62 protein-coding genes, 1 tRNA gene and 3 pseudogenes (2 of these 66 cut by a window edge) are annotated in these 57,119 nt (G+C 36.1%); 41 read left to right on the plus strand and 25 right to left on the minus strand.

All coding sequences use genetic code 11. The annotated features are described in order from the left end of the window. Positions 1-585, plus strand: the 3' portion of a protein-coding gene (locus tag CY0110_RS09635) for a glycosyltransferase family 4 protein (RefSeq protein ID WP_008275220.1). Its footprint begins 567 nt before the window's first position; 585 of the gene's 1,152 nt are visible here — the last part of the coding sequence; its start codon lies off the left edge, out of view; it ends in the stop codon at positions 583-585. Here CY0110_RS09635 and CY0110_RS09640 read toward each other — a convergent pair. Further along, positions 563-985, minus strand: a complete 423-nt coding sequence (locus CY0110_RS09640) for a DUF2382 domain-containing protein (RefSeq protein WP_008275221.1) — start codon at positions 983-985, stop codon at positions 563-565. The two genes, CY0110_RS09635 and CY0110_RS09640, sit on opposite strands and share 23 nt — an antisense overlap. Positions 986-1,086: 101 nt before the next feature. Continuing rightward, the gene (locus CY0110_RS09645; protein ID WP_008275222.1) at positions 1,087-1,917 is read right to left on the minus strand and encodes a DUF2382 domain-containing protein; all 831 of its coding nucleotides are present in this window, start codon (positions 1,915-1,917) and stop codon (positions 1,087-1,089) included. 486 nt (positions 1,918-2,403) lie between these two features. On the opposite strand from CY0110_RS09645, the gene CY0110_RS09650 reads away from it, so the two are divergent. From CY0110_RS09650 to secF, 3 genes are read left to right on the plus strand one after another with little or no spacing between them, the layout of a single operon-like run. Beyond that, positions 2,404-3,387 carry an alpha-ketoacid dehydrogenase subunit beta gene (locus CY0110_RS09650; RefSeq protein WP_008275223.1) on the plus strand — a complete coding sequence of 328 codons (984 nt, stop codon included), beginning with the start codon at positions 2,404-2,406 and terminating at the stop codon, positions 3,385-3,387. A gap of 50 nt (positions 3,388-3,437) precedes the next feature. Beyond that, the gene (gene secD / locus CY0110_RS09655; RefSeq protein ID WP_008275224.1) at positions 3,438-4,850 is read left to right on the plus strand and encodes a protein translocase subunit SecD; all 1,413 of its coding nucleotides are present in this window, start codon (positions 3,438-3,440) and stop codon (positions 4,848-4,850) included. Between the two features lie 31 nt (positions 4,851-4,881). Next, on the plus strand, positions 4,882-5,808 hold the full coding sequence (secF, locus tag CY0110_RS09660; protein WP_035799024.1) for a protein translocase subunit SecF: 927 nt from the start codon (positions 4,882-4,884) through the stop codon (positions 5,806-5,808). 347 nt (positions 5,809-6,155) lie between these two features. Here the strand turns inward: secF and CY0110_RS09665 are convergent, their stop codons facing one another. Beyond that, positions 6,156-6,284: a DUF433 domain-containing protein gene (locus tag CY0110_RS09665; protein WP_008275226.1), complete on the minus strand. Its 129-nt coding sequence runs from the start codon at positions 6,282-6,284 to the stop codon at positions 6,156-6,158. 438 nt (positions 6,285-6,722) lie between these two features. Here CY0110_RS09665 and CY0110_RS09670 point away from each other — a divergent pair, with 438 nt between their 5' ends. Continuing rightward, entirely contained in the window at positions 6,723-8,204 is a 1,482-nt protein-coding gene (locus tag CY0110_RS09670; RefSeq protein WP_008275227.1) for an ankyrin repeat domain-containing protein, read from the plus strand. A 311-nt stretch (positions 8,205-8,515) separates the two neighbouring features. Then, positions 8,516-11,515, plus strand: coding sequence for an alkaline phosphatase PhoX (locus tag CY0110_RS09675; protein WP_008275228.1), 3,000 nt, complete (start codon positions 8,516-8,518; stop codon positions 11,513-11,515). Positions 11,516-11,844: 329 nt separating this feature from the next. Here the strand turns inward: CY0110_RS09675 and CY0110_RS09680 are convergent, their stop codons facing one another. Then, complete coding sequence (locus CY0110_RS09680) at positions 11,845-13,281, minus strand: cobyrinate a,c-diamide synthase (protein WP_008275229.1); 1,437 nt, start codon at positions 13,279-13,281, stop codon at positions 11,845-11,847. A gap of 232 nt (positions 13,282-13,513) precedes the next feature. Here CY0110_RS09680 and recA point away from each other — a divergent pair, with 232 nt between their 5' ends. Beyond that, positions 13,514-14,557, plus strand: a complete 1,044-nt coding sequence (gene recA, locus CY0110_RS09685; protein ID WP_008275230.1) for a recombinase RecA — start codon at positions 13,514-13,516, stop codon at positions 14,555-14,557. A 65-nt stretch (positions 14,558-14,622) separates the two neighbouring features. Here the strand turns inward: recA and CY0110_RS09690 are convergent, their stop codons facing one another. Beyond that, complete coding sequence (locus tag CY0110_RS09690) at positions 14,623-15,348, minus strand: Uma2 family endonuclease (RefSeq protein WP_008275231.1); 726 nt, start codon at positions 15,346-15,348, stop codon at positions 14,623-14,625. Positions 15,349-15,517: 169 nt separating this feature from the next. Next, complete coding sequence (locus tag CY0110_RS09695; protein WP_008275232.1) at positions 15,518-15,763, minus strand: UPF0175 family protein; 246 nt, start codon at positions 15,761-15,763, stop codon at positions 15,518-15,520. A gap of 178 nt (positions 15,764-15,941) precedes the next feature. Here CY0110_RS09695 and CY0110_RS09700 point away from each other — a divergent pair, with 178 nt between their 5' ends. The 6 genes and pseudogenes from CY0110_RS09700 (at position 15,942) to CY0110_RS09720 (ending at position 17,714) form a co-directional block, all read left to right on the plus strand. Then, on the plus strand, positions 15,942-16,091 hold the full coding sequence (locus tag CY0110_RS09700; RefSeq protein WP_157464563.1) for a hypothetical protein: 150 nt from the start codon (positions 15,942-15,944) through the stop codon (positions 16,089-16,091). 184 nt (positions 16,092-16,275) lie between these two features. Continuing rightward, complete coding sequence (locus CY0110_RS09705; RefSeq protein ID WP_232285707.1) at positions 16,276-16,416, plus strand: PEP-CTERM sorting domain-containing protein; 141 nt, start codon at positions 16,276-16,278, stop codon at positions 16,414-16,416. 208 nt (positions 16,417-16,624) lie between these two features. Next, positions 16,625-16,847 (plus strand): annotated as a pseudogene (locus tag CY0110_RS09710) (type II toxin-antitoxin system HicB family antitoxin). Beyond that, positions 16,844-16,957 (plus strand): type II toxin-antitoxin system HicA family toxin, encoded by a 114-nt coding sequence (locus CY0110_RS31640; protein WP_008275236.1) that lies wholly within the window; start codon positions 16,844-16,846, stop codon positions 16,955-16,957. Before CY0110_RS09710 ends, CY0110_RS31640 begins: the two are co-directional and overlap by 4 nt. A 96-nt stretch (positions 16,958-17,053) precedes the next feature. After that, on the plus strand, positions 17,054-17,311 hold the full coding sequence (locus CY0110_RS09715) for a DUF2281 domain-containing protein (RefSeq protein ID WP_008275237.1): 258 nt from the start codon (positions 17,054-17,056) through the stop codon (positions 17,309-17,311). After that, a complete protein-coding gene (locus CY0110_RS09720; RefSeq protein WP_008275238.1) occupies positions 17,298-17,714 on the plus strand; it encodes a type II toxin-antitoxin system VapC family toxin in 417 nt (138 codons plus the stop codon). Before CY0110_RS09715 ends, CY0110_RS09720 begins: the two co-directional genes overlap by 14 nt. 96 nt (positions 17,715-17,810) lie before the next feature. On the opposite strand, the gene CY0110_RS09725 is transcribed toward CY0110_RS09720, so the two are convergent. Next, the gene (locus tag CY0110_RS09725) at positions 17,811-19,391 is read right to left on the minus strand and encodes an NAD(P)H-quinone oxidoreductase subunit 4 (RefSeq protein WP_008275239.1); all 1,581 of its coding nucleotides are present in this window, start codon (positions 19,389-19,391) and stop codon (positions 17,811-17,813) included. A 349-nt stretch (positions 19,392-19,740) separates the two neighbouring features. Here CY0110_RS09725 and CY0110_RS09730 point away from each other — a divergent pair. Both CY0110_RS09730 and CY0110_RS09735 read left to right on the plus strand, forming a co-directional pair. After that, positions 19,741-21,068, plus strand: a pseudogene (locus CY0110_RS09730) (TIGR03279 family radical SAM protein). A 355-nt stretch (positions 21,069-21,423) separates the two neighbouring features. Continuing rightward, entirely contained in the window at positions 21,424-22,782 is a 1,359-nt protein-coding gene (locus CY0110_RS09735; protein WP_035799027.1) for a hypothetical protein, read from the plus strand. A 220-nt stretch (positions 22,783-23,002) separates the two neighbouring features. On the opposite strand, the gene CY0110_RS09740 is transcribed toward CY0110_RS09735, so the two are convergent. The 4 genes from CY0110_RS09740 to CY0110_RS09750 form a co-directional block, all read right to left on the minus strand. Beyond that, positions 23,003-24,340 (minus strand): O-antigen ligase family protein, encoded by a 1,338-nt coding sequence (locus CY0110_RS09740; RefSeq protein ID WP_008275243.1) that lies wholly within the window; start codon positions 24,338-24,340, stop codon positions 23,003-23,005. Positions 24,341-24,392: 52 nt separating this feature from the next. After that, positions 24,393-25,226, minus strand: coding sequence for a YaaW family protein (locus tag CY0110_RS09745; protein WP_035799045.1), 834 nt, complete (start codon positions 25,224-25,226; stop codon positions 24,393-24,395). Between the two features lie 211 nt (positions 25,227-25,437). Then, positions 25,438-25,563: a hypothetical protein gene (locus CY0110_RS31360; RefSeq protein ID WP_269719945.1), complete on the minus strand. Its 126-nt coding sequence runs from the start codon at positions 25,561-25,563 to the stop codon at positions 25,438-25,440. Then, positions 25,547-25,735 carry a hypothetical protein gene (locus tag CY0110_RS09750; RefSeq protein WP_008275245.1) on the minus strand — a complete coding sequence of 63 codons (189 nt, stop codon included), beginning with the start codon at positions 25,733-25,735 and terminating at the stop codon, positions 25,547-25,549. Before CY0110_RS09750 ends, CY0110_RS31360 begins: the two co-directional genes overlap by 17 nt. 393 nt (positions 25,736-26,128) lie before the next feature. Here CY0110_RS09750 and tpiA point away from each other — a divergent pair, with 393 nt between their 5' ends. The 7 genes from tpiA to CY0110_RS09785 all read left to right on the plus strand — a co-directional run bounded on the left by tpiA (position 26,129) and on the right by CY0110_RS09785 (position 31,853). Next, complete coding sequence (gene tpiA, locus CY0110_RS09755) at positions 26,129-26,860, plus strand: triose-phosphate isomerase (protein ID WP_008275246.1); 732 nt, start codon at positions 26,129-26,131, stop codon at positions 26,858-26,860. A gap of 223 nt (positions 26,861-27,083) precedes the next feature. Further along, positions 27,084-27,929 (plus strand): dihydropteroate synthase, encoded by an 846-nt coding sequence (gene folP / locus CY0110_RS09760; protein ID WP_008275247.1) that lies wholly within the window; start codon positions 27,084-27,086, stop codon positions 27,927-27,929. Positions 27,930-28,188: 259 nt separating this feature from the next. Next, positions 28,189-29,715 carry a ferredoxin:protochlorophyllide reductase (ATP-dependent) subunit B gene (gene bchB, locus CY0110_RS09765; protein WP_008275248.1) on the plus strand — a complete coding sequence of 509 codons (1,527 nt, stop codon included), beginning with the start codon at positions 28,189-28,191 and terminating at the stop codon, positions 29,713-29,715. Between the two features lie 53 nt (positions 29,716-29,768). Next, positions 29,769-30,104: a DUF6883 domain-containing protein gene (locus tag CY0110_RS09770; protein WP_035799030.1), complete on the plus strand. Its 336-nt coding sequence runs from the start codon at positions 29,769-29,771 to the stop codon at positions 30,102-30,104. A gap of 2 nt (positions 30,105-30,106) precedes the next feature. Beyond that, positions 30,107-30,361: a hypothetical protein gene (locus tag CY0110_RS09775; protein ID WP_008275250.1), complete on the plus strand. Its 255-nt coding sequence runs from the start codon at positions 30,107-30,109 to the stop codon at positions 30,359-30,361. Position 30,362: 1 nt separating this feature from the next. Further along, the gene (locus CY0110_RS09780; RefSeq protein WP_008275251.1) at positions 30,363-30,569 is read left to right on the plus strand and encodes a hypothetical protein; all 207 of its coding nucleotides are present in this window, start codon (positions 30,363-30,365) and stop codon (positions 30,567-30,569) included. 105 nt (positions 30,570-30,674) lie between these two features. Next, complete coding sequence (locus tag CY0110_RS09785; protein ID WP_008275252.1) at positions 30,675-31,853, plus strand: HEPN domain-containing protein; 1,179 nt, start codon at positions 30,675-30,677, stop codon at positions 31,851-31,853. Between the two features lie 81 nt (positions 31,854-31,934). On the opposite strand, the gene CY0110_RS09790 is transcribed toward CY0110_RS09785, so the two are convergent. Then, positions 31,935-32,150 (minus strand): hypothetical protein, encoded by a 216-nt coding sequence (locus CY0110_RS09790; RefSeq protein WP_008275253.1) that lies wholly within the window; start codon positions 32,148-32,150, stop codon positions 31,935-31,937. A gap of 95 nt (positions 32,151-32,245) precedes the next feature. Here CY0110_RS09790 and CY0110_RS09795 point away from each other — a divergent pair, with 95 nt between their 5' ends. Continuing rightward, the gene (locus CY0110_RS09795) at positions 32,246-32,452 is read left to right on the plus strand and encodes a DUF2283 domain-containing protein (protein WP_008275254.1); all 207 of its coding nucleotides are present in this window, start codon (positions 32,246-32,248) and stop codon (positions 32,450-32,452) included. A 264-nt stretch (positions 32,453-32,716) separates the two neighbouring features. Here the strand turns inward: CY0110_RS09795 and CY0110_RS09800 are convergent, their stop codons facing one another. The 6 genes and pseudogenes from CY0110_RS09800 to CY0110_RS09820 all read right to left on the minus strand — a co-directional run bounded on the left by CY0110_RS09800 (position 32,717) and on the right by CY0110_RS09820 (position 36,459). Next, positions 32,717-33,085 (minus strand): putative toxin-antitoxin system toxin component, PIN family, encoded by a 369-nt coding sequence (locus tag CY0110_RS09800; RefSeq protein ID WP_008275255.1) that lies wholly within the window; start codon positions 33,083-33,085, stop codon positions 32,717-32,719. Continuing rightward, positions 33,075-33,299 carry a hypothetical protein gene (locus tag CY0110_RS09805; protein ID WP_008275256.1) on the minus strand — a complete coding sequence of 75 codons (225 nt, stop codon included), beginning with the start codon at positions 33,297-33,299 and terminating at the stop codon, positions 33,075-33,077. Before CY0110_RS09805 ends, CY0110_RS09800 begins: the two co-directional genes overlap by 11 nt. Positions 33,300-33,340: 41 nt before the next feature. Further along, positions 33,341-33,460: pseudogene (locus CY0110_RS29925) on the minus strand (DUF29 domain-containing protein); the annotation flags it as partial. Positions 33,461-33,509: 49 nt separating this feature from the next. Next, on the minus strand, positions 33,510-33,728 hold the full coding sequence (locus tag CY0110_RS09810; RefSeq protein WP_035799048.1) for a type II toxin-antitoxin system HicB family antitoxin: 219 nt from the start codon (positions 33,726-33,728) through the stop codon (positions 33,510-33,512). A gap of 74 nt (positions 33,729-33,802) precedes the next feature. Beyond that, positions 33,803-35,398: a nickel-dependent hydrogenase large subunit gene (locus tag CY0110_RS09815; RefSeq protein WP_008275259.1), complete on the minus strand. Its 1,596-nt coding sequence runs from the start codon at positions 35,396-35,398 to the stop codon at positions 33,803-33,805. Between the two features lie 98 nt (positions 35,399-35,496). Continuing rightward, entirely contained in the window at positions 35,497-36,459 is a 963-nt protein-coding gene (locus tag CY0110_RS09820) for a hydrogenase small subunit (protein WP_008275260.1), read from the minus strand. Positions 36,460-36,733: 274 nt separating this feature from the next. Here CY0110_RS09820 and CY0110_RS27935 point away from each other — a divergent pair, with 274 nt between their 5' ends. From CY0110_RS27935 to CY0110_RS09860, 8 genes are all read left to right on the plus strand, one after another. Further along, positions 36,734-37,546 carry a hypothetical protein gene (locus CY0110_RS27935; RefSeq protein WP_008275261.1) on the plus strand — a complete coding sequence of 271 codons (813 nt, stop codon included), beginning with the start codon at positions 36,734-36,736 and terminating at the stop codon, positions 37,544-37,546. A 10-nt stretch (positions 37,547-37,556) separates the two neighbouring features. Further along, positions 37,557-38,414 (plus strand): DNA adenine methylase, encoded by an 858-nt coding sequence (locus CY0110_RS09830; protein ID WP_035799054.1) that lies wholly within the window; start codon positions 37,557-37,559, stop codon positions 38,412-38,414. Positions 38,415-38,492: 78 nt separating this feature from the next. After that, positions 38,493-38,753, plus strand: a complete 261-nt coding sequence (locus tag CY0110_RS09835) for a hypothetical protein (protein ID WP_008275263.1) — start codon at positions 38,493-38,495, stop codon at positions 38,751-38,753. 73 nt (positions 38,754-38,826) lie between these two features. Beyond that, positions 38,827-39,270 carry a ribosome silencing factor gene (rsfS, locus tag CY0110_RS09840; RefSeq protein WP_008275264.1) on the plus strand — a complete coding sequence of 148 codons (444 nt, stop codon included), beginning with the start codon at positions 38,827-38,829 and terminating at the stop codon, positions 39,268-39,270. Beyond that, the gene (locus tag CY0110_RS09845; RefSeq protein WP_008275265.1) at positions 39,267-39,767 is read left to right on the plus strand and encodes a CGLD27 family protein; all 501 of its coding nucleotides are present in this window, start codon (positions 39,267-39,269) and stop codon (positions 39,765-39,767) included. Before rsfS ends, CY0110_RS09845 begins: the two co-directional genes overlap by 4 nt. A 16-nt stretch (positions 39,768-39,783) precedes the next feature. Continuing rightward, complete coding sequence (locus tag CY0110_RS09850; RefSeq protein WP_008275266.1) at positions 39,784-40,740, plus strand: asparaginase; 957 nt, start codon at positions 39,784-39,786, stop codon at positions 40,738-40,740. Positions 40,741-40,854: 114 nt separating this feature from the next. Further along, positions 40,855-40,928: transfer RNA gene (locus CY0110_RS09855), tRNA-Met, on the plus strand. 118 nt (positions 40,929-41,046) lie between these two features. After that, on the plus strand, positions 41,047-42,099 hold the full coding sequence (locus CY0110_RS09860) for a hypothetical protein (protein ID WP_008275267.1): 1,053 nt from the start codon (positions 41,047-41,049) through the stop codon (positions 42,097-42,099). A gap of 118 nt (positions 42,100-42,217) precedes the next feature. Here the strand turns inward: CY0110_RS09860 and CY0110_RS09865 are convergent, their stop codons facing one another. Together CY0110_RS09865 and pirA are read right to left on the minus strand one after the other, a co-directional pair. Continuing rightward, on the minus strand, positions 42,218-43,585 hold the full coding sequence (locus CY0110_RS09865) for an NAD(P)/FAD-dependent oxidoreductase (RefSeq protein WP_008275268.1): 1,368 nt from the start codon (positions 43,583-43,585) through the stop codon (positions 42,218-42,220). A gap of 498 nt (positions 43,586-44,083) precedes the next feature. Then, complete coding sequence (gene pirA, locus CY0110_RS30375) at positions 44,084-44,242, minus strand: arginine synthesis PII-interacting regulator PirA (RefSeq protein WP_008275269.1); 159 nt, start codon at positions 44,240-44,242, stop codon at positions 44,084-44,086. Positions 44,243-44,332: 90 nt separating this feature from the next. Here pirA and CY0110_RS09870 point away from each other — a divergent pair, with 90 nt between their 5' ends. The 5 genes from CY0110_RS09870 (at position 44,333) to CY0110_RS09890 (ending at position 49,140) form a co-directional block, all read left to right on the plus strand. Beyond that, complete coding sequence (locus tag CY0110_RS09870; protein ID WP_008275270.1) at positions 44,333-45,145, plus strand: SAM hydrolase/SAM-dependent halogenase family protein; 813 nt, start codon at positions 44,333-44,335, stop codon at positions 45,143-45,145. Between the two features lie 50 nt (positions 45,146-45,195). Next, positions 45,196-46,110 (plus strand): ABC transporter permease, encoded by a 915-nt coding sequence (locus CY0110_RS09875; RefSeq protein WP_008275271.1) that lies wholly within the window; start codon positions 45,196-45,198, stop codon positions 46,108-46,110. A 228-nt stretch (positions 46,111-46,338) separates the two neighbouring features. Beyond that, positions 46,339-47,472, plus strand: coding sequence for a DegT/DnrJ/EryC1/StrS family aminotransferase (locus CY0110_RS09880; protein WP_008275272.1), 1,134 nt, complete (start codon positions 46,339-46,341; stop codon positions 47,470-47,472). A 35-nt stretch (positions 47,473-47,507) separates the two neighbouring features. Continuing rightward, entirely contained in the window at positions 47,508-48,443 is a 936-nt protein-coding gene (gene crtB / locus CY0110_RS09885; RefSeq protein ID WP_008275273.1) for a cyanoexosortase B, read from the plus strand. Positions 48,444-48,447: 4 nt separating this feature from the next. Further along, positions 48,448-49,140 carry a cyanoexosortase B system-associated protein gene (locus tag CY0110_RS09890; RefSeq protein WP_157464564.1) on the plus strand — a complete coding sequence of 231 codons (693 nt, stop codon included), beginning with the start codon at positions 48,448-48,450 and terminating at the stop codon, positions 49,138-49,140. A 7-nt stretch (positions 49,141-49,147) separates the two neighbouring features. Here CY0110_RS09890 and CY0110_RS09895 read toward each other — a convergent pair whose 3' ends face one another. Next, complete coding sequence (locus CY0110_RS09895) at positions 49,148-49,345, minus strand: hypothetical protein (protein WP_008275275.1); 198 nt, start codon at positions 49,343-49,345, stop codon at positions 49,148-49,150. A 257-nt stretch (positions 49,346-49,602) separates the two neighbouring features. On the opposite strand from CY0110_RS09895, the gene CY0110_RS09900 reads away from it, so the two are divergent. The 3 genes from CY0110_RS09900 (at position 49,603) to CY0110_RS09910 (ending at position 51,884) form a co-directional block, all read left to right on the plus strand. Further along, positions 49,603-50,409, plus strand: coding sequence for an inositol monophosphatase family protein (locus CY0110_RS09900; protein WP_008275276.1), 807 nt, complete (start codon positions 49,603-49,605; stop codon positions 50,407-50,409). Further along, positions 50,410-51,246, plus strand: coding sequence for an alpha/beta fold hydrolase (locus CY0110_RS09905; protein ID WP_008275277.1), 837 nt, complete (start codon positions 50,410-50,412; stop codon positions 51,244-51,246). A gap of 221 nt (positions 51,247-51,467) precedes the next feature. Continuing rightward, positions 51,468-51,884, plus strand: a complete 417-nt coding sequence (locus CY0110_RS09910; RefSeq protein ID WP_008275278.1) for a response regulator — start codon at positions 51,468-51,470, stop codon at positions 51,882-51,884. 19 nt (positions 51,885-51,903) lie between these two features. Here CY0110_RS09910 and CY0110_RS09915 read toward each other — a convergent pair whose 3' ends face one another. The 3 genes from CY0110_RS09915 to CY0110_RS09925 all read right to left on the minus strand — a co-directional run bounded on the left by CY0110_RS09915 (position 51,904) and on the right by CY0110_RS09925 (position 55,129). Beyond that, positions 51,904-52,830: a tetratricopeptide repeat protein gene (locus CY0110_RS09915; RefSeq protein ID WP_008275279.1), complete on the minus strand. Its 927-nt coding sequence runs from the start codon at positions 52,828-52,830 to the stop codon at positions 51,904-51,906. A gap of 73 nt (positions 52,831-52,903) precedes the next feature. Continuing rightward, complete coding sequence (locus CY0110_RS09920) at positions 52,904-53,917, minus strand: glycosyltransferase (protein WP_008275280.1); 1,014 nt, start codon at positions 53,915-53,917, stop codon at positions 52,904-52,906. 162 nt (positions 53,918-54,079) lie between these two features. Beyond that, complete coding sequence (locus CY0110_RS09925; protein ID WP_008275281.1) at positions 54,080-55,129, minus strand: leucine-rich repeat domain-containing protein; 1,050 nt, start codon at positions 55,127-55,129, stop codon at positions 54,080-54,082. 341 nt (positions 55,130-55,470) lie between these two features. Here CY0110_RS09925 and CY0110_RS09930 point away from each other — a divergent pair, with 341 nt between their 5' ends. After that, positions 55,471-56,067, plus strand: a complete 597-nt coding sequence (locus tag CY0110_RS09930) for a heme-binding protein (protein WP_008275282.1) — start codon at positions 55,471-55,473, stop codon at positions 56,065-56,067. A gap of 13 nt (positions 56,068-56,080) precedes the next feature. Further along, positions 56,081-57,040 carry an aldo/keto reductase gene (locus CY0110_RS09935; RefSeq protein ID WP_008275283.1) on the plus strand — a complete coding sequence of 320 codons (960 nt, stop codon included), beginning with the start codon at positions 56,081-56,083 and terminating at the stop codon, positions 57,038-57,040. Between the two features lie 53 nt (positions 57,041-57,093). On the opposite strand, the gene CY0110_RS09940 is transcribed toward CY0110_RS09935, so the two are convergent. Beyond that, positions 57,094-57,119, minus strand: partial view of a mechanosensitive ion channel family protein gene (locus CY0110_RS09940; RefSeq protein ID WP_083794065.1) — the 3' end only. The gene runs 1,885 nt beyond the window's last position; 26 of the gene's 1,911 nt are visible here — the last part of the coding sequence; its start codon lies off the right edge, out of view; its stop codon occupies positions 57,094-57,096.

A 57,119-nucleotide genomic window follows, 5' to 3' on the forward strand; every position in this document is an offset into this window, starting at 1 on the left:
AAATCCCAAATCAAAGCGAAACGGTTATTTGTTTATGTGGGGCGTATTGCCACAGAAAAGAATGTAGAAGCCTTATTAAAGGCTTGGAAACAAGTAGGGATGGGAAATGAGAGTAAATTGTTAATTGTCGGTGATGGACCCCTTAAACCTTCCTTAGAACCCTTTTATGGTAGAGAACATGGGATCTATTGGTTAGGGTTTGTGGCCGATGAACAAAAACGTATTGATATTTTACGGGCTGCTGATGTATTTATTTTGCCTTCGTTAGTTGAAGGGTTATCTTTATCTTTATTAGAAGCCATGGCCTGTGGTGTAGCTTGCATGGCCACGGATGCTGGGGCCGATGGCGAAGTCTTAGAAGATGGGGCTGGCGTGGTGTTAAATACTCAGGGTGTCACCACACAGTTAAAAACTCTGTTACCTTTATTTCGAGATCATAGCGAAATTACCCTTTTGTTAGGACAAAAAGCCAGACAAAGAGTTTTAGATAAATATTCTTTGACTAATAATATTTCTCAAGTAGAAAAAGTTTACGAAGAAATTTTAGGAAGACCCAATATTTCTATGATGAGTCACTTGTCTTAAAATTTTTATTATCATTAATGGTTAGTTTAATTTCTACTTCAGTAATTTGTTCTGATAATTCTGGAGCAATGTCTCGGAGATAATCTTTAGCTTCTTGAAGACAATCAAATCTAGCTTGAATGGTTGATGAACTTTTTGAGTTAACCGTTGGCTTTTTAACGTTGCTTTTTTTAAGATCAACTTCTGCTATTTTTTCGACTTGAGAATTGTCAGCATTAACTTGTTCAACAATTAATTTTTCTTGTTGTAGAGGGACAAAAGCAACTTTTGTTTCAGTTTCTTTGCGAACAACGACCTCTCCAACTTTCTCTTGTTCTCGTTCTACTTTTAAACGTTCTTGTAATAATTTAATCTGTTCTTCGTTATTATCAGAATTATGATTAGACAATGGAGATTCCATGATTTTTTCCTAAGATAGAACCTAAAAAATAAGGAGAAAGCATTATCTCCCTTGATAATCAAGAATAGATCAAATGCTTTCTCTGCTAACGGAATTTAATTTTATCGCTTATGCTCAACGGTAGGTCTTCCTTCCACGTCAAGATCAAGTTTTTCTCGACGTAATTTTTCTTCAGCCGTAACCACATCTCGATCAACTTCTTTTCTGACAGAAACTTCTTCACTGACAAAAGCTTCTTTCTCAATATGAGCGGTTTCTTCGTGGATTTCTAAACGAGCTACTTCTTCTCGGTTAAAGTCAGTTTCGTGAGGAGAAACAGGTTTTTCTGGGTGGGCTGGAGTACGACGCTCAACCACTACCCGTTCATTTTCTACTGGTACAGAAGCCTCGGCTCTTTGTGTTTCAATGGTTTTTCCGACAGCCACTTCCCCGACTTTTTGACGATTTTTGTCAGCAATTAATCGTTCTTCATAAAGCTTGATAATTCCGTGATCTTCTTCTCGAAGACCAAATAGATCATGATCGTGGTCATAACTATATTCATTATGTCCACTGGGTGTATAAGGTCTTTCAGGAACACGATAAATATTTCTTACTCTCTCTTCATAATCATAATCTACCGTGGTATTTTCATCATATCTCGGTAATTCTTTAACCCGTTCTTCAGTTAAGTTTGAAGCATAAACACGGCCTTTCGTGTAATCAATTCGACACAAACCAATAGGTAATAAGACTTTTTTGCCAAAAATCCAAAATCCTGTATCGATAACGAAATAACGCAAGCGACCTGATTCATCTACTAAAATATCTTGCACTGAACCCACTCTATTTCCGTCAGAATTAGTGTATAAGTCATAACTGTGCAACGGGTTTCCGTCTAAAATACTATCCTCATAGTTAGGATTGTAGTCTTTTATTTTTATGAGAGCCATATATAGTTTCCTTTCAATTAATATTCATCTACTTATCATCTTATACATGAAAATATTTTCTCACCTCTATCTTATGACCCAGTTATCAAATAAGTTTCACTAATTATCAACCTGATAGTTTATTGGTTTATTCCATTAGTAGTAGTTGAGCTAAAATCACTATGCAACTTTAGATTCATTATAAATAGAATAAGCTTTTTAGAGAGAATAAGTTAAGCTGTTGATTCTGTATTATGCTCATATTTTTTACTTTTGGTGAAGTTAGCTAGTAAAGATAAGTATTCTACCTCTAAGCAATAGAATTTTATTTTGAGTCCAATTGTTTTAAAATTCACTCTCTAGGTTTCAATTACTAAGTTTTCTTGTCTGACTAAAAGAGGTCAGTTATAAATATTTAATACAGACGAACCTTCCTAGGTTTGAGAAAACGATAAAATGTAGGGCTGTAATGATAGGATAACAAAGGCAAGGAATTAGTATAAATATATGGCAGAAACTTTATTATTTAATGCCCTGCGTCAAGCCATTGATGAAGAAATGGGACGAGACGACACAGTATTTGTCTTAGGGGAAGATGTTGGTCACTATGGCGGTTCCTACAAAGTAACCAAGGATCTTTACAAAAAATACGGAGACCTACGAGTTCTCGATACACCGATCGCAGAAAACAGCTTTACAGGAATGGCCGTGGGGGCTGCCATGAGTGGGTTACGGCCGATTATTGAAGGGATGAATATGGGCTTCTTATTATTAGCCTTTAACCAAATTGCCAACAACGCCGGAATGTTACGTTATACATCTGGGGGAAACTTCAAAATTCCTATGGTTATTCGTGGGCCAGGAGGAGTAGGAAGACAGTTAGGAGCCGAACATTCCCAACGGTTAGAAGCTTATTTTCATGCAGTTCCTGGCTTAAAAATTGTGGCTTGTTCAACCCCTTATAATGCCAAAGGACTCCTCAAGGCAGCCATTCGGGATGAAAACCCCGTCCTCTTCTTTGAACACGTTTTACTCTACAACCTCAAAGAAAGCCTACCCGATAATGAATATATTGTCCCCCTAGACAAGGCTGAAATTGTCAGAAAAGGGAAAGATGTCACTATTCTTACCTATTCGAGAATGCGTCATCATTGTTTACAGGCCCTCAAACAAATTGAAGAACAAGGTTATGATCCCGAAATTATTGATTTAATTTCCCTGAAACCCTTCGACTTACAAACCATTGGCGATTCAATACGCAAAACTCACCGAGTCATCATTGTTGAAGAATGTATGAAAACTGGTGGGATCGCAGCCGAATTAATTGCTTTAATTAATGATAACTTTTTCGATGAATTAGATGCGCCGGTGGTTCGTTTATCCTCTCAAGATATTCCTACCCCTTACAATGGAATGTTAGAAAGATTGACCATTGTACAACCCCCCCAAATTTCTGAAGCAGTGGATAAGTTAATGACTCTGCATATCTAGTTAGCAGTTATACTGTCTCTCAGTCCCAAACCCTTACAGAAGACTCCAGCATGAAACAACGACGTTTGTTGATCGGTTTTATTATCGCCCTGGTGATTGGTGCGATCGCCCTCCTCAATACTATCCCGTTGCAACTCGGTTTAGACTTGAGGGGTGGGGCCCAATTAACCATTCAACTCCAACCCACCGAAGACGTTCAAACCATCTCCGAAGAAGACTTAGAAGCAGCTAAAACGGTTCTACAAAACCGAGTTGATGGTTTAGGTGTAGCTGAACCTATTGTCCAAACCCTCGGACAAGATAAAATTGTGGTGCAGTTACCAGGAGTCACCGATCCCGAACAAGCAGAACGGGTATTAGGAGGAACGGCACAATTAGAGTTCCGTCAACAACGTCAAGGGACTGAAGGGCAATTACAGGCTGAATTTACCATTAGACAGCAAAAAGAGGCAGAATTAGAAGCCCTAAAACAAGGGGAACCTACCTCCGAAGAAGAACAACAGATTGCTGAGTTAACGGAGTCTATAGAAGAATCAAATCAAGCTCTTTTAGACCTGTTTGAGTCGGTAGGATTATCTGGTAAAAACCTGGATAATGCGCGTTACGGCCCCACCCAAGGGACAGAATGGGAAGTTATTATCGATTTTGATAACGAAGGGGGTCAAAAGTTCGCAGAATTAACGAAAAATATCGCCGGAACTGGTCGCAGTATCGGTATCTTTTTGGATGATGTGTTAATTAGTGCGCCAGTGGTAGGCCCTCAATTTGCTGCTGCTGGTATCACTGGCGGAAGTGCGGTGATTACAGGGAATTTCACCGCCGAAACCGCCAATGAATTAGCGGTACAGTTGCGCGGGGGTTCTTTACCATTTCCTGTGGAAGTAGTAGAAAATCGCACCGTTGGGGCAACTTTGGGACGGGATAGTATTCGACGCAGTATCTACGCTGCTGTGGCTGGTTTAATCTTAGTTTTAATCTTTATGGCGGTTTATTATCGTCTTCCTGGAGTTTTAGCGGATTTAGCTTTAGCTATCTATACACTGTTAACCTTGGCTTGTTATTCTTTGATTGGCGTTACTTTAACGCTTCCTGGTATTGCTGGTTTTATTCTCAGTATTGGTATGGCAGTGGATGCCAATGTTTTGATTTTTGAACGAACCCGTGAAGAGTTGAGAAGTGGCAAAACCTTATATAGTGGAGTAGAATCGGGATTTTATCGAGCATTTTCTAGCATTATCGATAGTAATGTTACGACTTTAATCGCCTGTGGTGCTTTATTCGGTTTGGGGTCTGGGTTGGTTAAAGGGTTTGCTTTAACGTTAGCCATTGGGGTATTAGTTAGTATGTTTACCGCTTTGACTTGTACTCGTACGTTCTTATTAGTGACAGTATTAGGACTGCCTAGTGTTCGTAAAAAACCAGAACTATTTTGTCCGAATTTACCCACAACCAGCAAATCTTAACCTAAATTATTGTTCTATTTAATTAAAGAAAATGCAACTCAATATAATGAAATGGGAGCGATTGTGGTGGTCTATTTCTGCCTTAATTATTGCAGGTGGAATCATTGCCATGATCATTTCTTATACTACTTTTAAAGCCCCATTAAGACCGGGTTTAGACTTTATTGGCGGAACTCGACTGCAATTACAGTTAGCTTGTGCGGTAGAAGGTACTTGTGAACAATCTATTGATGTTGGAGAAGTTCGAGAGATTTTAAACCAACAAGAATTAGGTAATAGTACCATTCAAGTTTTAGAAGGTAATATTCTCTCTATTCGTACTAAAAATTTAGATGTGGATGAAAGGAGTCAATTACAACAAGAATTAAATGAAAAAATCGGTGACTTTGACTCTGAAACAATTCAAATAGATACTGTTGGACCAACTATTGGTCAAGAATTATTTGAGTCAGGGGTTTTAGCGTTATTGGTTTCCTTTTTTGGCATTATTGTCTATCTTAGTGTTCGCTTTAAGTTTGATTATGCTTTTTTTGCTATCTTAGCTTTAGTCCATGATATTTTAGTAACTGCTGGTGTTTTTGCGGTTTTAGGATTAGTTGCTGGAGTAGAAGTTGATAGTTTATTTTTAGTGGCGTTACTAACAATTATTGGCTTTTCTGTTAATGATACTGTAGTTATTTATGATCGCATTCGAGAAAATACAGATCGCTATAGTGAAGAATTATCGATTAATGAAATTGTAGAAAATTCCGTTAATCAAACCCTTGGTCGTTCTATTAATACCACACTAACTACTTTATTACCGCTAATTGCTATTTTCTTATTCGGTGGTGAAACCCTTAAATTTTTTGCTTTAGCGTTAATTTTAGGGTTTATTGCTGGGTCTTATTCAAGTATTTTTATTGCGAGTACCTCATTAGCTTGGTGGCGTAATCGTCAAGGATTAGCTAAGGGTTAAACATAATAAACTCACATCTTTCGCCTGCGATTAAATTAGCTAGTTTAGGGAGGCAATAGGCAATAGGCAACAGGATCTATTTTGACTGTAACTGGTTAATAATTTATTAGTTTGTAATTTTGCTTCTAAATCTGATGATAGATTAAGTTTAATTGTCATAGTCGTCTAGTCGAGAATATTTTTATCTAATTATACTCAAAATGATTAAAATATTGCTTTATTACGCGATCGCGGTTTATATTTGTAACCAAACTTGATCTACAATTTACTAAACTTATTAATAATATATTCAGTTAAAATTATGTCAAACTCTCAACAACAGGTCTTAAAATCCATCCTTAAAACTTTTAAGTAGCAGCATAAATTAAAGCTTGTTGAATATCTTCGGGTTCTAATTCGGAAAATTCTTGTAAGAGTTCTTCTTGATTAGAATAAGTTGCTAATAGTTCAAGAACTCTACGAACTGTTAAGCGCAAATTTCAGATACAAGGTTGTCCGTTCATCCTATTTGGATTAATCGTAATTCTATTTAATTTCATTTTTGTTAGAATTGATAATAATATTTTTATGAAGAACAAATTATTTTTAGATTATATAGCCAGTTTAAATGAGTTGTGAAAATTTTCTGTTCCCCGTTCCCTGTTCACTGTTCCCTGTTTTCACAAGTATGTTCACGATTCAAATAGACTAGCTATACAATACACTATTCATTCTTTATATAGTGTTTTCATTTGAGTTGTAAACTATTTAGTTATGTAAGGCAGGAGGCAGGAGAAAGTTTTCACACTTCAATCGCCAAGTCTTAGTTAATAGTTAAACTTAAGTAGTAAGGTAGGCATTTCTCACTCTACGAGCTTAAAATTTTGTTAATATATAATCTTTGAGGTAATAGGTGTTGTGTGACATGAGTTATTATGAAAAACTCAAATAAAGAGAATACTAATATTTCATTAAATAAAGCTATTTCTAGTTTTAATTTACCGAGAATTAAAGAACTGATAGCCGAAGGAATTAATGTTAATCGAGTTGATAAAAATGATCCTTTTACTCCTTTATTACTTGCTATTAAGTTGAGGAGAAAAGATATTGTTGAGCTTTTAATTGATGCAGGTGCTGATTTACATAAATCTATGATCTTTGCAGACACTCCGTTAGGTTTTGCTGCTGCAAAAGGAAATACAGAAATTGTTAAATTATTACTCAACGCAGGTACAAATCCCAACAAGGGGATTTATGGTTCTCCTTTACATCGGGCTATAATTGGAGAACATAGTAATATTGTAGAAATAATAATTGAAGCAGGAGCAGATGTCAATCTTACTGATATGTATGGAATGACACCTTTAATTCATACAGCAGTAAATGGTAATTTGAATTTAACTAAGATTCTAGTTGATGCAGGGGCTAATGTTAATGCTCTTGAAAATACTGGAAGTACAGCTTTATTGAAAGTTGCTTATTGTGGTCAGGAAGAGATATTTAATTACTTATTTCCTCTGACTTCTGATATACAACAAAAACAAAAAGCACAAAAAATACTTCCTCTTAGTCTCCAAGAATATCCCCCAAGAAAAACAAAAAGAAATACTAATTTTCCTTTAATTGAAGCTATTTCCAATTTTGATTTACCGAAAATAAAAAAATTGATGTCCCAAGGAACTGACGTTAATCAATTTGATTGGGATGATGAACTAACTCCATTAATGCTCGCTATTGAAATAGAACGTTTAGATATCATTAAAATTTTACTCGACGCTCGTGTAAATTTATACGATTCAACCTACTTTGAAGATAATCCGTTAACCTTTGCTGTTGCACAAAATAATCTTGAAATTATTGAATTACTGCTTGAAGCAGGTGCCGATCCAGATCGAGGTGGAGAGTCTCCTCCTCTTTGTGAGGCGATTAGAATGGGATACATTGATATAGCGAAAACACTAATTAATTGGAATGCAAGTGTTGAAGCGTGTACTCCAAGTGCTATTACGCCTTTAATGATAGGAGCGGTAACAGGAAATATGGAAATTGTAGAGATTTTAGTAGAAGAAGGTGCAGATGTTAATGCGACTGATGAAAATGGAAATGTAGCTTTAAACAAGGCCGCTTATTTTGGTCATCAAGAAGTATTTGATTATTTATTTCCTCTTACTTCTGATCCCGAAGCAAAAGAATATGCTCAAAAAGAACTTGATCGTGCTATTCGACGTAAGAAAAATCTAGCTGCACGAGTTATTTTTGCGGTATCAAAAGGAAATATTCAGAAACTGCAAAAAGCAATAGATGACGGAGCAGATGTTAACGCCAAAGATAATAATGGAAAGACAGCTTTATCCTTAGCTAAAGAATTAGGAAATACTAAAATTATGAAACTACTAATTGAAGCAGGAGCAAAATAGAATTCTATTCCCTCTTCAAAATATTTAACTCTATCGAAGCTAAAAGATATGAGCTTACCAAAGCTTATTTTCTTCTTAACCTTCTTTTTTCAGTTTTCATCTAGCATAGTCTTGTAAAAGTTAAAAGGCAGCACAGGAAGAGGGCTTTCTTCCTGTACCAAAAGGTTTAACAAGAAACCTCAAATTGTTCTAAATTCCAATTATAAAATAAAGATTAATAGTATTCAATTGCTATTAATCTCCCTGTTGTGGAAATCTTTCGTAAATGCTGCCTTGAAACTCTCGATCCATCCTGTAAACGAAGGAAAATTATGGCATTTACTACTACCCAACCGGCCCAAATGACTGGTCTAAATGGCTATGACGTTAAACCACTGGTTACTATTGGTGAAACCATTCCAGCAACAGAAGGAGACTATACTCCTGTTGGTATTTTGGATGGTATTGGCGCATTTGAACTTGATGAAAATACCGTTAGAGTTTTAACCAACCACGAATTAACCAGTGGTTCAGGTTATGCTTATACGTTAGCCAATGGAACCGCTTTAACCGGCGCCAGAGTCAGTTATTTTGACGTTGATAAACAAACCTTAGAAGTGATTGATGCAGGTTTGGCTTACGACACCATTATCAATCGTGCTGGAGAAGAGGTAGACGAAGCATCCGACCTAGAATTTGAAGGATTAAATCGTTTCTGCTCTTCAATTTACATCGAAGCTAACCAATTTGGGGAAGGTTATGGTTTCGTTGATGGTATGTATTTAACGGGAGAAGAAACTGGAGGCGGTACTGAGTTTGCTTTAGATGTAGCTACTAATACCCTGTATGCAGTTCCCTGGTTAGGAAGATCAGCATGGGAAAATGTCACCCAACTCGATACAGGTAACACCGAAGAAATTGCTATTTTAGTGGGAGATGACCGAGAAGCAGCACCCCTATTATTGTACGTTGGGGAAAAAGACACCAGTGTAGACGTAGGGTTTTTAGAACGCAATGGTTTAGCAGGGGGTAAGCTTTATGCTTGGGTTCCCGATGGAGAAGTAGGAGACACCGATAACGAAAACGATCCTGATACGAATCCTGATCCTGCCGGATTTAACGGCACTGGAAATAGCTTATCGGGTAGCTTTGTGGAAATTGAACATTACCGTGAAGATTTAGTTTTTGATACTGACTTAGATGGTGATGGTATCTTTGATGCAGCAGATATTAACAGTGATGGTGTCATTGACGCAACTGACGCAAGCGTTCATATTGATGCTGATGGAGATGGTGTCTTTGATGGTATCGACGTAGATAGTGATGGTACTTTTGATTACGATCCCATCGGCTTTGCCACTCAAGATTATCAAGACTTTTTAGTAGCCGAAGCAGGAGCATTTCAATTTTCTCGTCCTGAAGATGTAGCAACCAACCCAGAGGATGGTACAGAAGCGGTATTAGCTTCTACGGGTCGCGGTGGACGTTTCCCTGACGATAACTGGGGAACCATCTACAAAGTTGATGTAGATTTTAGTGATCTCAGTGCTAACCTTGACATCTTATACGATGGAGACGACGCAGGGAATGGACAATTTAGCGATCCTGATTTTGGTTTACGCAGTCCCGATAACTTAGACTGGGCAGACAACGGGAAGATATATATTAATGAAGACCGTTCTACCTCTCCAGGTTCTCTGTTTGGGGGAACATCAGGGGAAGAAGCTTCTATTTGGGAATTAGACCCCGAAACTGGAGAGTTAACCCGTGTTGCTCAAATGGATCGTTCTGCTGTCCCTGGTGATCCCATTGCTCAAACCGATCCCTCTCCTGATGATATTGGCAATTGGGAATCTTCCGGTATTTTAGATGTAACCGAACTATTCGGACGAGAAAACGGTAATTTATTCCTCTTCGATACTCAAGCGCATAGTTTACAAGATGGAGTTATTGCTGAGAAAAACTTAGTTCAAGGGGGACAGTTAGCCTTTTTAGCGGAAATTCCTACCCAAAGAAGTGAATCTTTACCTCGTACCCATGCTCATAATGATTATGAACACCTGTTTCCTCTCTTAGATGCTCTGAGCTACGGTTTCGTGAGCGTAGAATCAGATATCTGGTTGTATCCTGACGATAACGATAATTTACGGGTTGCTCATGATCCCGTTGATGATCCTGCTACCTTACCCACCATAGAAGAACTCTATCTTGATCCGCTTCAAGATTTGTATGAACAGTTCAACAATGGAGGTGTTTACGAAGATGGTACACCGTTAACCCTTTTAGTGGATATTAAGAGTGATGGACTGTCTACCTATCAAAGACTGCATGAAGTTTTAAGTGAGTATCAAGCGGAGTCTCCTGGTTTATTTACCACCTATGAGCAAGATGGAACCGGAAGCTATACCGTTACCCCTGGTGCTGTAACTCCCATTATTTCTGGCAACCGTCCCAGAGACTTTATGGAAAGTCAGGATGTGCGTTATGCGGGGTATGATGGTCGCAGAAGCGACATCGGTACCAATGAAGATCCTGGCTTTATGCCTCTCATTAGTGATAATTGGAATAATTTCTTTAACGGTGAATTAGCTTGGGATGGAACCGGTACTATTCCTGAAGATACTCAAGCTGAATTAGAGAATATTGTCGAGCAAGTTCAAGGGGAAGATAAAATCGTCAGATTCTGGAATTTACCTGAAGATAGCCCTAGTGTTTGGCAACCCCTATACGAAGCAGAGGTGGATTTAATCAATACAGATGATTTACCCGGACTTTCTCAGTTTGTTGAGTCTCAACTGGAAGTTGAACCAGAAGTCCCTGATCTCGTGTTTGGAACCTCGGATGAGGATTATTTTGATACGGAAGTTCCCGACGAAAAAGGGTTTATCGGTGACGAACAAAAGCTCTTTGCTGGTTCAGGAGATGACTATGTTGATGTTACCTTTGCTCCTGGAGAAAACCGCATTGACTTAGGTTCAGGAGATGATTATCTCTTCGGTGGTACTGATAATCGTATTTTAGCAGGATCGGGTGATGATACCCTCTTTGTTGGCTCTGGTGGCGGTAATAACGTCATTACCGGGGGTGCTGGAATGGATCAATTCTGGATCGTTACCGATACAGTTGACTTACCTCTTGAAGCGAATACCATTACTGACTTTACCTCTGGGGAAGATGTCATCGGGTTTGCAACTAGCGATCTTGATTTTGATAGCTTAACCTTAACTCAAGAGGGTAGTAGTACCGTTATCAATGCCTTCGAGCAAGATTTAGCCATTTTACTCAATACGGAAGTGTCTGCTTTGAGTGCAGCAGATTTTGTCTTTGCTTAATTTCTTGTCAAGTTATCTGGTGCGTCGTTATTAGGATGCACTGGGTAGCTTAGCTACAATCTATTAAAACTTTAAACCCCCTAATCCCTAATAAGTTTTTGACTAAGGGGAGTAGGGGGTTAAATTTCTGTTTACGGGTCTTCTGATTGAAACCTAACTGCCGGAAGGAACTCCAGCTAAGTTAGATCCAGGGGGACTTAACTTCTAGAGAACAGCCCCGGCACACAGCCGGCTAACTTCAATCAGGAGACCCATGATTTTACTACTATCTGACATGGGCATCACCTCCTTTCTTACCTGAACGGTTATTGTCTTTAACCTAACTGTGCTTAGTCTAACGCAAGGTTCTCAAAAAAATCAAGGGTGTGACGAAAAAATTTTTCAGCTATTTGGGGACACCCCCCAAAATGCAGATGAACATAGGAAGCATGAAGGTTATTAAACTGCCATCCTTCTCCATAACTAGGACTATTTTCGTGCCAACTCGATAATTTAAAAATGGGTTGAGCAGGAGAATGGGTTAACTCAGAGCGATGAAACTCATGACCCCAAATCGTTTCCCCTTGCTTCAATAGAAGACTATCATCAGAAGCGATCGCTTGTCGATAGCCTAGGCTCAATTTTTGCCCCATTTTAGCGGTTGTGGATAAAATACCGACCATCGGCCAGGATTTACCACTAAAATCAATAATTTCCTGACACAAATACATTAACCCCCCACACTCAGCATAGGTAGGCATTCCGTTGATAATTGCCTGTTTAACCGTATTTAAAGCTTTTTTATTACTTGATAAAGCTTCTGCAAACATTTCGGGAAAACCACCCCCAAAATATAGTCCTACACTGCCTTCGGGTAAAGTTTCATCTTTTAAAGGACTCCAGTAACACAGTGTCGCCCCTAACTGTTCTAAAATGTCTAAGTTATCAGGGTAATAGAAGTTAAAGGCTTTATCTTTAGCGATCGCTATTTTTGGGGATGGAGTAACGAGGTGATGAGGGGATGAAATAACGGGATCACAAGACGATGGAGAAAGGTAGGGAAAAAGTTGTTCCCAATTAAAACAATTTTGAGCTAAATGGGCTAATTTATCAAAAAACTGATTAAGTTTTGGCAGTTCATCCGTAGGAACTAACCCCAAGTGGCGATCGGGGATGGTTAAATCTGTTTGACGATAAATAACGCCAAAAATAGTTATATTCAGACGCTTTAAAGCGGTTTCAAGTAAAATTAAATGGCGATCGCTTGCCACTCGATTTAAAATAACTCCCACAATATTAATATTAGGATCGAGAGAACGGTATCCATGAGCGATCGCCGCCACCGATCCTGATAAACGACTACAATCAATGACTAAAACCATAGGAATCTTTAAAATTCGAGCAATATGAGCCGTACTACCATAATCCTGACAAAAATTTTCTATTTCCTCCCCTACTCTCTGCTCCCTGCTCCCTGCTCCCTGCTCCCTCTGCTTCCACAACGGAACCCCATCAAATAATCCCATAACCCCCTCAACCACAGCATAATCAACCCCTTGACAATGTTGCTCAAAACAGGATTTAACATAACTCACAGAGGTCAAAATCGGATCTAAATTACGACAAGGCCGACCTGTGATATAACTGTGAAACATAGGATCAATATAGTCAGGCCCTACTTTAAATGATTGAACCGTTGCCGATTGTTTCTTCAAAAAAGCCAGTAATGCTAAGGTTATGGTTGTTTTGCCTGTGCCACTGCGATCGCCAGCAATAATTAATGTCACGATTTTTTAAACAGATAACTAGGTAAATGTTCACTAATTTTCTAGAATTACGTGATAATAAGCAGAAATTACCGTAAATATTCTCCCTTAATAATCTCAATCTAAATGTTACCCTAGATAGAAGAGACTATCAAAGAATTGTCATCATTACGTTTCTTGTCAATAAAACAAGCTATAATAGACAAATACTTTTGTACTAAAATTGTTGTGTAAGAATTAGATAGAGGCATTAATGGCTGCGATTACAAACAATCCTGATAAAGAAAAGGCATTAGGCTTAGTTCTCAACCAAATTGAGCGAAATTTCGGTAAAGGGTCCATCATGCGTCTAGGAGACGCAGCCAGAATGAAGGTGGAAACCATCTCAACTGGGGCTTTGACCTTGGATTTAGCCTTGGGGGGTGGACTCCCAATGGGAAGAGTGGTTGAGATTTACGGGCCAGAAAGTTCTGGGAAAACAACCCTCGCCCTTCATGCGATCGCAGAAGTGCAAAAGGCTGGCGGTGTGGCTGCTTTTGTGGACGCAGAACACGCTTTAGATCCCACTTATTCGGCTGCTTTGGGAGTAGATATTAATAACTTATTAGTTGCTCAACCAGATACGGGAGAATCTGCCTTAGAAATTGTCGATCAATTAGTGCGATCGGCTGCCGTGGATGTAGTGGTGATCGACTCGGTTGCTGCGTTAGTTCCCCGTGCAGAAATTGAAGGGGAAATGGGGGATACTCAAGTGGGTTTGCAAGCTCGTTTAATGAGTAAAGCCTTACGTAAAATTGCGGGAAATATTGGTAAATCTGGCTGTGTGGTCATTTTCCTCAACCAGTTACGGCAAAAAATTGGGGTTACGTATGGAAGTCCCGAAGTGACTACTGGAGGAACTGCATTAAAATTTTATGCGTCGGTGCGTTTAGATATTCGTCGTATTCAAACACTCAAAAAAGGCAGTGAAGGAGAGTATGGAATTCGGGCGAAAGTCAAAGTAGCTAAAAATAAAGTTGCACCTCCTTTTCGCATTGCTGAATTTGACATTATTTTTGGTCAAGGTATTTCTCAGATGGGATGTATGTTAGATTTAGCTGAACAGAGTGATGTGGTTCTTCGTAAAGGTGCTTGGTATAGTTACAATGGGGATAATATTTCTCAAGGAAGAGATAATGCCGTTAAATACCTAGAAGAGAATCCCAAGATTGCTGAAACCATTGAACAACAGGTACGCGAAAAATTAGAATTGGGATCTTTGAGCTTTGCTATTTCTCAAGGAGACGAAGAAGAATAGGAAGAAAATTAGTAAAATTCTTTTCTTAATATAATGTTAGTGGATCGATTGGCGATCCATTTTTTTTATAATTCATTAGGATCAACCCCAAAGCTTCTAAGTCTTTCTTCTAGTCGTTTTGCTCTTTCTTGAGCTTCTGAGGCTTCTTGTTGAGCTTGTAAAGCTTCTTGTTGAGATTCTTTGGCTTTTTCTTGAGAGGTTAAATATCGTTTTCCTTGTTGATCATACCAATATAACCACTCTCTTTCTACTCCTTGATAAACACCCATTTCTCTACCAATTCCTAAATTCATTTCTGCTAACCAAACCGGTTCACCTTGTAATAATTTATACTCTCCATTTTCTAATTGATAGACTTCTAAACGAGGTTTTCTTTTTCTTAAAGGGTTATAAATAACATAATACAAAACTCCCATTTTTGCGTAATCTTCTTTCTTTTGAGTATATTCTCCCCTTCTGGTTTGAGACACCACTTCTAAAACCATTGTGGGGATAACCAGTTCATCCCATAATACATAGGATAACCTTAAATCTGAATCAATAATACGGGGAACTCCTACGCTTAAAAAACCATCAGGAACGATGACATCTGTCGGGTTTTCTGGATCATAATAAATTCCCATATCTACCCCAAAATACCAATCCATTCTCTCTTCCCAAATAAGGGCTAAAATGTCTTTAAGAACATGGGGGATTAAGTCTTGTAATTCGTTATCCACGGGAGTATCATCAGAGTCGGGTAAATCTTCAGCAGAGGGTAAACAATCACGGGGATTATAGTTTAATAACATTGTTAGAAATTGAATTCGCTTGGGAAGATTTCATTTTATTGTATCATTATAATATTTTCTTCTTTCTATTGTGACTATAATTCTCCTGTTTCTCTTAAAATTTGTTCTTCTAAATGAGAGGCAATATGAAAGTGTGAATCTGAACGTAACTGGTTGATAATTGTCTTTACTAATGACGGGCATAGTTTAAATCTTCTTCTAATTCTTGTTGAGTATAGTGTCTATTAATCCCTCTTTCTCCTAATAATTGACTAAATTGATGATGTTCCACGTTTGCTAATTCTCTAGCTTTTCCAAAAGATAGTAATTCTTGCTGGTATAAACTAAGAGCTAATTCTTTTCTTAGCTCACTTTCAAGACGTTTTTCTGGTAAGCGAATAGATTGTATAATAGAGTCAGGAATAGAGAGTTGCATGGTTTAATTTTTAGCTATATTGATATCTAGAATCATTGTAACAATTATTACTACGAATTTTTGTCTTTTATTACACCTACCTACTTATTTAACTTCTAATATTCAAATCTGTACAAGGAACAATTTTTTGACTCAAATGTCTCAAAGATTAAAATCATATAACTTTGAGGACTGTTTAATGAATAAATATCTATTTGCAAAAGTAGGTTTTACTGTTTTAACAATGTTTGGAATGGGAAATATAAACATAAATTCTGCATCTGCTTTAACAATAACTTACAATGCAGGTTTAGATTTTTCTCCTACAAATAATCCTAATGGAGTATGAACTTATGGTAACTCAAATTCTTTGTCAAATACATCAGCTTTCACTCCATATAGTTTAACTTCTACACTGGGTAATGGTCTGGTCACTTGGGATAATGGAGGTGAAACGTACATAAGTGGCAATCCAACAGACCAAAATATTATCACTTTCTTTCAAGGTCAAGTAAATGTTGTTTATGAACCTGATGAATTATATCTTGTCCCTTCTACCTATTACAACAACTCTGAGTGTTCCAGAACCTTCAACGATTATTGGATTAGGAATATTAACAACATTTGGTTTAGGAACAGGATTTAAACGTAAATTAAGTAAAGCTAATAAGTAATAGACAGTAGGGTGGGCAAGTCAAAGACTTATCTAAACTAACTTTATCCTGGGAAATCTTGCCCACCTTATAAAATTTATTGTTATTATTTCTCTAGGCGGTAGGGTGAGCATTGCCTACCTTTTTTACGTGGCGTTAATGAGATTATGAATCAAAAAAAATATTATGTGTTAAAGTAGTAAAACACTCTATTTTATTACTGAAAACCATGATAGTTAAGAAAAATAATACAGAAAGAACTGTTTTTCTTTATCCTGATGAAGATGGTTATATTATTGCTGAAGTTCCTAGTCTTCCAGGATGTATTAGTCAGGGAGAAACCCGTCAAGAAGCGTTAAAAAATATCAAAGAAGCCATTGAACTTCATTTAGAAGTTTTAAGGTGAATTGATTCCCGATGATAATATAGAAATAGCTTCAGTTAAACTATGAGTAAATTACCAGTTGTTTCTGGAAAAGACTGTGTTAAACCCTTACAAAAAATAGGATTAGTTGTATTTAGACAAAGAGGGAGTCATATTACAATGGTAAGAGAAGGGTAATCCCAACCTTACAGTAATTTCCTTATTTTTATTTGTACTTCTATAGAATTTTAGGCTAAAATAAAAATATCAAATTGAAACAAAAAATTAAATATTATGATTAATCTTGAACAAATACAACATGATATCAGTGAATTACCCGAAGAAGCGCAAACCTTAGTCATTGATTTCATTGAGTTATTAAAAAAACGCTATTCTATTGCAAAAACACAAGAGACTAAAGTAGAACAAACCATCTATGATAAATTTGAACAAAGTGGATTAATTGGATTTTGCTCGGTTGAAGAAGATTTATCAACTACCTATAAAAAAGTTTTAGCAGATACATTAGACACTAAATATGATAATCGTTGATACAGGATTTTGGTTAGCATTAATTGATCAAAAAGACATCCATCATCCTACTGCTAAACAAGCCTTAAAACAATATAATGAAACCCTAATTACAACATGGTGTGTTGTAACAGAAACCTGTTACCTTTCACTGAAGAGAAAAGGTGTGGATGCTCAAATTGCTTTTATTAATAGTTCTAAACAAGGTTTATTTACTATCTTTGACCTTGAATTTCATCATACATCCCGTATTGCTCAACTGATGAAACAATATGAAAATCTTCCGATGGATTTAGCAGATGCTTCCCTTGTTATTTTAGCAGAACATTTAGGACACGGACGTATTTTTTCAGTGGATCAACGAGACTTTAATACTTATCGCTGGAAGCAAAATTATCCTTTTGAAAATCTACTTATTCAATAATGAGATTTTAACTCAATAGAAAATGTAAATTAACTAAAGCTAATAAAAAAGCCCACTATAAAGTAGGCTTTTCAATCATAAAAATAGGCTAAATTCCTATTTAATCATCGGGGCTTTAACTGCCATATCATAGCGAGAAGCTACCTCAACTTCTTCGACTAAACTAGGCACAGATTGACGCAATATTGTGGTAAGTTGTGTGGTGGTTGAATCATAAATTTGCGTAACGATTTTAGGATACAAACCGATGCCAATAATGGGAATTAATAAACACCCAATAATAAACACTTCTCTGGGTTCTGCGTCAATTAATTTAGTATGGGAAACTAACTCTTTATTTTCTGGTCCGTATAACATTTCCCGTAACATGGACAGTAAATAAATGGGGGTTAAAATGACACCCACCGCAGCTAAAAAGACGATGATAACTTTAAAAGTCGAGTTATAAGCGTCACTGGTTGCAAAGCCCACAAACACCATTAATTCTGCTACAAACCCACTCATTCCTGGCAATGCTAAAGAAGCCATTGAACAAGTAGTCCACATAGCGAACACCTTCTTCATTTTCTTACCAATACCCCCCATTTCGTCTAACATCAGGGTATGGGTACGGTCGTAGGTTGCCCCTACCATAAAGAAGAGACTCGCTCCAATTAAACCGTGGGAAATCATTTGTAACATTGCCCCACTCAAACCAATATCGGTAAACGAAGCGATACCTATCAACACAAACCCCATGTGAGAGATAGAAGAATAGGCAATTTTTCGTTTTAGGTTCCGTTGAGCAAAGGAGGTTAAAGCAGCATAGATAATATTAACTACCCCTAAAATGACTAACACAGGGGCAAAATAAGCATGAGCATCCGGTAACATTCCGGCATTCATCCGTAGCAGGGCATAACCGCCCATTTTTAAGAGAATACCAGCTAGTAACATATGTGCCGGTGCCGTAGCTTCTCCGTGGGCATCTGGTAGCCAAGTATGCAGGGGAAAGATGGGTAATTTTACTCCGTAGGCGATGAGGAAACCAGCATACAAGAATAATTGTAGATTAAGGGGAATATCTTTTGCTGCGATCGCACTCATATCAAAGGTAACAGTATCCCCGAAAAAGGCCATAGTTAAAGCACCTACCAGGATAAACAAAGAACCCCCGGCAGTATAAAGGATAAACTTAGTGGCTGCGTAAAGTCTCCGTTTTCCGCCCCATATTGACAAAATTAGATAAACCGGAACTAATTCTAATTCCCACACTAAGAAGAAAAGCAGCATATCCTGTACAGCGAAGACCGCTATTTGTCCCCCGTACATGGCTAACATCAGAAAATAAAAAAGTTTGGGTTTAAAGGTAACCGGCCAAGCGGCCATGGTTGCCAAAGTAGTGATAAACCCGGTTAATAAAATAAGAGGCATGGCCAACCCATCGGCTCCCACCGACCATTTTAAGTCGAGTTCCGGAACCCAAGCATAGCTTTCGACTAGCTGTAGGTTGGGGTTACTGAGGTCATACCCTGTATAAAAAGCGTATACAATAATAGCAAAATCGATTAAACCCACTGTTAAAGCGTACCAACGCACGGTTTTACCATCTTTATCGGGAATGATGGGTATAAACAACGCTGCCACAATGGGAAAGAGAATAATGGTAGTTAACCAAGGAAAATTAGCAAGGTTCATTGACATTTTCTAAGCATTCATCAATATTTCGGGTATTGTTTAGGAGTCAGGAGTTAGTAGGGGGTTAATAATATTAAGCCTACAGAGAAGTCAGTGGTAGCCAACTTTAATCATCTATTGCCTGTTGCCTGAGACAAAACCCATTCATGTATGATCGTGATAGAAAGTTTAATTGTGAGGACACATAAACAATCTAGAGGATCACCATTCACTCCTAAATCTAACAAGATTTTTCTAGAGATACTATTGTAAAAACCTTAAATTTTTTGAAAATTTTAATATTATTAAAGATAATACGCTCATAAAAAGTAGCTGATAACTGATTAACTGATAACTAATAAATTTTATGATGACTTTATCTTCTGTTCGTCCTGCTAAAATTACTACTGTTTTACCTGGTTCTATTGCTGAAGAGGTGGGCTTTGAAGTGGGGGATGCTATTGTTTCTATCAATGGTACAAAACCCCGTGATTTAATTGATTATAATTATTTGTGTGCTGATGAATTTTTAGAGTTAGAGGTATTAGATAATCAGGGAAATATTCATCACGTCGAAATAGAAAAGACTACGATGATAATTTAGGTTTAGAATTTGCAACCGCGTTATTTGATGGTTTAATTCAATGTAATAATCATTGTCCTTTCTGTTTTATTGATCAACAACCCCCTGGAAAACGAGATAGTTTATATTTTAAAGATGATGATTATCGCTTAAGTTTTCTTTATGGCAGTTATCTAACTTTAACGAATTTAACCCAAAAAGAATGGCAACGCATCGAAGCCATGCGGTTATCTCCTTTATTTGTTTCGGTACACGCAACGGAACCTGAGATTAGAATTAGACTACTAAAAAATGAACGGGCTGGACAAATAAAAGAACAGTTTAAATGGTTTCAAGAAAGACGGCTACAAATTCATGCTCAAGTGGTAGTTTGTCCTGGTATTAATGACGGTGTTCATTTGGAGAGAACATTAAAAGATTTATCTGAGTTTCATTCAGGAGAAATTCCCACCATTATATCAGCAGCAGTGGTTCCTGTCGGATTAACTAAGTTTCGTCCCACAGAAGATGAATTAATTCCCGTTAGTCAAGAAAAGGCTAGAGAAGTTATTCAACAAGTGCAAAGTTTACAAAAAGAATTTTATCAAAAATTTAATAGTAATTTTGCTTGGTTAGCCGATGAATGGTTTTTAATCGCCCAAGAAGAATTACCCCCAGAATCTCATTATGAAGATTATCCCCAAATTGGTAACGGAGTGGGATCAATTCGTCGATTTATTAAGGAGTTTCATGATACAGCTAAACAGTTATTACCGCACAAAATAGATGAGAAAAAAACCTTGACTTGGATAGTGGGTAACGCTGTAGAAAAGGCATTTCAACCCTTAGTCAAACAGTTAAGTGAAGTAGAAAATCTAACCATTAATTTAGCTGCTTTGAATAGTAACTATTGGGGGCAAGAAATTACAGTTACAGGGTTATTAACCGGAGAAGATATTGTTTCGCAATTGAGGGATAAGAACTTAGGAGATGGAATTTTATTACCTTCTATTATGTTAAAACAACACGATACAGTATTTCTAGATGATATGACCGTCGATGAAGTATCTAAAACCTTAAACACTTCTATGATTATTGTTAATGGTATTTCTGATTTGATTATGAATTGTTGTTAAACAGTTGGGCATAAATAAAAAATTCTATTGATTCCTAAGTCTTACCTTATAGTTAACTTTAATATTATCCAACCCCTGAACGTAATTTCCGTGTTAGGGAAAATACTGATTGTTAAGAATTTATATTTTGATTTTTACGCATTTTTACAGATGAGTCAGTGATAACTTTGATAATTAAAAGGGTATTTTAAAAATATAAGCCACATAGCTGGACTTGGCTGTTGATGTTGGTCTGTAAAATCAACAGATAAACAACTATCTAGAAAATAGTTTTTGTCAAACTATTTGTATTTCTACGGTTAAACATTTAACCCTAAGCCAAAAATTTCAATATTGTTGATAGGTACTATTAACTATGATTTCTAAATATTTAACGTTCTTCTTCTATTTCACTACTAAAAAATATAACTCTAATAGAGGTTTTGCACTATTTATGGTGATGGTATTGGGAACTGTTGGCACCGTTGCAACAGCAGCTTTGCTTGCGCGAAGCAGCAATCTCGGTAATAATGTCGAAACATCCATTACCATTGGTCAACAGAATTTAAGTGTAGCTGAGACAGCCAAAGTTAACCTTCAAGCCTTATTAATTGAACATAATCAATTACTTGAATATAATTTAGATGATTGGGAAAAATACTTAACATCTTCTAATATGTCTGAGAAATCCCGTGAGTTTAATCATAATTTACGTTTATGCAAAAAAGAAGCGAATTGGAAAAACACAAAAGAGAGAATTTTAGAATTAGCTCAACATAAGACTATTGATGTACCGATGGGGAAATTTTCTCTCCTCGATTTTCAAAAAGTTGATAGAAATGAAATTTTAGCGACAATTAAAACTCAAAATACAGAGGAAAAGCAGTCACAATACGAGATAGATATTAGTTTTAGTGATAATTATTTATCAAAGTCTGTTCCCGTATTATGGTTAATCGGAGAACAGCAAATTGATGGAATTGGAAACGCTAAAGTAAATGGAAATTTGTGGGCAAATGACTGTAGTTTTCCTGTTGAAAAAACTAATTTAATGGAAGTTGATGGATATCAGGCAAAATATACAGCAATTAAAATGCCTGACTTACCTGATTTAGAAGCAATTAAAGAGAGATTACCAGAAAATCACTATTTTCCATCAACAGCAGAAGAACAAAAAATCCAAGATCAAGAAGATAAAATTTCTTTAAAGTTACCACGGTTAGAAGATAAACCCACAAAAAAGGAAGGAGAAAAAAATGTCTATGAATATTTCATTAATAATCTCGAAGACATAGATTCATTGATAGTTAATTCTGATTTTAAAAATGAATCTATCATTGTTTTATATGTTGTTGGAGATATTAATATATCTGAAATTGTTCATAAATGCGAGTCATCTAATCCTTGTTCCCCTGAAAATTTAATGATTGTTGCTTATGAAGAAGCTAAAATGTGTTTACAATTTGATAATTTATCCGCTTTTATTGTTGCACCTCACTATAAATTAGGTATCAAAAACAACAACCCTAATCAAGAATCGGCTAAATTTACTGGTAGTATTTGGACTAATAAATTATTAACGACAGGAGATTGTGGAAGCGAAGAAGTGGAATTTTCTGAAGCTTGGGAATGGGGTGATTTGCCCAATGAATTTCAATCCCTTCATCCTACTCCTAAACTCATTCAAGTCAATTTAAAAGAGTCTATTCAATCTGATATTTCAACAGAACACTAAGTTGTCTAAAACTCATATCTTGCACCTTCGATAAAATTAGCTAGTAGAGGATAGGCAAGAGACAAAATACAAAAGGCAATAGGACTTTATTGTGAGTTAAATTGCTTTATAATTGACTGTCTTCTTTTGAGTTATTAAGTTTTCTTGTACGAGTGCAAGATGTCAGTAGAAGAGAATTTTACATTGATCTTCGTCTAAGATGCGGGTATTTTTTTAGAATTTATAGATGAAGGCTTGTTTCACCATTTTTGTGAAAACTATAAGTTATACCTGCGATCGCTGATAATAATAACCAACCAATTAAATTAACTCTTAAATCAAAAATACTCACATCCAAAAAATTGAAAATGATACACAAACTAAAAGCGACTAGATAGGTGAATAATAGTAAAAAATTGGCTTCATTTTCAGAAAAATTTTTTGTTTTTTTGTTTTTTTCTGATTTTTTAAATTTTTGATAGATTCCAGTCATTAATATCACAGCTTTAGCTAAAATGATGCCCACTAAGCCACTAAATAATAAAGTCCCAATTATGCCAATTTCTGCCAATAACATTAAAAATAAATTATGAGGATGACCCATCCAAACATTCATTTCTTCTTGATAAACAGGTGTAAAATTTCGTAGTCCCCAACCCCACAAAGGACGCTGTAACATCATCTTCCAAGCGACACCCCATTGAGTGGTTCGTAAGGCGGTAACATAACGATCATCGTACAATTCATCCGTCAATCTTGCCCAAAAATAACTAGGAACAATTTGACGCATAAAATCTTGATAAACAGGAATCCAAGCAGCCCAAATAACCACAAAGATAACCAGCAAAACACTAATAATAATCCAATACCAACGTAAATAAATAGCAAACGCCATTAAACCTACAATAGCTAGTCCCCAGGCACTCCTAGAATTGGTTAAAATCAAAGCTATTCCATTAAATAAAATCGCCACAGTTAGAATCAATAATTTCTCATTGATCCGATTATTTTTAATAATAGGACTACGACGATAATGTAAAATCCATAAACCGATGGATAAAGTAAACCCTATCACCAAAAAAAAGGCTAACGTATTCGCATACATTAACAAAGAAGACATCCTACCATCAGGATTACCATAAGCAATCATTTTTATTCCAATAAAATGTAAGAATAAGGGGGTTTCCCAACCTGCAAATAACTGCATAAACCCCAAAAAACACACAGGAATAGATGTTAAGACTAACCACCAAGCCAGTTGATATAATCGCCGAAAGCTATTGAAAAAAAAGGGAAAAGATGCTATCATCAGAAAAGATGGTAAAAAGTTCCCTAACCCTTCTAAACTATAGCGAGAATGAACCGCTAAGAAGGAAGATAAAATTAACCAAACAAAGAGAAGTCCCCAACCCCAATTAATTGGGTGTGTAATGATTTTTTTGAATTTTTGTTGCCATAAACCCAATAAAGCAAGACCAAGGGCAGTGGCTCCAAAGTCAGCTGAAAAAGGCAAAAGAAACACCCCAAACTTGAGGGTATTCCCTAACCAATGAACTTTATTTTTATTTAATTGATTCATGGGAAAGAAAGTTATCTTGATGATTAACTATTGATTATTGATTATTAGTTAGTTAATAAGCAAGTTCCCAAGTTTCGGTACGAGTTAGGCGAATTTGAGCAAGGGCAAAAATAACAGGAATAATACGGCCATAGTTAGTAGCGATCGCTCGCCAACCCAGATCAGCTAAAAACCAACCCCACAACACAGGGCCAACAAAAGATAAAACCCCTCTAACCACGCCATAACGGGCTGCTGTCATCGTCATTCCTCGTCGTGCGGTATTAACTGCCACTTGGTTAGCCACAGCAGCACCACCACGAATCATAGCTTGTTGAGCTACTTGGTAACGGGCAAAATGCAGAGCAAACTGTTGAGCAATATGTTTAAGTAATAAAGGTTTAACAATGGAATTAACGGCAAAAGCACTGCTACCCTTTAACACAAGGTTCATGGGATTATGTTGCAGTTGCACCGGCAAAGCATCAGGAATATTTGATTTGGCTAGAGATGCTTGTATTTGTGTCATCAAGCTATTCTGTTGAGCAGGAGGTAAATTTTTCCAAGCTTTTCCCAATAAATTCAAGAAAATATCCGCTTCAATATCGATAGTGGACATTTCATTAGAATAAGGAATTTTCAGATAGTGACAAACACGAATTAAAGTCTGACGATAACTAAACCTTTTCGTTTTACGTTTTAGTACCGTTAACCCGTCGGAGGCCAAAAAACGGAACCTTGCCTCAATTTTATCTAACCATTGATCCCAGTCCTGACTTTCTACCTCAATGGGATCAGGAGTTTGTAAATAATCAAGAGGATTAAATTTACGGCAAAAGAGAACTTGAGTTAACTGACGTAATTCCTCTTCTGTAGCCATTTCTAAGGCTGATCGCAGTTCATCCAAAATCAGTCCCTCCAAACAGGGTATTAATTAGTATGATTTTCCTAATAGCTTATTGTGCCACAGTCAGGAAATCACTTCTCTTATCATACATATCTTAACTTGTCTTTGCAGTATTAAGCTTAGTTTACCCTTTAAGGTTTCAAAAAGAACCCCTAACTTTAGAAATTGGATTCCTTTAATTACTCAGTAAAAACAGTCTATTATTTTTTGCTTAACCTCGTGTGTACTCTTGCTCATGAGCATAATTCTTAATAGTTTCATCACTCACTTCTAAGGCGGGGGGATATTGTTCAAGACGACGCTTATGACCCCTATTAAGATCAAATAGGAATAACATTTGTACTCACTGCCAAGGTTAGAAGATGAGAGATAATTTGTCTTTGGATGCGAGTATATTGTAGATAATTTTCTAGATTAATTCCTGGAATAAAATTAGCTTGAGCTTGAGCTAAAAGGTTCGGTATGGATGAACAACAATGTAAAATTACTTCACTACCAATAATTTCCATTTGCTTCTCCAATTATTATTTGTTCTAACAATATAGGTAGATCATAGGAAACCCGACTCTAATCATTCGTCTATCGAAAGTATTAAATTCCTCTTTAACTTAGTTTTACTTACATTTTTCACTAATTATCCACTAAGACAGTTATTAGTGATGATGTTTGACTCTTACTTGATTTAATTATTTATTTTCAATATAAAAATCAAAAACGATTAATTTTAGCCTATTTTCCTAGTTTATTGTCTAATTATACAGTTTTTTACCTTATATCAACCTTCTAAATCCTCTTAAATTAATCACAAACTACTCTTATTTCTCCTCTAACACTATTCAGAAATACCCCATTCAGACTAAACTAGAAGTTTGCAAAATAATTGTTGATGTAGATTATTGAAAATGGCTGTAGGAAAAATTATCATTGCAGGTAACTGGAAAATGCACAAAACTCAGGCCGAAGCCTTAGAGTTTTTAACAGTATTAAAATCAAAAGTAGAAGAGACAGACGAAGCCAGAGAAATTGTTCTCTGTGTCCCCTTTACAACCCTTAGCATCCTCTCCAAAAGCTTGCACGGCGGAAAAGTTCGTTTAGGGGCCCAAAACATCCACTGGGAGGATAAAGGGGCTTACACCGGCGAAATTTCCGGACCAATGTTAACGGAGTTGAGTGTAGATTATGTGGTTATCGGTCATAGTGAACGTCGTCAATACTTTGGAGAAACAGACGAAACCGCCAATTTACGGGTTATTACTGCCCAACGTCACGGCCTTACCCCTATTCTCTGTGTAGGAGAAACTAAACAACAACGGGACGCAGGAGAAGCTGAAAGCGTAATTATTAAGCAGTTGCAAAAAGGCTTAGTCAATGTAGACCAGAGCAAATTAGTAATTGCCTATGAACCCATTTGGGCTATTGGAACAGGAGATACCTGTGACGCGACAGAAGCTAACCGTATTATCCGTGTCATCCGTGATCAATTATCTAATAAAAATGTCACTATTCAATATGGGGGTTCAGTGAAACCAAATAATATTGACGAAATTATGGCCCAGTCTGATATTGATGGGGCTTTAGTTGGGGGTGCTAGTTTAGATCCAGTTAGTTTTGCCCGTATTGTTAATTATCAATAAGTTTTTTAAGGCAAAAGGCAAGAGGCAAGAGTCAACTGTTTTTCTGCCTTCTTCTAAAGGGTTTTTAACACTTTTTAGCAGTTAGGCTTAATAATAAAATTCTTTTGCCTATTGCCATCCCTCCTTTTAAAGGGGGGATAGGGCGAGTTAGAGAAGGAATTATCGAAGGTGCAAGATATGACTTTTACACAAATAAAAACGGCTTTTAATAATTAATATAAAAATGAATAATTTAAGCATTAGAAATACTATTTTTAACTGGGGAAAACGCACTTATTTAATGGGAATATTAAATGTGACTCCCGATAGTTTTAGTGATGGGGGAGACTTTAATAGTGTTGAAACAGCTTTATTTCAAGCAGAAAAAATGATTAAATCTGGTGTAGATATTATTGATATTGGTGGCCAATCAACTCGTCCAGGTGCTGAAGCAATTACCCTAGAAGAAGAGTTAAAACGAGTCATTCCTATTATACAAAAATTACGTCAAAATCATTCGATTCCTATTTCTATTGATACCACCAGATCCCAAGTGGCACAAGCGGCTATTGAAGCAGGGGCAGATATGGTTAACGATATTTCTGGGGGAAGTTTTGATCAAAAAATGTTTTCAACGGTAGCTAATTTAGACGTTCCTATCATTATTATGCACATTCGAGGAATGCCTAAAACGATGCAACAAAACACTGATTATAATGACTTAGTTAATGAGATCATAGACTGGTTGAAAAGTCAAATAAATCAAGCCCTTGAAGCAGGAATTAATCAGCATAAAATTATCATTGATCCTGGCATTGGCTTCGCTAAAAATTATCAACAAAATATAAAATTATTACAGAATTTATCTAAGTTTCACAGTTTAAATTGCCCTATATTAGTCGGAGTTTCTCGTAAAAGTTTTATCGGACATATTTTAAACCAAAAAGACCCCAAAAAAAGAGTCTGGGGAACCGCCGCCGCTTGTTGTCGTGCGATCGCTTCTCAAGCTGATATTTTACGGGTTCATGATGTCCCAGAAATAAAAGATGTTGCTCAAGTGGCCGATCAGATTTGGCGTAATAATAATTAATGAATAATTAAGACAATATTACCTTTTGCTTCCTGCTTTCTGCCTTTTCCGAAAGGCTGTTAAGATTAATTAAAATTAAACAACCACAAAGTTGCGAAAATTCCCCTCAAACCCAGTCACCATAAGGCTGAGAGTCTCTAGATGTCTTATGTAACATTATTTAAGCAGACGCTCAATAAACGCAACAACTTTGAGACAATCAAAAACAGCTTATCAGCGTGTCATTATCACGTCTTATTTAACACATTAGGAGAACCCTATGAAACTGGCCTATTGGATGTATGCTGGCCCTGCACACATTGGCACTCTACGCATTGCTAGTTCTTTTAAAAACGTTCATGCTATTATGCACGCACCCCTAGGGGATGATTATTTTAACGTCATGCGATCGATGTTAGAGAGAGAAAGAGACTTTACCCCTGTGACTGCCAGTATTGTTGATCGCAATGTTTTGGCCCGAGGTTCTCAAGAAAAGGTGGTTAATAATATTGTTCGCAAAGATGGGGAAGAAAAGCCAGATTTAATCGTTTTAACCCCGACTTGTACCTCTAGCATTTTACAAGAAGATTTGGCCAATTTTGTCGAACGGGCCCAAATGGATGCTCAAGGGGATGTTTTGTTAGCGGATGTCAACCATTATCGTTACAACGAGTTACAAGCTGCTGATAGAACCCTACACCAAATTGTTAAATATTACCTCGAAAAAGCCAAGAAAAAGAACGAATTATCCCAAGAAAAAACAGCCCATCCTTCGGTTAATATTATCGGCATTTCTACCCTAGGTTTTCATAACCAACATGACTGTAGAGAGTTAAAACAGTTAATGAAAGATTTGGGAATTGAAGTTAATGAAGTGATTCCCGATGGTGCTTCGGTTCACAATTTAAAGAATTTACCGAAAGCATGGTTTAACTTAGTGCCTTATCGAGAATTAGGCATAGCAACGGCTCAATATTTAGAGGAAGAATTTAACCTTCCTTATGTCGATATTACCCCGATGGGAGTAGTAGAAACAGCCAGATGTATTCGCAAAATTCAACAGATAATTAATGAGCAAGGGACAAATGTAGATTATGAAGAATTCATCAACGAACAGACGTTGTATGTGTCCCAAGCGGCTTGGTTTTCTCGTTCCATTGACTGTCAAAATTTAACCGGTAAAAAAGCCGTTGTATTTGGGGATAATACCCATGCTGCTGCTATTACTAAAATATTAGCGAGAGAGATGGGAATTCATGTGGTTTTAGCCGGAACTTATTGTAAATATGATGCAGACTGGTTCAAAGAACAAGTGAGCGAATATTGTGATGAAGTTTTAATTAGTGATGATAATGGTGCCATTGGAGATGCGATCGCTCGTATCGAACCTTCTGCTATTTTTGGCACACAAATGGAGCGTCATGTCGGTAAAAGATTAGACATTCCTTGTGGTGTTATTGCTGCACCCATTCACATTCAAAACTTCCCTATTGGTTATAAACCTTTCTGTGGTTATGAAGGGACAAATCAGATTGCTGATTTAGTGTATAATTCCTTTACTTTGGGCATGGAAGATCATCTTTTAGAAATCTTTGGCGGTCACGATACCAAAGAAGTTATTACCAAAGGAATTTCTGCTGATTCTGACTTAAACTGGAACAAAGAAGCACAAGCAGAATTGAATAAGGTTCCTGGTTTTGTTCGGGGTAAAGTAAAGCGAAACACCGAAAAGTTTGCCCGTGAGCGTGGATTTTCGGAGATTAGTTTAGAAGTGATGTATGCAGCAAAAGAAGCTGTAGGTGCATAACTAAAGTAGGGTGGGCAATGCCCACCTTTTAACAATATAATGACTATAAGCTTATGAAAATGTCATCTAATTTAGTCATTGAAGATGCAAAGTTGACTAGATATTTACTCATTTATCAACGAAAAGATGATAAATCAAAATATTTAGCACAATATGGCTATACGTTAGATAATTGGCAAGTGCTTAAACTGGATATAATTAAAGCAGTCCAAGGTCAAGAAATTGATGAAATTACTCAGACAGACTGGGGACAAAGATTTAAGGTAAAAAGTCAGTGGACTGGTGTTAATGGAAAATTAATTAAAGTCATTACTATTTGGCAGCAAAGTGAAGGAGAAGATACAATAAAATTGATTACTTTATATCCTGACAAATCAGAGGAAAACTAATCGTGACAAATATTCAATTGTTTCAATGGGTAGAATTAAAATATGATGTTCCTAACAGCCTAGTAAAAAAAGGGGATAAAGGAGTCGTTTTAGACTATTTAAAACCTACAAAAAAACAATCAGAGCCTGGTTATAATTTAGAAGTTTTTAGAGATGGAGAAACTTTAGATATTGTTTCTGTTCCTATATCTTGGGTAATACCCTTACCTGAAATATGGGGAGAAACTGAACTAATAAAATTAAACGAGGTGACTTAATATGGACAACTTAAAAATTTATCATGATCACGAAGCAAAAACTTTAACCATTTGGTTTGATGATCCAAAAAAAGAATTTTTAGTTGATGAAGTAGAAGAAGACTTATCTTTAATTAAAGATCAACAAGTAAATATTATTGGAATTGAAAGATTAAATTATTTAGGAACTAAACTAGATGCTTCAAAAGTCAAATTTGTTGATTTTTAACTCTACCTTATTATCATGAAAAACTATAGAGTGGATAATATCTACATTTTTAAGTTAGTATATATGCTGGAGGTAGAAATTATATTGATACAATAAAAATCAAGTATGGTATATCAATGGACTCAATCAGAAAAAGATAGAATTGTTGAAAACATTTTAGAAATTGCTGCACAAACTCATAAAAAACCTAATCCAACAGGGCGAAATATTAACATTTCAATTACTTATGAAAATCAAGGTAAGATAAGTCATAAAATTGAGTTTAATTTATCTAATAAATATTTAGATAAATATGAAAACTTCAAGAAAAAAATAATGTTAAAGGGAAAGTGGTTTGATAAATTTACTGAATCAAGTATTTCGAGTAGGTTAGATAACTTATTAATAGATGCAGTCCAATATCAAGATTCTAATCGTCTTTTACTTTTACTGAATAAAATTATTGATTATTTTGACAATTATCATGAGAAAGTTACTGTTTATCTCCCTATCGATGGTATGATTTTTGAGGAAGATTATCTTGAAATAGGTGATATTGTTTTAAAACAAGAACGAGTGAAAGAAGAGGAAAATTTTAGAAAACAACTCTTTGCTGAATACACAACTATAGCAGAAGAAAAAAGAGCTATAGAAAGAGCAGAAGAAGAAACACGCAGAATTATTGACATATTACGTTATGCTAATGCTCCTAGTAAAACAGTTATTGGTATCAGAGGAGATATTAATCCAATTCATTACACTGTTCCTATCATATCAAGAGGAGAATTAATTTATATGAAAATCAATCAAGGTGTTAGTGAAAATACAACTCATTTTATTGAGTCAATGAAAGACAAAGGACTTTTTGAATTAGCAAAACTCTTAAAAAAAGATTATTCTGAACTATCAGAATTTGAACGAACAATATTTAGAGGTATTCATTGGATATCACTTTCTCAGATACAAAGAGAACCCGAAAATGAATTACTCAATTTAATTACTTGCTTAGAAACTTTTCTAACTGCAGAATATGGAAATCCTATTACAAATACAATAGCTGAAGGAGTAGCTATTATCTTAGAAAGCGAATTGGAAAAACGTAAAATCATAAAACAGAGTATTAAAGAATTTTATAAAAATCGTAGTAAAATTTCTCATGGTGGAAATAAAGCAATTTTAACATCAGATTTAGATAAATTACGAAAATTAGTTATTGAATTTACTCAAAAAATGATTGATTTAAGAAGAGAATTTCAGGATCGAAAATCTTTGCTTCAATGGATTGAAGATCAAAAGTTAGGATAATAGATATGTTAATTTGAATTGTTGAAGTAAGTGTTTCTATTTCTGCTGTAGCATCCAAAGTAAATTCAATGGAGTAACTCATTACCAGTTTAATCCTAGTTTTTTCGCCACTTCTTCGGCTGAAATTCCTTTTTCTCCTTTTTCAGTACGTTTTAGAGAATTAAAAACTTGTTCTTTTGCTTCTGGTTTAAGTTCTTGATTGCCGTCTGGATCAAACAGAATAGAATTGATAGTTTCTTCAACAGTTTCTTGAATTAACTGTTTAAGTTCTTCTACAGTTAGCTCTTTAGCTTGCATGATTTTTTTGAAAAATTAAGTATTAACAACTTTCTATTTTAGCAGAATATTATTAAAACGTATCGAACTAACCAAATTAAACAATCTGACTTAATATGGACAACTTAAAAATTTATCATGATCAGCAAGCAAAAACTTTAACCATTTGGTTTGATGATCCACAAAAAGAATTTTTAGTTGATGAAGTAGAAGAAGATTTATCTTTAATTAAAGATCAAGAGGGACATATTATTGGAATTGAAAGATTAAACTATTTAGGAACTAAACTAGATGCTTCAAAAGTTGAATTTGTTGATTTTTAACTCTACTTTAAATCATGAGGTGGGCTTACAACTACAGTGCGATCGCTAATTTTAATACAATCAACTAATAAAAAGTATAAATATATTTACATTAGCTTTTGATAAAATAACGACAAAAACGGAAAGTGATACAATGGAAAAAATAGGTAATATTAAAAATGGTAGCATTGATACTAGGAAAGTAATCAATCTAGGAATTAACAGAGGTAGGATATAAATAAAACTTTTTTTTGATGTTTTAGAATCTGACACAATTATCTTGATTTATAGAATTATATGACTAAGTAAGTCTTGATCTCCCGTAATAATAAATTTTGCTTTTCCATCTACAGCTAAAGCAAGAATTTTGTTGTCTTTCGGATCACGACAAATTTTGATAATTTCTCTAACTTCTACAAATTTAACTGTTTTGAGAAAGTTACTAAGAAAAAACCTTCGTTCAAATTGAGTTACATATTTATCAAATTTAGTTCTAAATAAAACATCTTCTAATTCTAGTAAAACCGAGGAAGATATTAATACTTTCCCTATATTTTGAGCTTTATTCAAAGCTTGACGTGCTTTGCTATTTTTGAACAAAACAGCACTAATTAAAACATTAGTATCAATAACAAAGTACTGTTTAGGATTCATTAATAATTGATTCTAAAATTTCTGGGGTTAAACCTCTAGATATTGCTCTATCACTTATCTCGTCCATGATTTTTCTTAAGAATTCAAGATCATTTTCATCTTTTCTTTTTAGTAAAAGAGTAACAATGTATTGAATTTGTTTTTTTTCTTCTGGAGAAGCAGTTTGATAAGCTTCTGCAATTTCAGAAGGAACTTCAAGGGTAATTATAGTCATATTTATTACTTAATTATTTTTAATTATTATAACATAATCAACTAAATGCCATAAAAATCTTCATCTAATATCTGTTCAATGGTAAAAGGACAGCTTTCAGGATACTCATGTTCTTGAGGAATACGAACCCCAAACTTCGCCAATTTTCCCTCTTTAAACGATTCAGATAGCAACCTGCTTTGCGTGATTTTTTTTCTAATACTTTACGTTTCATGGAATAGAAATTGTTTCTTTAATCGCATTTTTTGGAAGTCCTCGATCAATATCAGCTAAACGATCCTCAAAAATTAATTGAATAGCACTTTTTAAACTTTTTTTGGCTTCTTCGATAGTTTCCCCTTGACCATTAGCACCAGGAATTTCACGACAAATAGCCCAATATCTGCCTTCTTCTGCTGCTTCAATAATGGCTGTCAATTCGCCTTTCATAATTGTTTTGTAGATAATTTGTTTAATTATAATAACCAAAAAAAATAAGGTGGGCATTGCCCACCCTACCAATATTAATTAGTACGGAACCTAGCTAATTCTTTGCCGGTCTTAGCATCATGAGCATGAACCGTACAAACCAAACAAGAATCAAACGATCGCGCTACATGGCCCACTTCTACGGGGTTGGTGCTATCTTCGATGGGAATACCCACTAACGCCTCTTCAATAGGTCCTCTGGTATGATTTCCATCTCTGGGTCCCACGTTCCAGGTGGTGGGTGCAATCACTTGATAATTCTTGATTTTACCCTTTTCTACTTCAACCCAGTGACATAAAGCCCCACGACTGGCTTCAGTCCCACCCCAACCGCGGCCATCTTTTTCGGTGGGTTTAATGTACCAGGGATCGTTTAATTTAAACTCACGCAGACATCTTTCAACTTCCCGATACAGTTTCACTGATTCGTGCATCCGTGCAAACTCACGGAGATGGATGCTAGCTCCACCCATTTTCTTGAACATATCCAAGATTAAACCATCATAGTGTTGCCAACTTTCTCCATGTTTGCCACCAGCAACTAACTGACGGGCCAAAGAACCCACTTCCATGCGGCCTAAGTCCTTATGACTTACTGCAGTGGACCAGGAATATTTACCGTCGTAGTCGTTAGTATTAAGATGTTTAGGTTGAGTGGTGCGATCAAACGGATGAACGTCTGCGGTTCCTTCTTCGTACCAAGCGTGGCTGGTATTTTCCCGTGCAAAGGTATGGTCTACCATGTGGTGCATATCGGTGAAGCTGTCGTAAACTCCACCTTTCATGATCACTGCGGCGTTACGGCCTTCTACAGTAGGACGTTGATACTTGTCTTCGTGAGGGAGATAACCCCAAGTTAAATAACGGCCAGGACCACCACCATACTTATCTAAACCTATATCTAACCCCATACGCCAATAGAAACCGAGATCGGAGTTTGCATGGTTGGGACTCTCATCTAACCATTCTAAAAAGTCTTCGTAGGTTTGGATCTCTTCGTATCTCTCTAAGGAACATCCCAACCAAACTGGTTCTAACCAGTTAGTTCGGAAATATTCCATAATACCCCAGCCTCTAGTAATATCGGTTAGAGTGGGCGCACACATGACACCACCAGGAACCATATAACTAGAATGAGGCCATTGTCCCCCAAATAAAGCGTAAAGTTCTACGGGTTTAGCTGAGGTGGTAATAGCTAATTCGTAAGAAGTCCCAGTAAACGCACTAAACCGCTTACAAGCTTCTTCGTAGAAAGGGCTATTTTTATACTTTTTATTGGTTAAGTCGATCGCATATAAAGCATAAAAATGTCTGGGGTGACTTTGGATGGTTTCGACTAATTGGCCTAAGTTTCGTGCTAGGATGGCGTTACGAGGCACTTCTGTTCCCCAAGCAGTGTCTAACGCCCAAGACGCACAAGTTAGATGAGATGCGCCACAAATACCACAGATACGGGGAGTTACGATAAGGCCAGCTTGGGGATCTTTTCCTTTTAAAATAACTTCAAAACCCCGAAATAATTCGGCTTTGGTCCAAGCATTAACGACCTGGCCATCTTCAATATCTACTCTAACGTCTAAGTCCCCTTCGACTCTCCCCACTGGGGATATTTCTAATTTTTGTACTGCCATAATGTTACTCTCAAGAATGGTAAATATTTTAGTTATCAGTGACCAGTTATCAGTTAAATAAATTTATGGGTCACTGTTCACTGGTCACTGTTTAGTGTTTAGACTGTAAAGATATCTTCGTTCGCCCAAGAAGGACTGGCATCTTTAGATACAACGGTCATTAAGGCATAATCTTTCTTATTAATACCTGCCGGTAACTCTTTAGGAACACCCATTACAGTCTGTGTTTTAAAGACGGTTCCTGGTTTAAGATCATGGAAAGGAAACTCCGGTTCAGTACAGCCTAAACAGGGCATACCGGCACGGGTTTTAGAGGAAACACGGTTCCATAAGATACGATTACAAGAAGAGTGAGTCATGGGTCCACGACATCCCATATCATAGAATAGACATCCAGTCCGTTGTCCGAAATCTTGAGTGGTTGCTTTGTAGGAAAAGTGCATATTACGGGTGCAACCAGTTTGGGTAAAGCTTCGGAAGAAGGTTTGCGGACGGTGGAACTCATCAAGGGTTAAGTCTCCGACTCTTCCTGTGGCCACTGCTACTAAAATTTGAGAGATCCAGTCAGGGTGTGCTGGACAACCGGGTATATTAATAACAGGTAAGCCAGCTTGGGATACATAATCAGTCCCCAAAAAACCTCCTTTGTTCCGTTTGAGGAATTGAACCCCAAGGGACTCGCTAGGGTTGGGTTCCATTGCTGGAATGCCCCCGTAAGTGGCACAGTCTCCCACTGCAACCACGAAACCAGCTATTTTTGATAAGTCGGTTAACCAGTCTTTCATCGGACGACCGGCGAAACGGTTCCATTCACCAGTTCCGTTGGGGGCGTTGACGACGCTTCCCTCATAGACTAAGATATCTACGGGGACTTTACCGTTAACACAGTCGTGTAACAGTTGTTGTAATTCATCACCTAATTGCAAACCCAGGGATGGATGCCATAAGACATTAATCCCAAAGTCAGTAATTAAGTCTACGACGGTGGGTTCTTCTGCATTCAGAAAGGAAATTGTATTCCCAGAACAGGCACCACCTTGCAGCCATAAAACATTAGCCATAGACTGTCTCTTATAGGTTTTCAAGTCATTATGCTATAATTTTAGTCATTTCTTGGCATGATTTAAGCTTTATTTAACTGTTGTTTAGATAAATTTTGATGCTGTAAATTTTCTTATTACTTGTTGATATTTTGCTCTATTTTTCTATTAGTTTTCACCATGAAATCATGACACAAAGATTATAAAAGTGTATTAGAATTTACAGACACTTGTTTATTAACTTCAACATCAAACGATAAAAAGCTTGTAAATATGGTAAATTACAAAAAAATTGTTGGTATTCGGTATAGCTCCAACCGCTCTTATTTTGGCTGGCTTATTTGATTACTTCAACACAAAACATTCCTCTAGAGAAAAAGCAACTGACTCATCAAAACCTAAATCAGTAGAGATAGAGAGAAGACCTAACAAGCTTCCTCAACAAAAGCATGATAATGATAATATTAGCTCTAAAAAGTCAACTTATTTACGAGAAGAGAATCCAAAAAAAACGAAAGAAGAAGCAGACAGATTAAGTGAAAACCAAAAACCTAATTCTATTAACAACAAAAATATAATAGGATTTGAATCAGATAATAAGTTATCAAAAAATTCTGATAATACGATTATTACTTACTTCGGTAATAAAGGGCAATATACTGTAGATTATGAAGCAGGAACCTATTATGGTTGTGTGGATGGAAAAGGCTGTCTATTTTTAGGTAAAGATAAGAAAATAGGAGATTTTGTTTGGAGAAATGGTACTTACATTTACCAGATAGATAATGATCAAGTTGAAGTATTAAATCATAATCAACTAATTTTTGAAGATGCACTTAAAGAACAAGTAGATAGTATTCCTAAACAAGAAAATAGCAATGATACTAAAAAAATCACATTTTATGGTAATAAAGGTCAATACACTGTAAATTATGAAGCAGGAACCTATTATGGTTGTGTAGATGGAAAAGGCTGTCTATTTTTAGGTAAAGATAAGAAAATAGGAGATTTTATTTGGAGAAATGGCACTTACACTTATTCAATTAATGAATATAATCTCCAAGTTCATAATAATGGTAAACTAATTTTTCAAGATCAATTTAACTAATTAAATGATGATGATTAAAAGTCCTTTACGGTATCCTGGTGGAAAATCAAGAGCGATTAAACAAATAGAAGAACAGTTACCTAATGATTTTTCTGAGTATCGAGAGCCATTTGTTGGGGGTGGTTCAGTTTTTATTTATCTTAAACAAGTTTATCCAAATGTCAAGATTTGGATTAATGATTTAAACCCAGAATTATATTTATTTTGGAAAATTGCTCAATCTGATTTAAAAATGTTAGTTACTGAACTAAAAGCTATCAAAAAAAATAGAAAAGATGGACGAGAATTATTTACGGAATTAAGTCAAGTTGATGTACAAAAAATGTCTGATTTTGATAGGGCAGTTCGTTTTTTTGTATTAAATAGAATTACTTTTTCAGGAACGATTGAATCAGGCGGTTACTCAGACAAATCTTTTCACAGCAGATTTACAGAATCATCTATTGATCGCGTAGAAAGGTTAGGTGATCTTCTTCCAGAAATTCGTATTACTAACTTAGATTATAGAGAAGTTGTTAAACAAGAAGGTGAAAATACTTTTATCTTTTTAGATCCTCCTTATTTAACGGCAACCAAGTCTAAACTGTATGGAAAAAATGGAAATTTACATACATCATTTAATCATCAAGACTTTGCCGAAACCATGAAACAATGTGACCATCAATGGTTAATTACTTATGATGAGGCTCAAGAGATTAGAAACTATTTTCAAGACCATACTATTATTCCTTGGAAGTTACAATATGGCATGAATAATTATAAACAAGGGAAAGCTGAAAAAGGACAAGAAATTTTTATTAGAAACTACCAACAAGAGAAACCTATCCCAAAAAGTCAACAATTGTCTTTAAACTTAAACATTTGTTAACTAGAAATGAAGAGAGAGAAATCAAGAAAAAAATTGATTAGAATATAAAGAAGAAAATACCATTAATCGTTAAACTGTATGCCTAGAGTTAATCCCCACACCCTGCAAATGCAAATATCACGAATGTTTGAGCAAGGACAATCCTTTTTTTGTGCCATCAAAGTCCAAGATTGGTTAAGAGAACAAAACGAAGATCCCAATGCCTACGAAATTTCATTTCATCCTCAACCAGTATCCCCTAATTCTAACCTCAAAACAAGCATGAGAATAGAATTAAAACGCAAAGATGGTCAAGCAGTTGATCCCTGGTTACAAGAAGAACTTAATCGTAGTAGTTAATTAAGTTTATTAACACCTAGCTCTTGATTCCGTCATCTTAAAAAAAAAATCTGTACAATATATAGAAATATAAATGACTCATTACGAAAATACTATCGCTAACTATTCAAGCAACTTAACAGTGATCGAAAATACCAGCGACAAACAAATTCAAAACCTAGCTCTAACCATAGCCCAAGCAGCCGACGATCGCAAAGCCAGCGATATAACCATCCTCAAAGTCACAGAAGTTTCCTATCTAACGGATTATTTTGTTATTGTGACAGGGTTTTCTCGCACTCAAGTCAAAGCCATCGCAGATGCGATCGAAGAAAAAGTCTATCAAACCCATCAACAAGTTCCTAAACAAACAGAAGGGAAAAACGACGGTAACTGGATTTTACAGGATTTCGGGGATGTCATCGTTCATATCTTTCTACCCGAAGAACGAGAATTTTATAACTTAGAAGCCTTCTGGGGTCATGCAGAAAGGCTAGAATTTTCATCATTAGAAGTTACACAAGTATCACGATCATGAGGGAATCATCTATACAAGTTTGTCCAGTTCCCCTAGAACAACAACCAGTTAACGAATATGAGGAGTTGAAAGAATCTTGGTTTTTTCAGTGGGCAACCTTAGAAACCCCCCTGTTTTGGCGTAAAATAGCTGTTGTTTGGATAATAGGCTGGTTTATAACCAGTCCCATTGCAGCAGCAAGCTTTTCTCCCGATCAATCTGTGTTACGCTTTGTTCTCCTCAGTAATTTGGGTGCCGGGTTTATCTTAGCCTTGATCCTATTACAATTATTCTTTGGATGGCACTATGTCAGCGATCGCCTGAAAAAAGAAACCATCTTTTATGAAGAGTCAGGATGGTACGACGGACAAACCTGGCCCAAACCCCCAGAAATGTTAACCCGCGATCGCCTGATTGTCTCCTACCAAATTAAGCCCATTTTAGGACGCTTAACCCGTACTACCGGGATGTTAGCCTTATTAATGGCAGGGGATAGCATGGTTTGGCTATGTTTATAATTCAAGTTAATTCTTTATGACAACCAGAGCAAAACGTCACATAACACCAAAACTAGAAGTTCACCTACTGCGAGAAGGGATCGTAGAATCAACCCATCACATAGAAGCAACGGTTTGTGATGACAGGGGACGGGTTCTCTCCGTCGCCGGCAACCCAGAAACCACAGCCTTTGTTCGTTCGGCCCTTAAACCCTTTCAAGCATTAGGGGTGATGGCTACAGGAACCCTCGAACGCTATGATTTAAGCGATAAAGACCTCGCTATTATCTGTAGTTCCCATCAAGGAAACGTTGAACAAGCTAGACAAGTGTTTAATGTTCTCTGGCGAGCGGATATTGACCCCAGTGCCTTACAATGTCCTACCCCACCAGGATGCAGTAGTCCTTTACAACATAACTGTTCTGGAAAACACGCCGGAATGTTGGCCGTGTGTCAGCAACGCAACTGGCCATTAAACACCTATTTAAAGCGATCGTCTCCTGTACAAAAGTTGATTTTAGATAAAATTGGGGAATTATTAGGCATTCCAGGGGCTGAGTTGATCGGCGCACACGACGACTGTGGCGCACCCACTTATTCGATGAAACTCTCCCAGATGGCCCATTTATACGCTCAACTGTCTTCTGGAAAACGTCTAGACCTAGAACGGATTCTGCGATCGATGACTTATTATCCCACTATGGTATCCGGTGAGGGATCTTTCGATACTGAGTTGATGCGTTTAACAGAAGGGGAGTTAGTTAGTAAAGCAGGGGCCGAAGGAATTCAATGTATTGGCCGCGTCGGGGAAGGCATGGGACTAGCAATAAAAGTCCTAGACGGCTCGAAACGAGCTAAGTCTGCTGTAGCTATCCATATCTTACGGCAAATGGGTTGGATCAGCACCAGCGTGGCAGAAAGTCTTGCCGAAACTTTTATGATGTTGAGTAGTTATAAACGATTAGAAGTAGAAGGAGAGTTAGTGATGTCTTGATGATTGTCTTAGTCCCCGTAACCCTTCCCTATTGCCTGTTCCCCGTTCCTTATTCCTTTTTTTTAAAAAAAGCTTGCAATTTTTTAGACCTTACTGTTATACTAGGAAAGGCGACGCGGGATAGAGCAGTCTGGTAGCTCGTCGGGCTCATAACCCGAAGGTCGGTGGTTCAAATCCGCCTCCCGCTATTCTTTAGAAGAAGTAAGGGTTAACAGAAGTTGACTCTTACTTTTTTGTTTATAAATAATCACAAAAAATTTTTTTGTCAAGTTTGTACTGTTGATTTTTGGAGAATGATTCTTTGAAATGTTGAAACGCTATCAGGGTCTTTTGTTGTTATTATTGATTACTATTATAACGTCAGGAATTACCTTTTTTTCTTCGGCATTATCTGCAGATCAAACTTGCGTTTATCATGAAGAAGCTTATCAAGGAATTAATTTATCCAACTTAGGCAACGAATTAGAAACAACAGGGTTATTAGGAGAAATTCATGGGGTTATTCCCCAAGACAATGTATTTGTTTTATCCGTTCGTGATCCTGATAACTTTTTTAAATCACAGCAATTCTCTGTGATTCCTGGTAACAATAAAACACAAGATATTTTAAGAAATACAGATAGGCATGACCAAGTTTGTTTACAAGGAAAATTAGTTAAAAATCCCAGTCCACAGCCCCATATTGTAGTTAAATCGGCTGTAGTAATGGAATCATGGAATGGATTAGAAGGTTACAAGAATTATGAATACCAGGCAAACATACCAGTAGATTTAAAGTATAAAAATCATGCAGTTTTTAAAGTTCATGCTATTGATAATGAAGGAAAAATATTAGTAGTCGAATATAAAGATAAAGTAATACCGATTTTTGTTAATAATCCAGAATTAACCAAAGATTTATATCGCGGAGACTTAATTGATTTGAGTTATACGATACAATCATGGCCAAAAAAACCTACTCACTTAAACTTAAATTTAAAAGCTAAAAATCCTTTAAAAGTAGTCGATCAATTGGTAGCAAAGCACGAAATAGAAGAAACATTAACAGGAAAATTAGTTAAATTTCCTCAAAGTCCTCAAATCAAATTTGACGTTTATGCCATAGAAGTTACAACTCAAGGATTATCTCGTTATTATACTTTAGTGAATTTTGAAGATGCAGAAGAATTTGAAATTATTCGAGAAAAATTAGCAACCATTTGGAAAAATCACTTAGAAACGGTAAAAGCTGGTCGTAACTTTTTAATTAATCCTAATGTAATGATTAAAGCACAAGGAAAAATTAATATTATTTCTCCTCAACAAGCTAATCCCCAAATTCTCTTAGAAAATGCTAACAAAATTCAAGTTATCTCTTGATAAAAAACAAAAAAATTACAATCTTTTCAAAGAATAATTATTGATAAGGTTAGGGTCAACTATAGCACTACGAAACCTTGTAGGGTGGGCATTGCCCACCTTACAGTAATGTCATAACTTAAGTAATATTGGACATTTTGAGAGAGGCTGCTTGATAAATGATGGTTTCCTGGTCATCTTCAAGATTAATTTCGGGGTCTTCTCCTGGGGTGGTAATGAGACGGGCCCCTTTACTTTCTGTAAAGTAACTCCACGCCCATTGAACCATGACAATTAATTTATTATCGAATTCCAACAGATAGAAAACGTGGATAAATAACCAAACAAACCAAGCCAAGAAACCGGACAATTTTAACCAACCCATATCCACAACCGCTTGATGTTTACCAATCACTGCTAAATTACCCCAGTCCCTATATTTAAAGGGTTTGGGAGGACGGTTTTGTAGTCCATTGCAGATAAAACGGGCGACATATTCTCCTTCTTGCATGGCTACAGGAGCGATACCGGGTAAAATTCCTCCTTTTTCATCGGGATAATGGGCTAAATCTCCAATAACAAAGATATTTTTGTAGTTAGCTAAGTGAAAGTCAGGTTCAACTATCACCCGTCCCGCTTTATCCAGTTGTGCCTCTGCACACTCAGCTAACATCTGAGCAACGGGAGAAGCTTTCATGCCGGCTGTCCAAAGAATGGTACGGGTACGAATTTGTTCTAAGGTATCACTCTGACGATAGGTTACTAACTGTCCTTTAATATCCGTGACTCTCACACTTGTCTTGACTGTTACCCCTAACTGTTCTAAAGATTTTTGGGCTTTTAGAGAGAGATGGGGAGGATAATTCGGCAAAATGTATTGAGGGCTTTGTAAGAGGATGATTTTTGCTTCAGAGGTTTCAATATTGCGAAAATCCTCTTTTAAAGTTCCGTGAGCTAATTCAGCTAAAGCGCCGGCTAATTCCACCCCGGCTGGTCCACCCCCTACTAAGACAAAGGTTAACCAGTCTTTGCGTCGTTCTGGGTTCAGTTCTTTTTCCGCCGATTCAAAAGCAATAAAGACCCTTCTACGGATTTCTATGGCATTTTCAATGGTTTTTAACCCTGGGGCTTTTTCTTCCCAACTATCGTCAAAATACTTCTGTGTGACCCCCGTGGCTAAAATGAGAGAATCATATTGAATGTCTCGGTAACGAAGTTTGACTGTTTGCCGGTCTGGGTCAATTTGAGTTACTTCCCCCATCAAAACTTCTGTATTCTTGTTTTTGCTCAATAAAGCTCGTAAGGGAGAAGAAATATCTGCTGGAGATAACCCTCCTGTGGCGACTTGATAAAGTAGGGGTTGAAAAACATGGAAGTTTCGTTTATCAATTAAGGTGACTTTAACATCGGCTTTCGCTAATTTCTGTGCTGCATAAAGTCCACCAAAACCTCCGCCAACAATTACAATATGATGAAGGCTATTGTCATTGTTTTGTTGCTTAAACATAAAGTTTTATCCCTTTTTAGATTGGGGTGAAAAGATTTAGGAAAACAAATACTCACACAAAATTAATACATCTTTGGGGTTTAAATACAGACGCATTGAAGATTGATAGTGTTGTTGAGGTGATGTTTAAAAGAGTGTTTAAGTCCCTTAAATCTTATTCAATTATTAGTATAAATTACCTAAGTATAACTAACAGTGTATCTCACTACTGTTTAATTTACCGATTTCTAGTATGATCTCAATAATATTTTGAAAGTAAAAGTAATACTGAAAACTTATATATTTCAGTATGGATAAATAAGTATCAATTATTAATTAAATCTTAGATTTGATAATCAATAATTATTCAATTCTTAATCAATCTTTTTATCAGCGGTCGCCCTAAGTTACTATACTGAAATAATTGAGAGAAAACCCCTTTAGAATTCTCAGTTTCCCCCCGCATGAACTACCATTATGAATTAAGGTGTTGCGGGTTAGGGATGTCTCAGAAAAAGATTAAAGATGTAAATAAGCTGCTTCTGCTTCGAGTTGACGGACTAAATAATCATTATTAGAAGACCGAGCAACTTCTAAGCGATGTTGTAAACTCTTTCGTAGACTTTCCCGATGAGTTTTGATAGCTTGTGTTACCGTTTCTTGACTCATTTTGTTCATAGTAAACATCCTTTTATTGATTTTTATGGTATGTGCTACTCCTAACATAACATCTAGTCCGTGTTTGTTGCCAGTTATTAAGAAATATTTATGACATTGATTCCCATGACGAAACAATCAAAAATTAAGGCGATCGCTCTTTTGACAGATTTTGGCTTAAAAGATGGCTATGTAGGGATCATGAAAGGAGTCATAGCTGCTATTAATCCTAATATACCCATGATTGATCTGACTCACCATATTCCACCTCAGCAAATCTGGCCCGCTAGATTTTGTTTAATGAACGCCTATCTTTACTTTCCTAAAGATACGGTGTTTTTAGCGGTAGTTGACCCAGGAGTCGGTAGTCAGAGACGCAGTGTCGCCATTGAGTGTTCCCAGGGGTATTTAGTGGGGCCTGATAACGGTTTATTTAGTGGTATTTTGGCGCAATATCAAGCAAAAAAAGCGGTATCTTTAACCAATACTGACTATTGGCGCGTTAAGGATGTTAGTTTAACTTTTCATGGTCGAGATATTTTCGCCCCAGTTGCTGCTTATTTAGCCTCTGGCGTTCCTTTAGAAGCCCTAGGGGAAGTTATTTCTATTGATAGTTTAATAGATTTTCCGTTACAATTTCCTCAAATTACAGACGAAAAGATACAAGGTTCCATTCAATATATTGATCATTTTGGCAATCTAATTACTAATATTTTGCCCCATCATGTTAAAAATAAAAATTGGTCAATTGTCATTAACAATCAAAAGATACAATCGGGTTTAACTTATAGCGATGTTCCCCTAGGAGAAATGATAACATTAATTGGTAGTCATGGCTGGATAGAAATTGCGATCAATGGAGGTAACGCACAAGAAAAAATGCAGCTTCAATGGGGAGATAAAATCACCATTCTTTTTAAATAAATTGATACCATTATTTATTAATTACTTGAATTATTGTTAACTTAAATAATATGAGTTTTACTAGCAACAAATCAAATCAAGAGAAGATTAGACAAAAAGAATGGAATTATATTTGGAAAAAATTTAAACGAGATCCTTTAGCTATTTTTGGATTAATAACTTTAACGATTATTATCATATCAGTGCTAATTGGACCATTTATTTATCAGGTTTCTATTGATGAAATTGACTTTTCTCAAGCCAGTAGTGTACCCAGTTTAGATCATCCTTTTGGAACCAACTCTCTAGGACAAGATATTTTAGCAAGGGTTTTTTTTGGTGGAAGAATTTCTCTCACTGTCGGAATTTTAGCTATGTTAGTTGCTATTTTTTTAGGAACAACCATAGGAGCGATCGCAGGATTTTACGGAGGAATTGTTGATGGTTTATTGATGAGGTTAACGGATTTATTTTTAGCGTTGCCTCAGCTACCTTTGTTATTATTAGTCGTCTATTTATTTAGAGAACCCATTAAAAAAGTTGCCGGTCCAGAATTAGGAATTTTTGTCTTAGTTGTATTGGTTATTGGTGGACTCAATTGGATGTCCGTTGCACGACTGGTCAGAGGAAATGTTTTAAAATTAAGAGAAATGGAATTTGTCAAAGCAGCAGTTGTTTTAGGAGCAAAACCTAGCCGTATTATATTAATTCATATTCTTCCTAATGTATTGAGTATTATCATAGTAGCAGCTACTTTAGGGGTAGGGAATGCTATTATTACCGAATCAACTTTAAGTTTTTTAGGATTAGGATTTCCCCCTGATGTTCCCACTTGGGGTCAGATGTTATTCCAAGCAAAAGATTATTTAACCACTGCACCTCATATTGCTTTTTTTCCTGGTTTGGCTATCTTCTTGACCGTTTTAAGTATTAACTATATTGGAGATGGACTAAGAGATGCCTTTGATCCTAAAAATACAAAATAATCTCAACTATACCTATTATGTTACTGGTTTAATCAATACAAAGCAAAACATAAATTTTGGTGGTTGAAATTTTTATAAAAAGCGGACAAATTAGGACATATTCTACTTAGACTTGAGCAAAGTAACATTTAACCTAACTAATAACTGGTAAGCGATGCCTAATCGTTGTTCATAAGATACAATGAGGCATCAACTTTCAAGATTCTCTATAAAATAAACCTATTATCAATGATCGTATCCTCAAAAACTATCCCTTTTGTCGATTTAACTCTACAACATCAACCCATACAAGCTGACATTGAACAAGCCATATCCACAGTGGTTCAACGGGGAGATTTTATTCTAGGAAAAACCTTAAAAGAATTTGAAGCAGAATTCGCTCAAGCTAGTGGTGTTAAATACGGTGTGGGAGTAGCTTCAGGAACTGATGCGATCGCTTTAGGATTACAAGCTTGTGGCATTACTCAGGGGGATGATGTCTTAGTTCCAGCTAATACCTTTATTGCCACAGTAATGGGAGTCATTCAAGCAGGAGCTACTCCTATTTTAGTTGATTGCGATCCTCATACGGCTCTGATTGATTTAAACTTAGCTGCCAAAGCCATTACCCCTAAAACAAAAGCAATTCTCCCTGTTCATTTATACGGTCAAATGGTATCCCCAAGGGCGTTATTAGACTTTGCCCAAGTTCATGATTTAATTATATTTGAAGATGCTGCCCAGGCACATTTAGCCCAACGAGAAGGTTATAAGGCTGGATCAGTGGGTATGGCGGCAGCCTTTAGCTTTTATCCGAGTAAAAATTTAGGGGCCTTTGGTAACGGGGGAATGCTAATTACCTCTGATGAAGACGTTGCTCAGAGGGTTCGTACTTTACGGAATTATGGCGCGCCAAAAAAATATTACCATACAGAAGTCGGTAAAAATAGTCGTTTAGACACCTTACAAGCAGCCATTTTACAAGTCAAACTCCCCTATTTGCCTCAATGGAATCAATTGAGAAATCAAGCAGGACAAATTTATGATCAAGGGTTAAAATCAGGGGAAGATAAGGGAATAATTACTATTAAAAATCTGAGCCAAGAGGGTCATGTTTATCATCTCTATGTTATTCGTATTAACAAAGATTGTTCTATGTCTCGTGACCAGGTACAACAGTTCCTGGCAGAACGAGGTATTCAAACCGGCATCCATTATCCCATTCCTTGCCACTTACAACCTGCTTATAAAAGCTTAGGGTATCAATTAGGAGATTTTCCTCAAGCTGAGATGCTTTGTGAGCAAATTTTATCCTTACCTATGTATCCTGGTATTACGTCAGACCAAATTGCTTGGGTGATTGAACAATTATCGTTAATTTAAGTAATTTATAGTTAATATTAATTAGGTTAGTAAAAATGCAAACAACTTCCAAAATTAATCCATTTATTGAACGAAATTTAGGCAATGTCTTGATAATTGCTTTTTTAACTGTTCTTTATGCTCCGCTTATTTTTTTCTGGTATGATGGCTGGTTAAATAAAAGTATTAATATTGATCACGAATATTTTAGTCATGCCATCATTGGCTTTCCCTACGCTGCCTATATCATTTTTGGAAGAAATCGCCAAAAGTGGCAAAAACTACCTAATAAAATTCATCCCCTCGGTGGCTTTTTTCTTGCCCTAGGATTAGCTTTTTATATCACAGGAACGAGAGAATTAGTTTCTTTATCTTTCCCTATTGTGATTACAGGAATTATACTCTGGTTAAAAGGAATACCTGGATTAAAACTGAACTGGTTTCCTCTAGTTTTAATTTTCTTGGGAACACCGAACGCTATTCCCTATTTAATCACTCCTTATACCTTACCCTTACAAAAATTTATTGCTTCAGTTGCTTGGTTTCTATTAACACTATTGGGTATCAATACACAAGTAGATGGAATTTATCTTTATGTCAATAACATCCCCGTGGAAGTGGCTCCTTATTGTGCTGGTTTAAAAATGCTCTTTACCAGTTTATATGTCACCCTTTTATTATTAGACTGGACGGGTAATCTTAAAAATAAAGGACGAGTGATTACTTTATTAGTATCAGCCGTGACCATTAGTGTTACAGCTAATATTATCCGTAATACCTTCTTAGCGGTTTTTCATGGTAATGGTATGGATAAGGCTTTTGATATTCTCCACGAGGGTTGGGGAGGAGACCTTTACTCTGTGGGAATGTTAGGAACTATTGTTGGAACCAATTGGTTACTTGATCGTTTTTCAGAAAATTCTAAAGTTGTAGAAGAGGTCAATAATGATAATCTTGATGAACAGTTTGATCACCAAAATGATCCCCAATAAGGATATGTTTAAATTTAAAAAAGGACTGTTTACTTCTCAAGTTGTTATCCTATGTCTTTTAGGTTTAGCTATCATATTTGTAGCGGTTCCTAACTACTTGACTCAACAATGGTCTTGGTCTGAATTACCTCGTGTTCCAGAAGTTGCTCAGATGAGAAAGATCCCTGAAACATCATTAAACTTCACAGGATGGACAACCCTCGGTCAAAAAGAACTCTCAATAAATAATTATCCTTGGTCATTTCAAGTTATTGAAAAATCAGGACAAAAGCCAGTTGTTATTGCTTTGAAAGGGCAAAAATATTACAAAGATCATCCAGAAGTAGAATGGGTTGATTTACAAGGGATAGAAAAATGGAAAAGTGATAGTTCTCAAACCCTCAAATTTCCCTCAGAAATAGAGCCAAATCATTCAATTACGGCTCGTTGGTTTCAAGCTTGGAATCAAAAAACTTATGCTGTACTTCAATGGTATGCTTGGCCAGGTGGAGGTCATCATTCACCCTCTCAGTGGTTTTTAGCTGATCAAAAAGCACAATTAAAAAATAAAAGGGTTCCCTGGGTTGCTGTTTCGATTAAAATTCCGATGGAAGCTTTAGGAAACCTAAAGGATATGGAATCTTTAGCCAAATCATTAGGTCAAGAAGTGCAAAAAGCCTTAGAAAAAGAGGTTTTTATCGATAAAAGTCAATCTTAATAACAAATTATCGTCCGATTTTTTGGGCTTGATTAACAACCACGCCACTAACAAAACGGCCATAATTTTGAAGACGATCTTGTTGTCCCAACCGATCAGGATGCTTAAAAAGATCACCTAATCCAGTGATCATCATGGCTAAGGTTGCCATAAGAATTAAATAGTTACGAAAAATGGTAATTTTTTTAGTATCAGTTGATAGCATTTAAAATCTCTTATTTTTATTTTCAAACAGGGATAAATTGAAGTAGATAAAATTGTAAATATAGTTAGCCTTAAAAATTGCTTACTAGCATAACACTTTTATACAAATTTGGCCAGAGAGTTTTCTGGTAATCTAAAATGTTAATAAATTAAGTATTTTTACTGATGGTTAATATCTAAGTGTACTTGCTTTCTGCTCTCATCCCTTCTATCGTTGAGAAGATATCTTTAAAATAAAAGGTTTTTCGATTGGATAAAATGGAACAATTTTGGTCTGAGGTCTTAAACTTTTGTAAAAAGACCACAACAGCGATCGCAGACACCTTAATAGAAGAAGCAGGAAATGTTTCCCCAAATGCAAAAGACGATGGTTCTCTGGTCACATCAGCCGATCACTGGGCCGATCAAACCATTCGAGAGGCGATCGCCTCACAATTTCCTACTCACGGAATTTTAACTGAAGAAACCACTCATATTTTTCCTGATCAAGATTGGTGTTGGATCGTTGATCCCATCGATGGAACCACCAACTTTACCAGAGGCGTTCCCATCTGGGCCATTTCTTTGGGTTTGCTCTATCGTGGAACCCCAGTATTTGGGTTTGTCTATCTTCCCCCCCTCAAACAGTCTTTTTACGGTTATTGGTACGGAGACTCAGGATTAACAGGACCAACAGGAGCCTATTGTAACGGTCAACCCATTACCACCAGTGAAGACACCCCTAGCAAAAGTCATCTATTTAATCTTTGTGCGCGCAGTCTCAAGGTGTTGCAAAAGCCTTTTCCTTGTAAAATTCGTATGATTGGAGTAGCTAGTTATAATCTATTATTGGTAGCTTCTGGTGCTGCAGTAGGAGGCGTGGAAGCAACCCCTAAAATTTGGGATATTGCAGCCGTTTGGGTCATTGTTCAAGCAGCCGGAGGGAGTTTTATTTTCTTAGAAAATACTGCTTTTTTCCCTTTAACCATTGGTGAAAACTATGGTAAAAAATCAATTCCTTCTTTAGTTGTTAATCAGTCTAAGTTTATTTCTTTATTTAAACCGTTAGTTGAATGTGTTTTGTAAATGGTTGAACGGAAAAATATTAAACTATCTCAAGTGGAATTGTCCTATCTCGAATGGAATCAAGGGACAGAACCTTTGTTATTATTACATGGGTTAGTGGATCATGCTTTTGTCTGGTCTAGTTTAGGGGATTATTTAGCTGAAGATTATCATATTGTCGCCCCGGATCTTCGGGGTCATGGAGAAAGTAGTAAACCGAAAAAAGGCTACAAATTTTCAGATTATATTGCTGATTTAAACCAATTTATGGATTATTTGGGTTGGCAATCCGCTCATATAATTTCTCATTCTTGGTCGGCTAAATTAGCAGCAATTTGGGTAACGAAACAACCAGAAAGGTTTAGAAATTTAATTTTAATTGATCCTTTTTTTATTGATAAAATGCCTTCATGGTTTAAAGTAACTTTCCCTATTCTCTACAAAACCTTACCGTTTTTGAAAGTAATTGGCCCATTCAACAGCTACGAAGAAGCAGAAACCTTAGCCCGTGGATTGAAACAATATCAAGGTTGGACTCCTTTACAACAGCAAGTATTTAAGTTAGGAATGGAAGAAAAAGAACAAGGGAAATGGGGAAGTAAATTTATTAAACAAGCCAGAGATGAAATTTTTGAAGAAGTGATGAAATATGCAGGACTCACTGAAGATATTGATATTCCTACGTTATTTATTAAACCCGAAAAAGGACTGAATCGAACAGCATGGCAACTGAAGCCCTATAAAACTTATTTAAAACAGTTAGAAATTGCCGAAGTCCCTGGAAACCATTGGGCTTTTCTAGTTGAACCCACTCCCTTTAATGAAACTGTTAAAGGCTTTTTATCCAAATTTAATTAATTAGATCGCTTCTTACTCTAATCAGATTAATTTTTAATTTCTTACTATTACCTGTTCCCCGTTGCCTATTGCCTATTGCCTATTGCCTAAAAGCGATCCCCCGTGTACCTCACAAGATAAGAGAACTGCTATAAGATTGTTATGTTAACTAGGCAATCAGGGTAACATAAGCTATAGCTTGAGAATTTTCCCAATAATAACAAGAGGTTAAATAGATACCGATGACCACAGTTTTGATTGTAGAAGATGATCCGATTAATCTTCGTGTCTTCTCAAAAATTCTCACCAAACGAGGGGGTTTAACTGTTAAAGGGACAGAAGACGTAGAAGAGGTGATGAAAATTGCCAAAGGAGGGGAAGTTGATATTATTCTGATGGATGTGTCTCTTTCCCATAGTGTTTATAAAGGGAAATCGGTTGATGGGATCAAAATTACCCAATTTCTCAAAGCTGATCCCAAAACCGCTAATTTACCCGTAATTTTAGTAACTGCCCACGCTATGGAAGGCGATCGCGAACATTTCCTAGAAAAAAGCGGGGCTGATGGTTATATCTCTAAACCGGTGGTCGATCACGAACAATTCGTTAATCAGATTTTAACCACCATCACCAATCATCCTAAAACAGAAAAGGTTTAGGGAAAAGATCCCCATTTTATTACTGATCCCTGGTCTGTTCTTCATTTTCTGTCGTTGTAGAAGACTCTCCTTCTAGTTGAGTGAGAACTGATCGCATCTGAGGGGTCGTCAAAAAGGTTTGGGTATCTTTGAGTAATTTTTCTCCCCAGAGATTGTCTTTTAGATGTTGCAGTTCTGCATAATTACTATCTAATTCTAAGGCAGTTTCTCCGAATTCAAGTCCTTGTTGTTTTTGCCCTTGAACATACAAAGCAACCCCTAAAGCTAATTTAGGTTCTGCTTGTTCAGGATCAATTTCTAGGGCTTTTTCCCAATGTTGGATCGCTTCTTTAATATTTCCCTGTTCGTACTTAATTAAACCAATGTTATTAATAGCTGGCCAAAAATCTTCTTGTTGATCAACTGCTTTTTGATAAACGGCGATCGCTTCCCCCATGCGACCTAGTTTAAAATAAGCATTTCCTAAGTCAAACTGCGCTGAAGGGACATCAGATTTTATCTTTAATCCTTCTTCTAATTCGGTGGCCGCTTGTTGATATTTCCCTTGTTGAAAATAAGCATTTCCTAGGGTAAATTTAATGCCCACTTCTTCGGGTTGTAGGGCTAAGGCTTTTTCTAAAGCCGTTACCCCTGGGTCTAACTCTTGTTTAATAATATATAACGTTCCTAAAATAAACCAAGGTTGATACTCATTTGGGGCTAACTGAGTGGCTAGTTTTGCCCGTGATAAGGCTAACTCATGTTGTTGAAAGCGGATCAATTGGGCCGCTTCTTCAGCCACTTGTAAGCCTTGCTCTTTCAATTCTTCTGCATTTAGTTGAGGGGTGTAGGGTAGAAGCATTTGTCCCATAACCGGAACACTGAACTGCCAAACTCCCACACTCACCAATAAAGATAGTAACCAATTACGTTTAAACACAGTTTGATCTCTAAGTTTGTTTAACATTGTGCGCCTTTCCTAGTGTAGAGGAAAAAGATATGATTAGTGATTGCCACAATAAATCATTAAGGTTAAAAAGTTATCCAACTTGGGATTTTTTATATTCAATCAGCGTGGCTGGTTGACCTTGCAATTTTTTCAACCAATACTTAAATTGACCAATAATTTGAGGAAATTTGCCTAAAACACAGAAGAAAGCATATAAACGGCTATGGGACTTGCTATCCCCACAAGCGCAACGATATCGATAAATACGCCATCCTAACAGGGGATACCCTATCAATAAAATCAGGCTTAAACCGTATGTCCACCAAGCTAACCCCAAAGCCATTACGGGTAAAATCAACCCCCATAACCAATTACTAATCCCCTGACGTACCATATACTTTTCAGGGGTGAAACCGTACATGGCCATTCCCTGAGCAATAGCCCAACCACTTCGCACCATACGGGACCACCATTGACTAAACTGAGTCATGTCTGCATCATGATAGGTCATATCGTGGTCTAAACGCCAAATTTTCCATCCTTGGCCACGTAAACGGATGCACATTTCTGGTTCTTCCCCACAAATTAAGCTATCATTGAATCCCTTTACCTGTTGGAGTGCTTCGACTCTCATCAACGCATCACCCCCACAAGCATTGGCTTCTCCGATGGGGGTATTCCATTCCATATCCGCTAAACGGTTATAAGCAGTCGCATCGGGAAATTTTTCTTTTCTTCTACCACAAACAATGGCTAAAGTTGGGTTTTGGTCTAATTTCTCTAAAGCCTTTTCTATCCATCCATCAGCTAGGGTACAATCTCCATCCATAAATTGAACGTAGGTAAGGTTAGGATATTGTTTGAGTAGCCATGTAAATCCTGTATTACGGCCTCTAGCTGCTGTAAAAGGGCGATCGCTATCTAGAGAAATTACTGATACTCCTAAGGATTTTGCTGTTTCTATACTGCCATCGGTTGAGCCAGAATCAACATACATAATTGGAGCATTATCATACTTTTTAGTCTCATTAATAACAGATTTTAAACAACTGATTAAGCGTTGTCCTTCGTTTCTTCCAATGATCACAAATCCTAATTCAGACATTATTTTATATCAAAATTATCCTAATTATAAGCTGATTCTTAGCATAACATAAAACAATATTTATTCTTTTCAAATTTAGTTGATAACAAACAATCAACAAATTTCAATCAATTAAACAATATTATCTAATATTTTAGTTTATTTTTTTGATATATAACAAGTTTAAAATTTACAAATCGAATCAGGTTTAATGGGGCAATTAAAGTTGTAAAGAGGGTTATTAGAAATATCAATAGAGGTGATTTGAGTTAATAAATTAAGTGGAGAAATATCTTGAATCTTATTATTATTAAGTTGAAGTTTAGATAGTTTTTTAAGATTAGATAATGGCGTAATATCAATAATATTATTATAGGATAAATAAACTTTTTCTAAATTGAACAGATTTGATAAAGGAGTAATATTATTGACAAAATTCTTGTCAAGAATTAAGAGACTAAGTTTGGTTAATTTGGATAAAGGACTCAGATCATGAATTTGATTATCACCAGCGATAAAAACCTTTAATTTATCAAGATTTTCTAAGCTGCTAATATCTTTTATATTATTGTGAAGTAAAGAGATTCCTTGTAAATTCCTTAGATTAGATAAAGTAGAAATATCAGTAATTCTATTATTATCAAAAATAATAACTTCTAATTTATTAAGTGAAGCGATGGGATTAATAATAGAAATTTTATTAAAAGGAAGATAAAGATGAGTCATATTAGTTAACTCAAAAAGAGGCTTTAAATTACTAACCTGGTTATTCCACATCCAAAGTGTATCTAATTTTTTCATATTAGATAATGGCGTAATATTACTAATATTGTTATTAGATAACTCTAATTTTTCAATTCTTTTTAAAGATGACAGAGGTGTAATATCAGATATTTCATTGTCTGCTAAATATAATTCTGTTAATCTTTGAAATGAAGATAATGGGGTCAAGTCTTCAATAGCTGTAGCTGATAGGTCTAATTGTTCTAACTTTGCTAGGTTACGGCCAGCAATTTCGCAGTCGGCATTATTAGCTTTTTCTAATAAAATTGAGACAGTATACTGCGCTTTTTCTGATAGTTTTTCTTGATGTAAACATAATTCAGTAAAAGCTGTAGTTGCATTTAAAGATGTATAATTTAGCCAAGTTTCACTTAAAAAAAGAAACAATAATAAACCGAATAAAAATTGAATAACGCGAGAAGAAAGAATGACTTGTTTAAAACGTAGCATAATATAAGCATCCTCAAAAAATATTAGTAATAAAAAAATATTTGACCGTATTTTCCTCAGTATAACATAATACTTTTAAAAGCAAAAAGAATATATAGTGCAGTGTTCTAGGTACTAATTTTTATTGATCTCGATCACAATTTCAGATTCTCCATTCTCTTATTATTTTCATTTTGAATACTATTAATAATGTGTAAATCTCTTTGAGGATAAGGAATTTCAATATTATTCTTCTTAAAGACTCTATCATTATTTTCAAAGTATACTAACTTAGGTTTTTAGACTTTCATCAGTAACTGTATTTATGTTACAGTTTATTGGTAATCATTGATTTATTTGGGATGAAATTTTACTATTTGTTATTACCATTAGGTATTATAGCGATCGCTTGGTTTGCTTTTGGTATTTATCAGGCTAATAGTGCGCCACTTCCTGTCGGTTTTCCCTCTCCTACTACCCCAGGAAAGATAGAAATTAAGCAATATCCTGCTTATCGTGCTGCTACATATTACTATTCAGGCAATTTCTCTGAAGCAGGAAGTCAAGCTTTTTCTTCTTTATATCAACATATAAGCAGTAATAATATTTCTATGACGGCACCGGTCGAAACTCGTTACCCTCTCAATACCTTAGAAACCAATGAAAAAACAGGGGAAGCCACAGTATCATTTCTCTATCGAAATACAGATATTTATCCTCAAGAAATAGCCGATAATATTACAGTAGAAGATGTTCCTTCTATGACAGTGGTAAGCTTAGGATTAGTTGGGGGTTATTCCTACAAAAGTTATCAAGAAGGAATAGAAAAGCTAAAAAATTGGCTATCAGAAAATCCTTCTTATCAAATGGTAGGAAAACCTCGCCGTTTGTTTTATGACGGCCCTTATAAACCAGATGCTACAAAACGTAGCGAAATTCAAATCCCAGTCACTCAATAAACTGACTAGAATTATGAAAACTTTGACATTAAATAACGGAAATATCATTCCTCAATTTGGACTAGGAACCTGGAAATCAGAACCTGGAAAAGTTAAAAATGCAGTAAAATATGCTTTAAGTGTTGGTTACAAACATATTGATTGTGCGCCAATTTATGGTAATGAAAAAGAAGTTGGAGAAGGATTAACAGAATCTTTTCAAGAAAATGTTGTTAAACGAGAAAACATTTTTATTACCTCCAAACTATGGAATAATCGACATTATAAAAAGGATGTTATTCCTGCTTTAAAAAAAACTTTACAAGACTTACAACTCTTACAACTCGATTATTTAGATTTATATCTAATTCATTGGCCTGTAGCTTTTAAACCAAACGTAAACTTTCCAGAAGATACGTCAGGTTTAGTTCCTTTATCAGAAGTTCCTTTAATAGAAACATGGCAAGGAATGGAACAAGCTATTGATGAAGGTTTAGTTAAAAATATTGGAGTTTCTAACTTTAGCATCAAAAAATTAGAGAATATAAAAGCAAATTCTCGTATTCAACCTTCCATGAATCAAGTAGAATGTCATCCTTATTTACAACAAGATGAATTACTTACCTACTGCAAAAAAAATAATATAGCATTCACCGCCTATTCTCCTCTCGGTTCAAAAGATAGACCTGATTTCGTTAAGAATGATAATGAACCAATTTTGTTAGAAAATGAAGTCATTAAAAATATAGCCCAAAAACATCAAGCAACTACCGCACAAATTTTAATACAATGGGCAATAGAAAGAGGGACAGTGGTTATTCCTAAATCAGTTTCCCCTGAGAGAATTCAAGAAAACTTTGAGGCACAAAATATTGTTTTAGACGTAGAAGATATGGAACAAATTAAAAACCTCAATCAAAATTATCGTTATGTAGATGGTTCCTTTTTTGCCCTTCCTAATAGTAGTTATACTGTTGAAAGTATTTGGGCTTAATTAATTATTAACTTGGGGTAATGTCGATGAGTTTAGACAACTAAACCCTTTTTTTATTTCTCTCCTATTTTAAGGGTTG

Source organism: Crocosphaera chwakensis CCY0110, assembly GCF_000169335.1.
In the GTDB taxonomy this organism is placed as follows: Bacteria; Cyanobacteriota; Cyanobacteriia; order Cyanobacteriales; family Microcystaceae; genus Crocosphaera; species Crocosphaera chwakensis.

Bases quoted from the DNA above. Each gene is read 5' to 3' on its own strand.
- CY0110_RS09735 (WP_035799027.1), top strand. From the start codon at position 21,424: ATGATTTCTAAATATTTAACGTTCTTCTTCTATTTCACTACTAAAAAA.
- CY0110_RS09785 (WP_008275252.1), top strand. From the start codon at position 30,675: ATGGTATATCAATGGACTCAATCAGAAAAAGATAGAATTGTTGAAAAC.
- pirA (WP_008275269.1), bottom strand. From the start codon at position 44,242: ATGAACAAAATGAGTCAAGAAACGGTAACACAAGCTATCAAAACTCAT.
- CY0110_RS09640 (WP_008275221.1), bottom strand. From the start codon at position 985: ATGGAATCTCCATTGTCTAATCATAATTCTGATAATAACGAAGAACAG.
- CY0110_RS09875 (WP_008275271.1), top strand. From the start codon at position 45,196: ATGAGTTTTACTAGCAACAAATCAAATCAAGAGAAGATTAGACAAAAA.
- CY0110_RS09915 (WP_008275279.1), bottom strand. From the start codon at position 52,830: ATGTTAAACAAACTTAGAGATCAAACTGTGTTTAAACGTAATTGGTTA.
- CY0110_RS09870 (WP_008275270.1), top strand. From the start codon at position 44,333: ATGACATTGATTCCCATGACGAAACAATCAAAAATTAAGGCGATCGCT.
- CY0110_RS09695 (WP_008275232.1), bottom strand. From the start codon at position 15,763: ATGCAACTCTCTATTCCTGACTCTATTATACAATCTATTCGCTTACCA.
- CY0110_RS09790 (WP_008275253.1), bottom strand. From the start codon at position 32,150: ATGCAAGCTAAAGAGCTAACTGTAGAAGAACTTAAACAGTTAATTCAA.
- CY0110_RS09890 (WP_157464564.1), top strand. From the start codon at position 48,448: ATGTTTAAATTTAAAAAAGGACTGTTTACTTCTCAAGTTGTTATCCTA.
- CY0110_RS09865 (WP_008275268.1), bottom strand. From the start codon at position 43,585: ATGTTTAAGCAACAAAACAATGACAATAGCCTTCATCATATTGTAATT.
- bchB (WP_008275248.1), top strand. From the start codon at position 28,189: ATGAAACTGGCCTATTGGATGTATGCTGGCCCTGCACACATTGGCACT.
- CY0110_RS09690 (WP_008275231.1), bottom strand. From the start codon at position 15,348: ATGTTATTAAACTATAATCCCCGTGATTGTTTACCCTCTGCTGAAGAT.
- CY0110_RS09645 (WP_008275222.1), bottom strand. From the start codon at position 1,917: ATGGCTCTCATAAAAATAAAAGACTACAATCCTAACTATGAGGATAGT.
- CY0110_RS09740 (WP_008275243.1), bottom strand. From the start codon at position 24,340: ATGAATCAATTAAATAAAAATAAAGTTCATTGGTTAGGGAATACCCTC.
- CY0110_RS09650 (WP_008275223.1), top strand. From the start codon at position 2,404: ATGGCAGAAACTTTATTATTTAATGCCCTGCGTCAAGCCATTGATGAA.
- CY0110_RS09905 (WP_008275277.1), top strand. From the start codon at position 50,410: ATGGTTGAACGGAAAAATATTAAACTATCTCAAGTGGAATTGTCCTAT.
- CY0110_RS09780 (WP_008275251.1), top strand. From the start codon at position 30,363: ATGGACAACTTAAAAATTTATCATGATCACGAAGCAAAAACTTTAACC.
- CY0110_RS09715 (WP_008275237.1), top strand. From the start codon at position 17,054: ATGATTAATCTTGAACAAATACAACATGATATCAGTGAATTACCCGAA.
- CY0110_RS09725 (WP_008275239.1), bottom strand. From the start codon at position 19,391: ATGAACCTTGCTAATTTTCCTTGGTTAACTACCATTATTCTCTTTCCC.
- CY0110_RS09925 (WP_008275281.1), bottom strand. From the start codon at position 55,129: ATGCTACGTTTTAAACAAGTCATTCTTTCTTCTCGCGTTATTCAATTT.
- rsfS (WP_008275264.1), top strand. From the start codon at position 38,827: ATGACTCATTACGAAAATACTATCGCTAACTATTCAAGCAACTTAACA.
- CY0110_RS09880 (WP_008275272.1), top strand. From the start codon at position 46,339: ATGATCGTATCCTCAAAAACTATCCCTTTTGTCGATTTAACTCTACAA.
- CY0110_RS09705 (WP_232285707.1), top strand. From the start codon at position 16,276: ATGAATTATATCTTGTCCCTTCTACCTATTACAACAACTCTGAGTGTT.
- CY0110_RS09860 (WP_008275267.1), top strand. From the start codon at position 41,047: ATGTTGAAACGCTATCAGGGTCTTTTGTTGTTATTATTGATTACTATT.
- CY0110_RS09820 (WP_008275260.1), bottom strand. From the start codon at position 36,459: ATGGCTAATGTTTTATGGCTGCAAGGTGGTGCCTGTTCTGGGAATACA.
- CY0110_RS09930 (WP_008275282.1), top strand. From the start codon at position 55,471: ATGAAATTTTACTATTTGTTATTACCATTAGGTATTATAGCGATCGCT.
- CY0110_RS09830 (WP_035799054.1), top strand. From the start codon at position 37,557: ATGATTAAAAGTCCTTTACGGTATCCTGGTGGAAAATCAAGAGCGATT.
- crtB (WP_008275273.1), top strand. From the start codon at position 47,508: ATGCAAACAACTTCCAAAATTAATCCATTTATTGAACGAAATTTAGGC.
- CY0110_RS09810 (WP_035799048.1), bottom strand. From the start codon at position 33,728: ATGAAAGGCGAATTGACAGCCATTATTGAAGCAGCAGAAGAAGGCAGA.
- CY0110_RS09895 (WP_008275275.1), bottom strand. From the start codon at position 49,345: ATGCTATCAACTGATACTAAAAAAATTACCATTTTTCGTAACTATTTA.
- CY0110_RS09720 (WP_008275238.1), top strand. From the start codon at position 17,298: ATGATAATCGTTGATACAGGATTTTGGTTAGCATTAATTGATCAAAAA.
- CY0110_RS09700 (WP_157464563.1), top strand. From the start codon at position 15,942: ATGAATAAATATCTATTTGCAAAAGTAGGTTTTACTGTTTTAACAATG.
- CY0110_RS09850 (WP_008275266.1), top strand. From the start codon at position 39,784: ATGACAACCAGAGCAAAACGTCACATAACACCAAAACTAGAAGTTCAC.
- CY0110_RS09770 (WP_035799030.1), top strand. From the start codon at position 29,769: ATGAAAATGTCATCTAATTTAGTCATTGAAGATGCAAAGTTGACTAGA.
- CY0110_RS09910 (WP_008275278.1), top strand. From the start codon at position 51,468: ATGACCACAGTTTTGATTGTAGAAGATGATCCGATTAATCTTCGTGTC.
- secD (WP_008275224.1), top strand. From the start codon at position 3,438: ATGAAACAACGACGTTTGTTGATCGGTTTTATTATCGCCCTGGTGATT.
- CY0110_RS09670 (WP_008275227.1), top strand. From the start codon at position 6,723: ATGAAAAACTCAAATAAAGAGAATACTAATATTTCATTAAATAAAGCT.
- CY0110_RS09935 (WP_008275283.1), top strand. From the start codon at position 56,081: ATGAAAACTTTGACATTAAATAACGGAAATATCATTCCTCAATTTGGA.
- CY0110_RS09675 (WP_008275228.1), top strand. From the start codon at position 8,516: ATGGCATTTACTACTACCCAACCGGCCCAAATGACTGGTCTAAATGGC.
- CY0110_RS09750 (WP_008275245.1), bottom strand. From the start codon at position 25,735: ATGGAAATTATTGGTAGTGAAGTAATTTTACATTGTTGTTCATCCATA.
- secF (WP_035799024.1), top strand. From the start codon at position 4,882: ATGCAACTCAATATAATGAAATGGGAGCGATTGTGGTGGTCTATTTCT.
- CY0110_RS09795 (WP_008275254.1), top strand. From the start codon at position 32,246: ATGGACAACTTAAAAATTTATCATGATCAGCAAGCAAAAACTTTAACC.
- CY0110_RS31640 (WP_008275236.1), top strand. From the start codon at position 16,844: ATGAGTAAATTACCAGTTGTTTCTGGAAAAGACTGTGTTAAACCCTTA.
- tpiA (WP_008275246.1), top strand. From the start codon at position 26,129: ATGGCTGTAGGAAAAATTATCATTGCAGGTAACTGGAAAATGCACAAA.
- CY0110_RS09800 (WP_008275255.1), bottom strand. From the start codon at position 33,085: ATGAATCCTAAACAGTACTTTGTTATTGATACTAATGTTTTAATTAGT.
- CY0110_RS31360 (WP_269719945.1), bottom strand. From the start codon at position 25,563: ATGTTATTCCTATTTGATCTTAATAGGGGTCATAAGCGTCGTCTTGAA.
- recA (WP_008275230.1), top strand. From the start codon at position 13,514: ATGGCTGCGATTACAAACAATCCTGATAAAGAAAAGGCATTAGGCTTA.
- CY0110_RS09900 (WP_008275276.1), top strand. From the start codon at position 49,603: ATGGAACAATTTTGGTCTGAGGTCTTAAACTTTTGTAAAAAGACCACA.
- CY0110_RS09805 (WP_008275256.1), bottom strand. From the start codon at position 33,299: ATGACTATAATTACCCTTGAAGTTCCTTCTGAAATTGCAGAAGCTTAT.
- CY0110_RS09835 (WP_008275263.1), top strand. From the start codon at position 38,493: ATGCCTAGAGTTAATCCCCACACCCTGCAAATGCAAATATCACGAATG.
- CY0110_RS09920 (WP_008275280.1), bottom strand. From the start codon at position 53,917: ATGTCTGAATTAGGATTTGTGATCATTGGAAGAAACGAAGGACAACGC.
- folP (WP_008275247.1), top strand. From the start codon at position 27,084: ATGAATAATTTAAGCATTAGAAATACTATTTTTAACTGGGGAAAACGC.
- CY0110_RS09815 (WP_008275259.1), bottom strand. From the start codon at position 35,398: ATGGCAGTACAAAAATTAGAAATATCCCCAGTGGGGAGAGTCGAAGGG.
- CY0110_RS09845 (WP_008275265.1), top strand. From the start codon at position 39,267: ATGAGGGAATCATCTATACAAGTTTGTCCAGTTCCCCTAGAACAACAA.